At 58.7% G+C, this 54,337-nt stretch carries 55 protein-coding genes and 1 tRNA gene (2 of these 56 only partly in view); 40 read left to right on the top strand and 16 right to left on the bottom strand.

Annotated elements, in window-relative coordinates; all coding sequences use genetic code 11:
• From N1078_RS04415 to N1078_RS04395, 5 genes are all read right to left on the bottom strand, one after another.
• Positions 1 to 297: the 5' portion of a hypothetical protein gene (locus N1078_RS04415; RefSeq protein WP_274086982.1), read on the bottom strand. It extends 75 nt beyond the left edge of the window; only the first 297 of its 372 coding nucleotides appear in the window; it begins with the start codon at positions 295 to 297; the stop codon falls past the left edge of the window.
• Complete coding sequence (locus N1078_RS04410) at positions 298 to 516, bottom strand: helix-turn-helix transcriptional regulator (RefSeq protein ID WP_274086981.1); 219 nt, start codon at positions 514 to 516, stop codon at positions 298 to 300.
• 114 nt (positions 517 to 630) lie between these two features.
• Positions 631 to 1,347, bottom strand: a complete 717-nt coding sequence (locus N1078_RS04405) for a hypothetical protein (RefSeq protein ID WP_274086980.1) — start codon at positions 1,345 to 1,347, stop codon at positions 631 to 633.
• Positions 1,348 to 2,559, bottom strand: a complete 1,212-nt coding sequence (locus N1078_RS04400) for a tyrosine-type recombinase/integrase (protein ID WP_274086979.1) — start codon at positions 2,557 to 2,559, stop codon at positions 1,348 to 1,350.
• Positions 2,560 to 2,766: 207 nt separating this feature from the next.
• Positions 2,767 to 2,851: transfer RNA gene (locus tag N1078_RS04395), tRNA-Leu, on the bottom strand.
• A 111-nt stretch (positions 2,852 to 2,962) separates the two neighbouring features.
• Here N1078_RS04395 and queA point away from each other — a divergent pair.
• The 6 genes from queA to N1078_RS04365 all read left to right on the top strand — a co-directional run bounded on the left by queA (position 2,963) and on the right by N1078_RS04365 (position 9,015).
• Positions 2,963 to 4,012 (top strand): tRNA preQ1(34) S-adenosylmethionine ribosyltransferase-isomerase QueA, encoded by a 1,050-nt coding sequence (gene queA, locus N1078_RS04390; RefSeq protein ID WP_274086978.1) that lies wholly within the window; start codon positions 2,963 to 2,965, stop codon positions 4,010 to 4,012.
• Between the two features lie 14 nt (positions 4,013 to 4,026).
• Positions 4,027 to 5,142 (top strand): tRNA guanosine(34) transglycosylase Tgt, encoded by a 1,116-nt coding sequence (gene tgt, locus N1078_RS04385; RefSeq protein ID WP_274087003.1) that lies wholly within the window; start codon positions 4,027 to 4,029, stop codon positions 5,140 to 5,142.
• Positions 5,143 to 5,181: 39 nt separating this feature from the next.
• Positions 5,182 to 5,517 (top strand): preprotein translocase subunit YajC, encoded by a 336-nt coding sequence (gene yajC / locus N1078_RS04380; protein WP_090248652.1) that lies wholly within the window; start codon positions 5,182 to 5,184, stop codon positions 5,515 to 5,517.
• A gap of 62 nt (positions 5,518 to 5,579) precedes the next feature.
• On the top strand, positions 5,580 to 7,448 hold the full coding sequence (gene secD, locus N1078_RS04375) for a protein translocase subunit SecD (protein ID WP_274086977.1): 1,869 nt from the start codon (positions 5,580 to 5,582) through the stop codon (positions 7,446 to 7,448).
• A 9-nt stretch (positions 7,449 to 7,457) separates the two neighbouring features.
• A complete protein-coding gene (gene secF, locus N1078_RS04370; RefSeq protein WP_274086976.1) occupies positions 7,458 to 8,363 on the top strand; it encodes a protein translocase subunit SecF in 906 nt (301 codons plus the stop codon).
• A 124-nt stretch (positions 8,364 to 8,487) separates the two neighbouring features.
• Positions 8,488 to 9,015, top strand: coding sequence for a glycine zipper 2TM domain-containing protein (locus N1078_RS04365; protein ID WP_274086975.1), 528 nt, complete (start codon positions 8,488 to 8,490; stop codon positions 9,013 to 9,015).
• A gap of 52 nt (positions 9,016 to 9,067) precedes the next feature.
• Here N1078_RS04365 and suhB read toward each other — a convergent pair whose 3' ends face one another.
• Positions 9,068 to 9,883, bottom strand: a complete 816-nt coding sequence (suhB, locus tag N1078_RS04360) for a type III secretion system regulator SuhB (protein ID WP_274086974.1) — start codon at positions 9,881 to 9,883, stop codon at positions 9,068 to 9,070.
• Positions 9,884 to 10,027: 144 nt separating this feature from the next.
• Here suhB and trmJ point away from each other — a divergent pair, with 144 nt between their 5' ends.
• The 20 genes from trmJ (at position 10,028) to N1078_RS04260 (ending at position 27,773) form a co-directional block, all read left to right on the top strand.
• Positions 10,028 to 10,807, top strand: a complete 780-nt coding sequence (trmJ, locus tag N1078_RS04355; RefSeq protein ID WP_274086973.1) for a tRNA (cytosine(32)/uridine(32)-2'-O)-methyltransferase TrmJ — start codon at positions 10,028 to 10,030, stop codon at positions 10,805 to 10,807.
• Positions 10,800 to 11,576, top strand: a complete 777-nt coding sequence (gene cysE, locus N1078_RS04350) for a serine O-acetyltransferase (RefSeq protein ID WP_274086972.1) — start codon at positions 10,800 to 10,802, stop codon at positions 11,574 to 11,576. Before trmJ ends, cysE begins: the two co-directional genes overlap by 8 nt.
• Before the next feature lie 139 nt (positions 11,577 to 11,715).
• Positions 11,716 to 12,207 carry a Fe-S cluster assembly transcriptional regulator IscR gene (gene iscR, locus N1078_RS04345; RefSeq protein WP_274086971.1) on the top strand — a complete coding sequence of 164 codons (492 nt, stop codon included), beginning with the start codon at positions 11,716 to 11,718 and terminating at the stop codon, positions 12,205 to 12,207.
• A 48-nt stretch (positions 12,208 to 12,255) separates the two neighbouring features.
• A complete protein-coding gene (locus N1078_RS04340) occupies positions 12,256 to 13,470 on the top strand; it encodes an IscS subfamily cysteine desulfurase (RefSeq protein ID WP_274086970.1) in 1,215 nt (404 codons plus the stop codon).
• A gap of 47 nt (positions 13,471 to 13,517) precedes the next feature.
• Positions 13,518 to 13,904: a Fe-S cluster assembly scaffold IscU gene (iscU, locus tag N1078_RS04335; protein ID WP_090239371.1), complete on the top strand. Its 387-nt coding sequence runs from the start codon at positions 13,518 to 13,520 to the stop codon at positions 13,902 to 13,904.
• Between the two features lie 12 nt (positions 13,905 to 13,916).
• A complete protein-coding gene (gene iscA, locus N1078_RS04330; protein ID WP_274086969.1) occupies positions 13,917 to 14,240 on the top strand; it encodes an iron-sulfur cluster assembly protein IscA in 324 nt (107 codons plus the stop codon).
• A 7-nt stretch (positions 14,241 to 14,247) separates the two neighbouring features.
• On the top strand, positions 14,248 to 14,769 hold the full coding sequence (gene hscB / locus N1078_RS04325; protein ID WP_274086968.1) for a co-chaperone HscB: 522 nt from the start codon (positions 14,248 to 14,250) through the stop codon (positions 14,767 to 14,769).
• Between the two features lie 40 nt (positions 14,770 to 14,809).
• Complete coding sequence (gene hscA / locus N1078_RS04320; protein ID WP_274086967.1) at positions 14,810 to 16,675, top strand: Fe-S protein assembly chaperone HscA; 1,866 nt, start codon at positions 14,810 to 14,812, stop codon at positions 16,673 to 16,675.
• A gap of 2 nt (positions 16,676 to 16,677) precedes the next feature.
• The gene (fdx, locus tag N1078_RS04315) at positions 16,678 to 17,019 is read left to right on the top strand and encodes an ISC system 2Fe-2S type ferredoxin (RefSeq protein WP_274086966.1); all 342 of its coding nucleotides are present in this window, start codon (positions 16,678 to 16,680) and stop codon (positions 17,017 to 17,019) included.
• Positions 17,020 to 17,033: 14 nt separating this feature from the next.
• The gene (gene iscX / locus N1078_RS04310) at positions 17,034 to 17,234 is read left to right on the top strand and encodes a Fe-S cluster assembly protein IscX (protein WP_274086965.1); all 201 of its coding nucleotides are present in this window, start codon (positions 17,034 to 17,036) and stop codon (positions 17,232 to 17,234) included.
• Between the two features lie 92 nt (positions 17,235 to 17,326).
• On the top strand, positions 17,327 to 17,758 hold the full coding sequence (gene ndk / locus N1078_RS04305) for a nucleoside-diphosphate kinase (RefSeq protein WP_274086964.1): 432 nt from the start codon (positions 17,327 to 17,329) through the stop codon (positions 17,756 to 17,758).
• A gap of 23 nt (positions 17,759 to 17,781) precedes the next feature.
• A complete protein-coding gene (gene rlmN, locus N1078_RS04300) occupies positions 17,782 to 18,930 on the top strand; it encodes a 23S rRNA (adenine(2503)-C(2))-methyltransferase RlmN (RefSeq protein WP_274086963.1) in 1,149 nt (382 codons plus the stop codon).
• Positions 18,931 to 18,943: 13 nt separating this feature from the next.
• Positions 18,944 to 19,702, top strand: coding sequence for a type IV pilus biogenesis/stability protein PilW (gene pilW, locus N1078_RS04295; protein WP_274086962.1), 759 nt, complete (start codon positions 18,944 to 18,946; stop codon positions 19,700 to 19,702).
• Positions 19,702 to 20,682, top strand: coding sequence for a RodZ domain-containing protein (locus tag N1078_RS04290; RefSeq protein ID WP_274086961.1), 981 nt, complete (start codon positions 19,702 to 19,704; stop codon positions 20,680 to 20,682). The genes pilW and N1078_RS04290 overlap by 1 nt, the downstream gene beginning before the upstream one ends.
• 1 nt (position 20,683) lies before the next feature.
• Complete coding sequence (ispG, locus tag N1078_RS04285; protein ID WP_274086960.1) at positions 20,684 to 21,793, top strand: flavodoxin-dependent (E)-4-hydroxy-3-methylbut-2-enyl-diphosphate synthase; 1,110 nt, start codon at positions 20,684 to 20,686, stop codon at positions 21,791 to 21,793.
• Between the two features lie 18 nt (positions 21,794 to 21,811).
• Positions 21,812 to 23,101, top strand: coding sequence for a histidine--tRNA ligase (gene hisS, locus N1078_RS04280; RefSeq protein WP_274086959.1), 1,290 nt, complete (start codon positions 21,812 to 21,814; stop codon positions 23,099 to 23,101).
• A gap of 100 nt (positions 23,102 to 23,201) precedes the next feature.
• A complete protein-coding gene (locus N1078_RS04275; protein WP_274087002.1) occupies positions 23,202 to 23,783 on the top strand; it encodes a tetratricopeptide repeat protein in 582 nt (193 codons plus the stop codon).
• Complete coding sequence (gene bamB / locus N1078_RS04270) at positions 23,776 to 24,927, top strand: outer membrane protein assembly factor BamB (protein ID WP_274087001.1); 1,152 nt, start codon at positions 23,776 to 23,778, stop codon at positions 24,925 to 24,927. Before N1078_RS04275 ends, bamB begins: the two co-directional genes overlap by 8 nt.
• A gap of 125 nt (positions 24,928 to 25,052) precedes the next feature.
• On the top strand, positions 25,053 to 26,525 hold the full coding sequence (gene der / locus N1078_RS04265; RefSeq protein ID WP_274086958.1) for a ribosome biogenesis GTPase Der: 1,473 nt from the start codon (positions 25,053 to 25,055) through the stop codon (positions 26,523 to 26,525).
• Between the two features lie 99 nt (positions 26,526 to 26,624).
• Complete coding sequence (locus N1078_RS04260; protein WP_274086957.1) at positions 26,625 to 27,773, top strand: pyridoxal phosphate-dependent aminotransferase; 1,149 nt, start codon at positions 26,625 to 26,627, stop codon at positions 27,771 to 27,773.
• Positions 27,774 to 27,917: 144 nt separating this feature from the next.
• Here the strand turns inward: N1078_RS04260 and N1078_RS04255 are convergent, their stop codons facing one another.
• The 5 genes from N1078_RS04255 to xseA form a co-directional block, all read right to left on the bottom strand.
• Positions 27,918 to 29,204 (bottom strand): OprD family porin, encoded by a 1,287-nt coding sequence (locus N1078_RS04255; protein WP_274086956.1) that lies wholly within the window; start codon positions 29,202 to 29,204, stop codon positions 27,918 to 27,920.
• Positions 29,205 to 29,461: 257 nt separating this feature from the next.
• A complete protein-coding gene (gene leuA / locus N1078_RS04250) occupies positions 29,462 to 31,132 on the bottom strand; it encodes a 2-isopropylmalate synthase (RefSeq protein WP_274086955.1) in 1,671 nt (556 codons plus the stop codon).
• A 318-nt stretch (positions 31,133 to 31,450) separates the two neighbouring features.
• Positions 31,451 to 32,707, bottom strand: a complete 1,257-nt coding sequence (locus N1078_RS04245; RefSeq protein ID WP_274086954.1) for a mechanosensitive ion channel family protein — start codon at positions 32,705 to 32,707, stop codon at positions 31,451 to 31,453.
• A 103-nt stretch (positions 32,708 to 32,810) separates the two neighbouring features.
• Positions 32,811 to 33,635 carry a peptidoglycan DD-metalloendopeptidase family protein gene (locus tag N1078_RS04240; protein ID WP_274086953.1) on the bottom strand — a complete coding sequence of 275 codons (825 nt, stop codon included), beginning with the start codon at positions 33,633 to 33,635 and terminating at the stop codon, positions 32,811 to 32,813.
• A 51-nt stretch (positions 33,636 to 33,686) separates the two neighbouring features.
• A complete protein-coding gene (gene xseA / locus N1078_RS04235; RefSeq protein WP_274087000.1) occupies positions 33,687 to 35,066 on the bottom strand; it encodes an exodeoxyribonuclease VII large subunit in 1,380 nt (459 codons plus the stop codon).
• 115 nt (positions 35,067 to 35,181) lie between these two features.
• Between xseA and N1078_RS04230 the strand changes: the two genes are divergently transcribed.
• From N1078_RS04230 to tadA, 5 genes are all read left to right on the top strand, one after another.
• Complete coding sequence (locus tag N1078_RS04230; protein ID WP_274086952.1) at positions 35,182 to 35,733, top strand: sugar ABC transporter ATPase; 552 nt, start codon at positions 35,182 to 35,184, stop codon at positions 35,731 to 35,733.
• 106 nt (positions 35,734 to 35,839) lie between these two features.
• Positions 35,840 to 37,309: an IMP dehydrogenase gene (guaB, locus tag N1078_RS04225; RefSeq protein ID WP_274086951.1), complete on the top strand. Its 1,470-nt coding sequence runs from the start codon at positions 35,840 to 35,842 to the stop codon at positions 37,307 to 37,309.
• Between the two features lie 224 nt (positions 37,310 to 37,533).
• Positions 37,534 to 39,114 carry a glutamine-hydrolyzing GMP synthase gene (guaA, locus tag N1078_RS04220; RefSeq protein ID WP_274086950.1) on the top strand — a complete coding sequence of 527 codons (1,581 nt, stop codon included), beginning with the start codon at positions 37,534 to 37,536 and terminating at the stop codon, positions 39,112 to 39,114.
• Positions 39,115 to 39,303: 189 nt separating this feature from the next.
• Positions 39,304 to 40,671: a multicopper oxidase family protein gene (locus N1078_RS04215; RefSeq protein ID WP_274086949.1), complete on the top strand. Its 1,368-nt coding sequence runs from the start codon at positions 39,304 to 39,306 to the stop codon at positions 40,669 to 40,671.
• Complete coding sequence (gene tadA, locus N1078_RS04210; RefSeq protein WP_274086948.1) at positions 40,671 to 41,153, top strand: tRNA adenosine(34) deaminase TadA; 483 nt, start codon at positions 40,671 to 40,673, stop codon at positions 41,151 to 41,153. Before N1078_RS04215 ends, tadA begins: the two co-directional genes overlap by 1 nt.
• On the opposite strand, the gene mltF is transcribed toward tadA, so the two are convergent.
• Positions 41,150 to 42,610: a membrane-bound lytic murein transglycosylase MltF gene (mltF, locus tag N1078_RS04205; protein WP_274086947.1), complete on the bottom strand. Its 1,461-nt coding sequence runs from the start codon at positions 42,608 to 42,610 to the stop codon at positions 41,150 to 41,152. The genes tadA and mltF overlap by 4 nt on opposite strands.
• Positions 42,611 to 42,833: 223 nt before the next feature.
• Between mltF and purL the strand changes: the two genes are divergently transcribed.
• The 3 genes from purL (at position 42,834) to N1078_RS04195 (ending at position 47,483) form a co-directional block, all read left to right on the top strand.
• A complete protein-coding gene (gene purL / locus N1078_RS04200) occupies positions 42,834 to 46,730 on the top strand; it encodes a phosphoribosylformylglycinamidine synthase (protein WP_274086946.1) in 3,897 nt (1,298 codons plus the stop codon).
• 18 nt (positions 46,731 to 46,748) lie between these two features.
• Positions 46,749 to 47,018: a CDGSH iron-sulfur domain-containing protein gene (locus N1078_RS19600; RefSeq protein ID WP_443218083.1), complete on the top strand. Its 270-nt coding sequence runs from the start codon at positions 46,749 to 46,751 to the stop codon at positions 47,016 to 47,018.
• A gap of 147 nt (positions 47,019 to 47,165) precedes the next feature.
• Positions 47,166 to 47,483, top strand: a complete 318-nt coding sequence (locus N1078_RS04195) for a Nif3-like dinuclear metal center hexameric protein (RefSeq protein WP_274086945.1) — start codon at positions 47,166 to 47,168, stop codon at positions 47,481 to 47,483.
• A gap of 42 nt (positions 47,484 to 47,525) precedes the next feature.
• On the opposite strand, the gene N1078_RS04190 is transcribed toward N1078_RS04195, so the two are convergent.
• Positions 47,526 to 48,029, bottom strand: a complete 504-nt coding sequence (locus N1078_RS04190) for a L,D-transpeptidase family protein (RefSeq protein ID WP_274086944.1) — start codon at positions 48,027 to 48,029, stop codon at positions 47,526 to 47,528.
• Positions 48,030 to 48,044: 15 nt separating this feature from the next.
• Positions 48,045 to 48,602: an NUDIX hydrolase gene (locus N1078_RS04185; RefSeq protein WP_274086943.1), complete on the bottom strand. Its 558-nt coding sequence runs from the start codon at positions 48,600 to 48,602 to the stop codon at positions 48,045 to 48,047.
• 171 nt (positions 48,603 to 48,773) lie between these two features.
• Between N1078_RS04185 and N1078_RS04180 the strand changes: the two genes are divergently transcribed.
• From N1078_RS04180 to N1078_RS04160, 5 genes are read left to right on the top strand one after another with little or no spacing between them, the layout of a single operon-like run.
• Positions 48,774 to 49,379 carry a CoA pyrophosphatase gene (locus N1078_RS04180; protein WP_274086942.1) on the top strand — a complete coding sequence of 202 codons (606 nt, stop codon included), beginning with the start codon at positions 48,774 to 48,776 and terminating at the stop codon, positions 49,377 to 49,379.
• Between the two features lie 21 nt (positions 49,380 to 49,400).
• The gene (locus N1078_RS04175; RefSeq protein ID WP_274086941.1) at positions 49,401 to 49,925 is read left to right on the top strand and encodes a gamma carbonic anhydrase family protein; all 525 of its coding nucleotides are present in this window, start codon (positions 49,401 to 49,403) and stop codon (positions 49,923 to 49,925) included.
• A complete protein-coding gene (locus N1078_RS04170) occupies positions 49,925 to 50,113 on the top strand; it encodes a DUF1289 domain-containing protein (protein WP_274086940.1) in 189 nt (62 codons plus the stop codon). Before N1078_RS04175 ends, N1078_RS04170 begins: the two co-directional genes overlap by 1 nt.
• A gap of 34 nt (positions 50,114 to 50,147) precedes the next feature.
• Complete coding sequence (gene purT, locus N1078_RS04165; protein ID WP_274086939.1) at positions 50,148 to 51,329, top strand: formate-dependent phosphoribosylglycinamide formyltransferase; 1,182 nt, start codon at positions 50,148 to 50,150, stop codon at positions 51,327 to 51,329.
• On the top strand, positions 51,326 to 52,066 hold the full coding sequence (locus N1078_RS04160) for an SGNH/GDSL hydrolase family protein (protein ID WP_274086938.1): 741 nt from the start codon (positions 51,326 to 51,328) through the stop codon (positions 52,064 to 52,066). Before purT ends, N1078_RS04160 begins: the two co-directional genes overlap by 4 nt.
• On the opposite strand, the gene N1078_RS04155 is transcribed toward N1078_RS04160, so the two are convergent.
• Both N1078_RS04155 and N1078_RS04150 read right to left on the bottom strand, forming a co-directional pair.
• Positions 52,032 to 53,321, bottom strand: coding sequence for an HlyC/CorC family transporter (locus tag N1078_RS04155; RefSeq protein ID WP_274086937.1), 1,290 nt, complete (start codon positions 53,319 to 53,321; stop codon positions 52,032 to 52,034). The two genes, N1078_RS04160 and N1078_RS04155, sit on opposite strands and share 35 nt — an antisense overlap.
• 10 nt (positions 53,322 to 53,331) lie before the next feature.
• Positions 53,332 to 54,132: a cytochrome C assembly family protein gene (locus N1078_RS04150; RefSeq protein WP_274086936.1), complete on the bottom strand. Its 801-nt coding sequence runs from the start codon at positions 54,130 to 54,132 to the stop codon at positions 53,332 to 53,334.
• Positions 54,133 to 54,288: 156 nt separating this feature from the next.
• Here N1078_RS04150 and ffh point away from each other — a divergent pair, with 156 nt between their 5' ends.
• Positions 54,289 to 54,337: the 5' portion of a signal recognition particle protein gene (ffh, locus tag N1078_RS04145; RefSeq protein WP_274086935.1), read on the top strand. Its footprint extends 1,325 nt past the window's final position; only the first 49 of its 1,374 coding nucleotides appear in the window; it begins with the start codon at positions 54,289 to 54,291; the stop codon falls past the right edge of the window.

The following is a 54,337-nucleotide window of genomic DNA, read 5'->3' as shown; positions in this document are numbered from 1 at the left end:
CGGTAAGCGGTAGCGCGTTACGTCGCAGGGTTCGCCCCAGTGGTTCGCGGCCTTTTCCGGCATGTGCTCGAAGGTCAGCCCGTATTGGCTTTCTAAGGCCGGGATAGTCGAGTTAAGGCAGGTGTCCCCGACCTTGCGGGCCGCCTCAAATCTGTTGAGCGTGTCGAAGTGGCGAACGTAGACCAGGACGCGAGCAATCTTGCTGGGTGCTGTGCTCAGCAGTTCGGCGGGGCTGGTGATATTCTGGCCGTGCGACGGGCTGGCTTCTGCATGTATTGGGTGGCTGGCCTTTTTCATTTAGGCCACCTTGCGCTGTGCGGCCAACGAATCACACCAGGCCAATACCTCTGCTTCGATCCAGGCAACAGACTTGGGGCCAAGGTTCACTTGGGCGGGAAAGGTGCCGGCGGCAATGCGGCGGTAAATCTCGGAGGTGGAAAGGCTGGTGTAGTCCTTCACCTTGGGCAGTTTGATAAAGCGGCGGGGGAGTTGGGCGGGATTGGTGTGTGCGGCCATTGTCGTGTGCCTCTCGGGCTTTGTTGAACACGATTGGCATTACATACAACAGAGTTTGGCTCTTACAGTCCGGTCTGCGCGCAGGCCGTACAGTTTGCGAGCAGACCGTAAGGGTCAGGCTTTAGATTTTTCATGCGCGGCTATCCATTCGTACAGGGTGCGCTCCTTGATTCCGTCCCGCTTGCCGATAATTCGGGCAAAGTCGGCGCGGCCTTTGTATTCGTTGGAGGTATTATCCCACTCTGACATAAGGTCGGTTTTCACTTTGTTCGTCGGGGCATGACGTTTTTTTGCCCGCTCGCTCGCGATCTCACTTTGTTTTGCGGAGGTAAGGCTTAGGGTGAAGTCGGACTGCAGATCACCGCGAGTTTTTAGTATTAGCTCGCACACCTCAAAGGCTTCTTCGATTTTATTTTTGCTATAAAGCCAGCATAAGAGGTCGTACTGATAAACCATCAGGCTTATTTTTTGCCAGTAGTCAAAGTCTCCGAACGAAGCATGGATGGATAGCGTCGCCAGTTTGAAAATCGCTGTCCTAGCGGAGGCTCTACGACTCGGGATACTGATTTCCGCGACCTTAGCAATTCGCTCCAAGCTCGCCTCTATTACAGACCCAACTGCGGTTGCTACTTCAATTGCTGGAAAAGTCTTCCACGCATCCTCTTCGCATTCGTTGAACGCGGCATTGGAAAGCTCCTCAAGGCACCAGGATAGAGATTCTCCAAACTGATATTGAATATTTGATAGATCAGGCCCACTGTAAAACGTGTACCCCTCCAGCTGTTCGTAGACTTCTAGAAGGTTGATGTATCTAAAGTATGCACACGGCATCTATGACGCTCTCAGAAGCTGAATTTTTGAGTTTTGGCCTGCGCACAGGGCGTCTATCGAATCGGCCCACGCTTGCATCATTTCCCGGCGCTGCTCCAGGTAGGCGGCGTGGTTGTAAGTGTCGCGCATCTCGTCGTCATCGCCGTGAGCAAGCTGGCGCTCGATCCAGTCGCGGTTGTAGCCGCGTCCGTTTAACTCTGTGCTCAGCAAGTGGCGGAAGCCGTGGCCGGTTTGCCTGTCTTTATAGCCGGCGTCGGCCAATGCCTTGTTGATGGTGTTTTCACTCATTGGGCGGTTGGTGTTGTTGCGCCCGGCAAATACCAATGCATAACCCCCGGTGACTTCTTGAAGCTGGCGCAGGATGGTAACGGCCTGGCGTGGCAGTGGTACTGAGTGGTCGCGTCGGGCTTTCATGCGCTCTTTCGGAATCGTCCAGGTTGCGGCCTCAAGGTCGAACTCGGCCCAGGGGGCGGCGCGCAATTCACCAGGGCGCACAGCCGTCAGCACCAGCAGGCGGATGGCGTGGCGGGTCAGGGTATTGATGTTGGCTGCTTCGATCTTGCTCAGCAGTTCGGGTAACTCTGCACAGGTGACGTGCGGATGGTGCCGCGTTGCTGGTGCGTGAGCTGCGATCACGTCCAAGTCAGTTGCCGGGTTTGCCTCTACCGACCCTTGTGCCAGGCCAAAGCGGAAAATCTGACTTAGCCATTGGCGGGTTTTCTTGGCGACGTTGTGCGCCCCGCGTGATTCGATCTTGCGGATTAGTGCTACCAGCTCAGGGCGGGTAATGGCCTTGACGGGGCGGTGGCCAAGGGCGGGCAGTAAATCAGACTCCAAGTAAGCAGCGGCCTTGTCGGCTGTGGACTTTGCCCAGCGTGGCGAGCGGTAAGCGTGCCACTCACGCGCCAGTTCCTCGAATGTCTGCGCCTCAAGTGCTTGCGCCTGTTTAGTGGCTTGGCGTTCTGCGCCTGGGTCGGTGCCTTCGTCCAGCAGTAAGCGGGCGTCATCACGCTTGCGGCGGGCGGCGGCCAAAGGCACGGCAGGGTAGGCACCCAAGGAAAGCATTTTAGCTTTGCCGTTGAAGCGGTAGCGGTAGCGCCACAGCTTGGAGCCGGTTGGGGCGACCTCTAAGCACAGGCCGTTGCTGTCGGCTAAGCGATACAGCTTGTCCTTGGGCTTGGCTGTTTTGATTGCGGAATCGGTCAGCGGCATGGTGCCCCCGTGTGAGCCATGCCGGGCGGCGTTTGGCGGCTCAGGTGTGAGTAGATTTATCGACCAAACTCGATCTACTCACAAATCTACTCACAATCCAGTGGGCTTACAAGGTAACGGTAGGGAACTGCGGGCAATAAAAAACCGGCTCAAGTGGCCGGTTCTCTAGGGTTTCAGGTCGTTTCGGTGCGTCCTGAGATGTTTGTATGGTGCCCCGGGGGAGACTCGAACTCCCACTTCTTTCGAAAACGGATTTTGAATCCGCCGCGTCTACCGGTTCCGCCACCGGGGCACAATGGCGGCGGAGTATAGAGATGGTATTTGCATTGGTCAATGCATTGCGTGTTCAGAATGTGCGATTTCCGGTAAGCTTTGCCGCCCTTCAAGATGACCCTCTCTAGCCATGCGTGTTGCCGATTTCAATTTCGAGCTGCCAGACGCTCTGATTGCCCGCCATCCTCTTGCCGAACGCCGTGCCAGCCGCTTGCTGGTGCTCGATGGGCCGACGGGGGAGTTGGCGCACAAACAGTTCAGCGACCTGTTGGATTATCTTCGTCCCGGCGATTTGATGGTGTTTAACAACACGCGGGTGATTCCGGCGCGGCTGTTCGGGCAGAAGGCTTCGGGCGGCAAGCTGGAGGTCTTGGTCGAGCGGGTGCTGGACAGTCATCGTGTGCTGGCCCATGTGCGTTCGAGCAAGTCGCCCAAGCCCGGTTCGACCATTCTGATTGACGGTGGTGGCGAGGCTGAAATGGTTGCCCGTCACGATGCCTTGTTCGAGCTGCGTTTCAGCGAAGAAGTGCTGCCGCTGCTGGAACGGGTCGGGCATATGCCGTTGCCGCCTTATATCGATCGCCCGGATGAGCAGGCTGATCGTGAGCGTTATCAGACGGTGTATGCCGACCGTGCCGGTGCCGTGGCTGCGCCGACCGCAGGGCTGCATTTTGATCAGGCGCTGTTGGCAGCGATTGCCGAGAAGGGCGTTGAGCGCGCCTTTGTCACGCTGCATGTAGGGGCGGGGACGTTTCAGCCGGTGCGGGTTGAGCGCATCGAAGACCACCATATGCACACCGAGTGGCTGGAGGTCGGCCAGGATGTGGTTGATGCTGTGGCTGCCTGCCGCGCGCGTGGCGGTCGGGTGATTGCCGTTGGCACCACCAGCGTGCGTTCGCTGGAAAGTGCTGCGCGCGATGGCGTGCTCAAGGCCTTCAGCGGTGACACCGACATCTTTATCTATCCAGGCCGGCCGCTGCATGTGGTCGATGCGCTGGTGACCAACTTCCATTTGCCAGAGTCGACCCTGCTGATGCTGGTGTCGGCGTTTGCCGGTTACCCGGAAACCATGGCGGCTTATCAGGCGGCGATTACCGGCAAGTATCGTTTTTTCAGTTACGGTGATGCCATGTTTATCACCCGCAACCCCGCACCGCGCGGGCCAGAGGAACAGTTATGACGCGCACGTGCCGCATGTCTTTCGAATTATTGGCGACCGAGGGCAAGGCGCGCCGTGGTCGGCTGACCTTCCCGCGTGGCGTGGTGGAAACCCCCGCGTTTATGCCCGTGGGCACCTATGGCACGGTCAAGGGCATGCTGCCGCGTGATATCGAGGCGATTGGCGCACAGATCATCCTCGGCAATACCTTCCACCTGTGGTTGCGCCCCGGCACGGAAGTGATCAAGCAGCACGGCGACCTGCATGACTTTATGCAGTGGCAAGGGCCGATCCTCACCGACTCCGGCGGCTTCCAGGTGTTCAGCCTCGGCGCCATGCGCAAGATCAAGGAAGAAGGCGTGTACTTCGCCTCGCCGGTCGATGGTGCCAAGGTGTTTATGGGGCCGGAAGAATCAATGCAGGTACAGCGCGACCTGGGCTCCGACATCGTGATGATTTTCGATGAGTGCACGCCGTATCCGGCCGAATTTGACGTGGCCAAAAAGTCGATGGAGTTGTCCTTGCGTTGGGCCAAGCGCTCGAAAGAGGCCCATGGCGAGAATACTGCAGCGTTGTTTGGCATCGTTCAGGGCGGTATGCATGAAGAGCTGCGCAAGGTTTCTCTAGAGGGCTTGGAGCAGATCGGCTTTGACGGTTATGCGATTGGCGGGTTGTCAGTCGGTGAGCCGAAAGACGAGATGATCAAAGTCTTGGACTACCTGCCTGCGCAGTTGCCGGCTGATAAGCCGCGCTACCTAATGGGCGTTGGCAAGCCAGAAGATCTGGTTGAAGGCGTGCGCCGTGGTGTGGACATGTTCGACTGCGTAATGCCGACCCGAAATGCGCGCAACGGCCACCTGTTTGTCGATACGGGCGTGCTGAAAATCCGCAATGCCTTCCATAAGCAGGACAATTCGCCGCTGGATCCGACTTGCGATTGTTACACCTGCAAACATTTCTCCCGCGCCTATCTGCATCACCTGGATAAGTGCGGCGAAATGCTGGGTAGTATGCTCAATACAATCCATAACTTGCGGCATTATCAGGTGCTTATGGCTGGTTTGCGCGAGGCTATTCAACAGGGTACATTGGCCGCCTTTGTCGATGCCTTCTATGCCAAACGCGGGCTACCAACGCCGCCTCTGGACTGATTTCCCAACCTTTTAAAGACCTTTTAACAGGAGTGTTATATGAGCTTTTTTATTCCCGCTGCGTTCGCTGAAGGTGCCGCACCGGCTGCCGGTCCTGCTGGTAGTGGTTTTGAGTGGGTGTTTCTGGTCGGCTTTCTGGTCATCTTCTATCTGATGATCTGGCGTCCACAGGCCAAGCGTGCGAAAGAGCACAAAGGGCTGATCAGTGGCCTGCAGAAAGGCGACGAAGTGGTTACCAGCGGCGGCATCGCTGGCAAGGTGTCGAAGGTTTCCGATGACTTCGTGGTAATCGAAGTATCCGACACCGTCGAGCTGAAGATTCAGAAAGTGGCGATTGCCGCTTCGCTGCCTAAAGGCACGCTGAAAGCGATCTAAGCCACACACCTTTACTATTCGACGGGGCGCTTAATGCGCCCCGCGTCATAACGGGCGGCGTCATGCTCAACAAATTTCCCCTCTGGAAGTACCTGCTGATTCTGGCTGTGCTGGCAATCGGCTTTCTTTATTCTGCGCCCAATTTGTACCCGGATGATCCGGCGATCCAGATCAGTGGCAACAGCTCCGCCATGCGCGTCGAGCAGGCCGACCTAGAGCGTGCTAAGCGTGCGCTGGAAGCGGCTGGTATCAGTGTAAAAGCAGTTAGTGTGGCGAATCAGGGTCGTGCTGGTTTGCTGCGTTTGAACAGCGCTGAAGATCAACTGCCCGCCAAAGAACTGGTGCGTAAGGCGTTGAGCGATGAATTTGTGGTGGCCTTGAACCTGGCGCAGACCACACCGGATTGGCTGCGTAACCTGGGCGGTAGCCCGATGAAGCTCGGCTTGGACTTGTCCGGTGGTGTGCACTTCCTGATGGAAGTCGACATGGATAAAGCCCTGGATGCGCGCCGCAAGGTTTACGAGGGCGAGGTCAAGAGCCTGCTGCGTAAAGAGCGTGTGCGTTATCGCAGCCTGCCTGAGCTCAATGGCGCCATTCAGCTGGGTTTTGTCGATGAAGCGGCGCTGGAGAAAGCTCAGCAGCTGATTCGCAAAGACTTTAACGATTTTGATATGACCACTGTGCAGCGTAATGAGCTGCAGGTGCTGCGTTTGTCGCTAACTCAGGCCAAGTTGGTCGAGATTCGCGAATACTCGATCAAGCAGAACCTGACCACGGTGCGTAACCGGGTCAATGAGCTGGGTGTGGCTGAGCCACTGGTTCAGCGTCAGGGTGCCAACCGCATCGTGGTTGAACTGCCGGGGGTGCAGGACACTGCTGAAGCCAAGCGTATTCTCGGCAAGACGGCCAACCTGGAATTCCGTCTGGCCGCCGAGCCCGATGCTGCTAGGGCGGCAACTGAAAGTTTTGAATTCCGTCAGGAAGGCCGTCCACCAGCGTTGCTGGAGCGTGATCTGATCATCACGGGTGACCAAGTCACCGATGCGCAGGCCAGTTTCGATGAGAATGGCAGCCCGCAGGTAAACATCCGTCTGGATGGTCGCGGTGGTGACCTGATGAATCGCGCGACTCGCAACAACGTCGGGCGCAGCATGGCGGTGATCTTTATCGAGCAGAAGCCGGTGACGCGCTACGTGCGTCAGGTGGTCGATGGCGTCGAGAAAGAAGTCGAGCTGCAGACCTTCGTTGAAGAGAAGAGGATCATCAGCCTGGCCACTATTCAGTCGCCGCTGGGTAGCCAGTTCCGCATCACTGGTCTGGATGGTCAGGGTGAGTCGTCCGAGCTGGCCCTGCTGCTGCGTGCTGGCGGCCTGGCTGCGCCGATGTACTTCGCAGAAGAGCGCACCATTGGCCCGAGCCTGGGTGCTGACAACATTACCAAGGGCGTGAATGCGTCGCTGTGGGCAATGCTGTTTGTTTCGCTGTTTATCATTGCCATCTACCGTGCTTTTGGGGTGTTGGCGACTATTGCGCTGGGCCTGAATATGGTGCTGTTGCTGGCGCTGATGTCGTTGCTCAGCGCCACGCTAACCCTGCCAGGTATTGCCGGTATCGTGCTGACCATGGGTATGGCGGTGGACGCCAACGTGCTGATCTTCTCGCGTATTCGTGAGGAAATTGCCAATGGTATGTCGATCCAGCGCGCTATCCATGAAGGCTTTGACCGGGCGTACTCGGCGATTGTCGATGCCAACCTGACCACGCTGTTGGTCGGCGGCATTCTGTTTGCCATGGGCACGGGACCGGTTAAAGGCTTCGCGGTGACCTTGTCGCTGGGCATCATCACATCGATGTTTACCGCCATTCTGGTCACGCGTTGCATGGTCAACCTGACATGCGGCGGGCGTGACTTTAAGAAGTTGTGGATTTAAGGGGCTGTGATGAAACGTACGATCAACTTCATGGGGGTGCGCAATATTGCGTTCGCCCTCACCGTGGTCCTGACGCTGCTGTCACTGGCGAGTCTGTTTACCAAAGGCCTGAACCTGGGCTTGGACTTTACCGGTGGTACGCAAATCGAGTTGAGTTACGAGCAGCCGGCCGACCTCGGTAAGATTCGTGAGCAGCTGGCCGGTGCCGGCTATGCCGATGCTGTGGTGCAGAGCTTTGGTGCCACCACTGATGTGGTGGTGCGCATGCAGGGCAATAATCCTGAGCTGGGTAACAATGTGGCCACGGCGCTGCGTCAGGCCGGTGAACAGCTTGAGGTGAAGAAGGTTGAGTTCGTCGGTCCGCAGGTCGGTGAAGAGCTGCGCGATCAGGGCGGTCTTGGCCTGTTGTTAGCGTTGGGTGGGGTGATGCTCTATCTGGCCTTCCGCTTCCAGTGGAAGTTCGGTGTTGCAGCGATTATCTCGCTGGTTCACGACGTGATTGTCACGCTCGGCGTTCTGTCGTTCTTCCAGATTACCTTCGACCTGACTGTGCTGGCGGCTCTGTTGGCGATCATTGGCTACTCGCTGAACGACACCATTGTGGTGTTCGACCGGGTGCGCGAGAACTTCCGGGTGCTGCGTAAGGCGACGTTGATTGAGAACATCAACATCTCCACCACGCAGACCCTGCTGCGTACCATGGCGACGTCCATCTCAACCTTGCTGGCCATTGGTGCGCTGCTGCTGTTTGCCGGCGACAACCTGTTCGCCTTCTCGGTAGCGTTGTTTGTCGGTGTGGCGGCGGGCACTTACTCGTCGGTCTATATCGCTAACGTGGTACTGGTATGGCTCGATCTGACGGTTGATGATCTGATTCCGCCGGTGGTGGAAGAAGAGGTCGATGAGCGCCCCTGAATCTGTGGGTTTCATCGCAAAAGTTTGAATGGGCCGGGCGGGTGTTGAACTTGCCCGGCTTTTTTATGCTCCAAGGCAAGGATTAAGGCGCATTGCGCGCTAGGCAGCAGTTTAGGAGGTTTGTATGAATAAGTCTTTGTTGGTCGGCGCCGTGTTAGGTGCAGTGGGTGTAACGGCGGGCGGAGCGGTGGCCACTTATAACGTCGTTACTGCGCCAAAATATGCGGAAGTGCTGGCAGTGAAGCCGGTAAACCAAACCATTAAAACCCCGCGTGAAGTGTGTAAAGACGTGACGGTTACCCGTCAGGCAGCGGTCAAGGATCAGCACAAAATTGCCGGTACGGCGATTGGTGCTGTGGTTGGTGGCTTGCTGGGTAATCAGGTGGGCGGAGGTAATGGCAAGAAGTTGGCAACGGTCGCCGGTGCGGTAGGTGGTGGTTATGCCGGTAATAAGGTGCAGGGCAATATGCAGGAAAACGACACCTACACCACCACTGAAACGCGCTGTAATACGGTCACTGACACCAGTGAGAAACTGGTGGGCTATGACGTTAAATACGAACTGGACGGTAAGATCAGTCAGGTGCGTATGGCCAATGATCCGGGTCAGCGGATCCAGGTGCGTGATGGTCAGTTAGTGCTGGTGGAGTAAATTCCCAGGCAATAAAAAAGCGCCCTAGGGCGCTTTTTTATTGCCTGGGCTGTTAGCGCTTCAGTGAAGCTGACAGGTGCGGCTGAATGGCCGTCAGGACTGCTTTGAAGCACTTTGTGTTACCGGCAACGATTTGGCCTTTTTCAAGGAATTCGTGGCTGCCGCTGAAATCGCTGACCAGGCCGCCTGCTTCTTGAATCAGCAGGGCACCGGCGGCCATGTCCCACTCGGACAGGCCAAACTCCCAGAATGCATCAAAGCGACCCGTGGCAACGTAGGCCAAGTCCAGGCTTGCTGCCCCGCCGTGGCGTAGGCCGGCAGCCTGGCCAACCAAGCTGCGGAACATGCCGATGTAGTTCTCGAGGTTGTCCATCTGGTTATCGCGGAACGGGAAGCCGGTGCCGAGCAGTGCGCCTTCCAGGCCCTTGCGATTGCCAACGCGCATGCGGCGGCCGTTGAGGGCAGCGCCACGGCCGCGGCTGGTGGTGAATTCTTCTTGGCGTACGGGGTCTATGACCACTGCGTGTTCAAGGCGGCCACGGTATTTGCACGCGATGCTGACCGCGTAGTGCGGAATGCCGCGGATAAAATTAGCGCTGCCATCCAGTGCGTCGATGATCCACACATAGTCGGCGCCTTCACCGCTGCCTGCGCTCAGGCCGCTTTCCTTGCCGAAGATGCCGTGAGTCGGGTAGGCCTTGCGCAGTGCCTGGATGATCAGCTGCTCGGCGGAGCGATTAAGCTCGGTCACGTAATCCTTGGCTTCTTTCTCGTCGACCGAGATGACGTCCAAGCGTTCGGTCGAGCGGAAGATCATTTCGCCGGCGCTACGGGCTGCGCGCAGCGCGATATTCAGCATGGGCTGCATGGATGTTCACCTGGGTCGTTAAAGAAAGCCGGCCATTGTAGCAGAAAAGCCGGGCGGTTGAAGTACAACCTGAGCCTTGCGTGGCGTAAGGTGGGCTGCTTCTGTAAGATTTGCCTCTCTAAGCCTTGTCTGTGAGCGTTTGCGTTGCTAGAAAATATTCGCGTTGTTTTGGTCAACACCAGTCACCCAGGCAATATCGGTGGCGCGGCGCGGGCCATGAAAAACATGGGGCTGTCGCAGTTGGTGCTGGTTGATCCGCAGGATTTCCCGAGCGCCGACGCGGTGGCTAGGGCTTCGGGCGCAAGCGATGTGCTCGATGCGGCGCAGGTGGTGGGCACGCTGGAAGAGGCGCTGGTGGGTTGTAGTTTGGTGCTCGGTACCAGCGCGCGTGATCGGCGTATCCCATGGCCACTGCTGGATCCGCGTGAGTGTGGCGTGGCGGCGTGCGAGCAGGCGCAGCAAGGTGCGCAGGTGGCGTTGGTGTTTGGGCGTGAGTATGCCGGGCTGACCAATGATGAGCTGCAGCGCTGTCACTTTCACGTGCACATACCGTCTGATCCTGAATTCAGCTCGCTGAATCTGGCTGCGGCGGTGCAAGTGTTGGCCTATGAAGTGCGGATGTCCTGGTTGGCGGCGCAAAATCAGCCGACTAAAACGCTCAAGCTGGAGGCTACGGCCATACAGAGTTCGCTGCCGGTCACGGCGGATGAGCTGGAATCGTTTTACACCCATCTTGAGCAGGCGCTGGTTGAGATTAAGTTTCTCGACCCGTCCAAGCCGCGACATTTGATGAGTCGCTTGCGCCGTTTGTATGGGCGTAGCGAGGTCAGCAAGCTGGAAATGAATATCTTGCGCGGCATCTTGACGGAAACCATCAAGGCGGCGCGTGGCGAGCACCCTGGGCAGGAGAAAGCAGATGTTTGAGCGCATGCGAGAAGATATACAGAGCGTATTTCATCGTGATCCGGCGGCGCGTAATAGCTTTGAGGTGGTCACCTGCTATCCAGGGTTGCATGCAGTCTGGCTGCATCGCGTGGCGCACGCGCTGTGGGGTAGTGGCTGGAAGTGGTTGGCGCGCGTGGTGTCGAACTTCGGGCGCTGGATGACCGGCATCGAGATCCATCCGGGTGCGAAGATCGGTCGGCGCTTCTTTATCGATCACGGCATGGGCATTGTCATTGGTGAAACTGCCGAGATCGGCAATGACGTCACCCTTTATCAGGGGGTGACGTTGGGCGGCACCAGCTGGAACAAGGGTAAGCGCCATCCGACGCTGGAGGATGGTGTGGTGGTCGGAGCTGGAGCCAAGGTGCTAGGGCCGTTTACGGTCGGCGCGGGGGCCAAGATCGGCTCCAATGCCGTGGTGACCAAAGAGGTGCCGGCGGGTGCGACGGCGGTTGGTATTCCGGGGCGAATTATCGTTAAGGCGGATGATGAGCAGGAGGCCAAGCGCAAGGCGATTGCTGAGAAGCTGGGCTTTGATGCGTATGGTGTGGGCCAGGATATGCCTGACCCGATTGCGCGCGCTATCGGTCAGTTGCTTGATCACTTGCATGCGGTTGATGGGCAGTTAGAAGGTATGTGTGGCGCGCTCAAGTCCCTGGGTAGCGATTACTGCTCCAAGGGTTTTCCTGAGCTGCGCAATGAGGATTTCGAGAGTGTGGTCAAGGACGCAGACAAGCCTGCGGCTTGATGGCGCAGGGGTGCGCTTTTTTGCTAAACTGCGCGCCCCTCATGCGGCTTAATCCCGACAAGAGTGCTAGGTCTTATAGTTGACTTAAATACTCGGGAATTGCATAATCGCCGCATATTGCGACCACGCGGTAACCCTCATGCGACTAACCACCAAAGGCCGTTATGCCGTCACCGCCATGCTTGATCTGGCGCTGCATGCGCAGAGCGGGCCGGTGTCCCTGGCTGATATTTCCGAACGGCAGGGCATTTCCCTGTCCTACTTGGAGCAGCTGTTTGCCAAGCTGCGTCGCGGCAACCTGGTTTCCAGTGTGCGCGGGCCTGGCGGTGGTTATCAGCTGTCACGCGGGATGCAGGGCATTCAGGTGGCTGAGGTGATCGATGCGGTCAATGAGTCCGTCGATGCCACGCGCTGTCAGGGGCAGGGCGATTGCCACGCGGGTGATACCTGTCTAACCCATCATCTGTGGTGTGACCTTAGCCAGCAGATACATGAATTTCTCAGTGGCATCAGTCTCGCTGACTTGGTGACCCGACGTGAAGTACAGGAAGTTGCCCAGCGCCAGGATCAGCGCCGTTGCAATGGCAGTACGCCTTACTTAGATAAGATTGAAACGTCCGCCGTCGATTGAGCGCTAGGCGCTGGCTAGCTGGCCTGATACCTGATTAGGAGAGAATTGATGAAGTTGCCGATTTACCTCGATTATTCCGCCACCACGCCGGTTGATCCGCGTGTTGCGCAAAAAATGAGCGAATGCCTGCTGGTTGACGGTAATTTCGGCAACCCGGCGTCGCGCTCCCACGTGTTCGGCTGGAAGGCCGAAGAAGCGGTAGAGAATGCCCGTCGTCAGGTGGCTGATCTGGTCAATGCTGACCCGCGCGAGATTGTTTGGACCTCCGGTGCTACCGAATCCAACAACTTGGCGATCAAAGGCATTGCTGACTTCTACAAGAGCAAAGGCAAGCACCTGATCACCTCGAAGATCGAGCACAAAGCAGTGCTCGACACCATGCGTCAGCTTGAGCGTGAAGGCTTTGAGGTCACTTACATCGAGCCGGGTGAAGACGGTCTGATTACTCCGGCTATGATCGAGGCTGAGTTGCGTGATGACACTATTCTGGTGTCGGCCATGCACGTGAATAACGAGATCGGCACCATCAACGACATTGCTGCGATTGGTGAGTTGACCCGTTCGCGCGGTGTGTTCTTTCACGTCGACGCGGCGCAGTCCACCGGCAAGGTGGCAATCGATCTGCAGTCGCTGAAAGTCGATCTGATGTCGTTCTCTGCACACAAAACCTATGGCCCTAAGGGCGTTGGTGCGCTGTACGTGTGCCGTAAGCCGCGCGTGCGTCTGGAAGCCCAGACCCACGGCGGTGGTCACGAGCGCGGCATGCGCTCCGGCACCCTGGCAACCCACCAGTGTGTGGGTATGGGCGAGGCTTTCCAGATTGCCAAGGAAGAAATGGCTCAGGAAAACCAGCGCATTCTGGCTTTGCGTGATCGCTTCTTTAAGCAGGTTGATGGCCTGGAAGAGCTGTATGTCAATGGCAGCATGAGCGCTCGTGTGCCACACAACCTCAACCTCAGCTTCAACTATGTTGAGGGTGAGTCGCTGATCATGGCACTCAAGGATCTGGCTGTTTCGTCGGGCTCGGCCTGTACTTCGGCTTCCCTGGAACCGTCCTACGTGTTGCGTGCCCTGGGTCGTAATGACGAGCTGGCGCACAGTTCCATTCGCTTTACCTTCGGCCGCTTCACCACTGAGGAAGAGGTCGATTACGCCGCGCAGAAGGTTTGCGAGGCGGTCACCAAGCTGCGCGAATTGTCGCCGCTGTGGGATATGTACAAAGACGGTGTCGACATCTCCAAGATCGAGTGGGCGGCGCACTAAGTAGTCGCCGAGCAAGAGCGACTCTCTGATGAGGAAGGAATACCAGCATGGCTTACAGTGAAAAGGTCATTGACCACTACGAGAACCCGCGCAACGTCGGCAAGATGGACGCGGAAGACCCAAGCGTAGGCACCGGCATGGTCGGTGCGCCGGCTTGCGGTGACGTGATGCGTTTGCAGATCAAGGTTAACGAGCAAGGCGTCATTGAAGACGCCAAGTTCAAAACTTATGGCTGCGGTTCGGCCATTGCCTCCAGCTCCCTCGCCACTGAGTGGATGAAGGGTAAGACCCTGGACGAAGCGGAAACCATCAAGAACACCCAGCTGGCTGAAGAATTGGCCCTGCCTCCGGTGAAAATTCACTGCTCGGTCCTCGCGGAAGATGCCATCAAGGCAGCCGTGCGCGACTACAAGCAGAAGAAAGGCTTGCTCTAAGGAGGTTTGTCGATGGCTATCAGCATGACCGAAGCAGCGGCTCAGCATGTGCGTCGTTCGCTTGATGGGCGTGGCAAGGGTGAGGGCATCCGTTTGGCTGTTCGCACCACGGGCTGCTCAGGCTTGGCCTATGTGCTGGAGTTTGTCGATGAGACTGCTAGCGAAGATCAGGTGTTCGAGAGCTTTGGGGTCAAGGTGATCATCGACCCAAAAAGCTTGGTTTATCTCGATGGCACAGAACTCGACTTCGTTAAAGAAGGGTTGAACGAAGGCTTCAAGTTCAACAACCCCAACGTGCGTGGCGAATGTGGCTGCGGCGAAAGCTTCAACATCTGAGGCGCCCGTGGGTACTCCTTGTCACTTTGCGTTGTTTGATCTAAAGCCTGGTTTTCGTTTGGATCTTGAGTTGCTGGCCAGCCGCTATCGCGAGCTGGCGCGGCATGTCCATCCGGACCGTTTCGCCGATGCTTCCGAGCGCGAACAGCGCGTGGCGCTGGAGCAGTCTGCCAGCCTTAACGAAGCCTATCGAACGCTGAAAAATCCGCCGCAGCGCGCGCGCTACCTACTCGCGCTGAGTGGGCCTGAATTGCCGCTGGAAGTGACCGTACAAGACCCGAACTTCCTTTTGCAGCAGATGCAGTGGCGCGAAGAGCTGGAAGATCTGCATGACAGTGCAGACCTGGCTGGTGTTGCACAATTCAAACGGCGGTTGAAAGTGGCTCAGGATGAGCTGAATGAAAGTTTTGCCGTTTGTTGGGACGATGCCTCGCGGCGTGAAGAGGCCGAGCGCCTGATGCGCCGCATGCAGTTTCTCGACAAGCTCTCTCACGAGGTTCGCCAGCTGGAAGAGCGCCTCGACGATTAACGCTGGTGCGCTGCACCCGATACCTAAGCATTGATTACTCATGGCCTTACTGCAGATCGCTGAACCCGGACAAAGCCCTCAGCCCCACCAGCGCAGGCTGGCGGTGGGGATTGATCTGGGTACCACCAATTCGCTAGTCGCCGCTGTGCGTAGCGGGCTCTCTGAACCTCTGGCTGATGCCGCTGGGCAGGTCATTCTGCCGTCCGCGGTGCGCTACCACGCTGATCGTGTTGAGGTTGGCGAGGATGCCAGGGCGGCAGCTTCGGGCGACCCGTTGAATACCGTGCTGTCAGTCAAGCGCCTGATGGGGCGTGGCTTGGCCGACGTTAAGCAGTTGGGTGAGCAGTTGCCTTACCGCTTTGTCGGTGGTGAGTCGCACATGCCGTTTATTGAGACGGTACAGGGGCCGAAAAGCCCGGTCGAAGTTTCCGCCGAAATTCTCAAAGTGCTGCGTCAGCGCGCCGAGGCGACGCTGGGTGGCGAGCTGGTCGGTGCGGTGATCACCGTGCCGGCCTATTTTGATGACTCGCAGCGCCAGGCCACTAAAGACGCGGCGCGTCTGGCTGGGCTGAATGTGCTGCGCTTGCTCAACGAGCCGACTGCGGCGGCAGTTGCCTATGGGCTCGACCAGCACGCTGAAGGCGTGGTGGCGATTTATGACCTGGGCGGCGGTACCTTCGATATTTCCGTGCTGCGCCTGACCGGTGGTGTGTTTGAAGTGCTCGCCACGGGCGGTGATAGTGCGCTGGGTGGTGATGACTTCGACTACGCCATTGCCAGCTGGATTGTGCAGCAGGCGGGCGTGTCGGAAGACCTGGATCCGGGTCAGCAACGCTTGTTACTACAGACCGCCTGTGCAGCCAAGGAAGCGTTGACCAATAACGCGACTACCACGCTCAGCTATGCCGGCTGGCAAGGTGTGCTGAGTCGCGAGCAGCTTGATGCGCTGATTGAACCGATGGTCGCGCGCAGCCTCAAAGCCTGCCGCCGTGCGGTGCGTGATGCGGGTATTGAGCTGGAAGAGGTCGAAGCGGTGGTCATGGTCGGTGGTTCGACCCGCGTGCCGCGCGTGCGCCAGGCTGTCGCCGAATTATTCTCCCGTGAGCCGCTGGCCGATATCGATCCCGATCAGGTGGTGGCCATTGGTGCGGCAATCCAGGCGGATGCTTTGGCGGGTAATAAGCGCGGTGACGGTGAAGAGTTGCTGCTGTTGGATGTGATTCCGCTGTCGCTGGGCCTGGAGACCATGGGTGGGCTGATGGAGAAGGTGATTCCGCGCAACACCACCATTCCCGTAGCGCGCGCCCAGGACTTCACCACCTACAAAGATGGCCAGACGGCCATGATGATCCATGTGCTGCAGGGTGAGCGCGAGTTGATCAGTGACTGCCGTTCCCTGGCGCGCTTCGAGTTGCGCGGTATTCCGCCGATGGTGGCCGGTGCGGCGAAAATTCGTGTGACCTTCCAAGTCGATGCTGACGGCCTGCTCAGTGTGTCAGCCCTTGAATTGGCGTCGGGTGTTGAGGCGAGTATCCAGGTCAAGCCGTCCTACGGTCTGACGGATGGCGAGATTGCCCGCATGCTGCAGGATTCGTTCAAAAACGCCAGTGACGACAAAGTGGCGCGCGTATTGCGCGAGCAACAAGTCGATGCTCAGCGTTTGCTGGAAGCGGTGGAAGCCGCTTTGTTGGCGGATGGTGAGCGCTTGCTGGACGCTGATGAGCGCGTGGCCATCGAGGCGCAGATGCAGCAATTACGCGACTGCATGGCGGCCAACGATGGTTTGGCCATTGAGCAGCAAACCAAGCGATTGACCCAGATAACTGATGCCTTTGCGGCGCGTCGTCTGGATGCCACGGTCAAAGCCTCGCTGGCTGGCCGTAGTCTTGATGAGATTGAGGAATAAGCATGCCGCAGATTATCTTTCTGCCCCACGCTGTACTGTGCCCAGAAGGTTTGGTGGTTGAAGTGGCGCCCGGCACGTCGGTGCTTGAAGTGGCGCATGAGCATCACATCGAGATCGAAAGTGCCTGCGGGGGCGTTTGTGCCTGCACCACGTGTCATTGCATTATCCGTGAAGGCTTTGATTCGCTGGCTGAGGCGGATGAGTTGGAAGAAGACATGCTCGACAAGGCTTGGGGCTTGGAGGCGCAATCACGTCTGTCCTGCCAGGCTATTGTGGGCGGCGAAGACATCACTGTCGAAATTCCTAAATACTCGCTCAATCATGCCGCCGAAGCGCCGCACTGATTCAAGGAGCTGTTATGACGCTGAAATGGGCTGATGTTCTGGAAATCGCTATTCAGTTGGCTGAGTCCAAGCCGGATGTCGATCCGCGTTACGTTAATTTTGTCGATTTGCACAAATGGATTCTGGCGCTGCCTGAATTCAGCGACGATCCGACTCGCGGTGGCGAGAAGGTGCTGGAAGCCGTTCAGGCTGCCTGGATCGAAGAGGCTGACTGAGTCGCCCTGTACGCTGTTAGGCAATCCCAATAAACCCGCGTATAATTCGCGGGTTTAATTTTTCGCTTTAACCACTGTTTCTGGAGTTTCACATGGCTGTTCAACGCACTTTCTCCATCATCAAGCCTGACGCTGTTGCTAAAAACGTTATCGGCGAAATCACCAGCCGTTTCGAAAAAGCCGGTCTGCGCGTCGTCGCTTCGAAAATGCTTCAGCTGTCTGAGCGCGAAGCTGCTGGTTTCTACGCTGAGCACAGCGAGCGTGGCTTCTTCAAAGACCTGGTTGCTTTCATGACTTCCGGCCCCGTTATCGTTCAGGTTCTGGAAGGCGAAAACGCTGTTCTGGCTAACCGTGATCTGATGGGCGCTACCAACCCTAAAGAAGCTGCTGCCGGCACTATCCGTGCTGATTTCGCCGTTTCCATCGACGAAAACGCTGTCCACGGTTCGGACTCCGAAGCTTCTGCTGCTCGCGAAATCGCTTACTTCTTCGCGTCCACTGAAGTTTGCGCTCGTATTCGCTAAGCGAATTGAGTGAGGGTGAAGCCATGATCGCATCGACCGGTAAAACCAATCTGTTGGGTCTGACCCAGGCAGAAATGGAACAATTCTTCGAACAAATCGGGGAAAAACGTTTCCGCGCCGGTCAGTTGATGAAGTGGATTCACCACTTTGGTGTCGATGACTTCGATGCCATGAGTAATGTCAGCAAGGCCTTGCGCGAAAAGCTCAAGGCCTGTGCTGAAATCCGCGGCCCGGAAGTGGTCAGCGAAGATATTTCCACTGATGGCACGCGCAAGTGGGTAGTGCGGGTGGCGTCAGGTAGCTGTGTTGAAACTGTTTATATACCCCAGGGCACGCGCGGCACTTTGTGTGTTTCGTCGCAGGCCGGTTGTGCGCTGGATTGCAGTTTCTGTTCGACCGGTAAGCAAGGCTTTAACAGTGACCTTACTGCTGCGGAAATCATCGGTCAGGTGTGGATTGCCAATAAGTCGTTTGGCAGTGTGCCGGCGAAGATTGACCGGGCGATCACCAACGTGGTGATGATGGGCATGGGCGAACCGTTGTTGAATTTTGACAATGTGGTCGCTGCCATGAAACTCATGATGGATGACCTCGGCTATGGCATCTCCAAGCGCAAGGTGACGTTGTCCACCTCGGGCGTAGTGCCGATGATAGATAAGCTGGGTGAGGTCATCGACGTGTCGTTGGCGCTGTCGCTGCATGCACCCAATGATGAGCTGCGCAGCCAATTGGTGCCGATCAACAAGAAGTACCCGCTGGAAATGCTTTTGGCAGCCTGTAAGCGTTATGTTTCTCGGCTGGGTGAGAAGCGCGTGCTGACCATCGAGTACACCCTGCTTAAGGATGTAAACGATAAGATTGAGCACGCTGAGGAAATGATCGCACTTCTCAAAGATGTGCCTTGCAAGATCAACCTGATTCCGTTTAATCCCTTCCCTCACTCGGGGTACGAGCGGCCTAGCAATAATGCGATCCGCCGTTTCCAAGACCTGCTGCATAAAGCCGGGCACAATGTCACCGTGCGCACCACGCGCGGTGAGGACATTGACGCAGCCTGTGGCCAATTGGTTGGCCAGGTCATGGACCGTACCCGCCGTAGTGAACGTTATATCGCTGTGCGTGAATTGAGTAGCGAGGCCGAAACGCCGAGTGCCGCCGCCAATCGAACCTAAGGGGAGGATACCCATGACCTTGCGACCCGCGTTATTGCTGTTGGCCGCTAGTCTGTTAGCCGGTTGTGTCACAACCGGTACTGTTGATCCGATGAAAACCGGCAAGGGCCGTGAAGAAGCGCGGGATGCCTATGTACAACTGGGCATCGGCTACCTGCAACAAGGTCAAACCGAGCGCGCCAAGGTGCCGCTGAAAAAAGCCTTGGAGCTCGACTCGTCGAATGCCGATGCGCATGCCGCACTGGCGTTAGTGTTCCAGATAGAAATGGAGCCCAAGCTGGCCGATGAGCACTTTCGCAAGGCCATTTCGCAGCGTCGTGATGATGCGCGCTTACTGAACAACTACGGCAGCTTTCTGTATGAGCAGCAGCGTTACCAGGAAGCACTGGAGCGCTATACCGAAGCCGCTCAGGACAACCTTTATCCCGAGCGTTCGCGGGTGTTCGAAAACCTCGGTTTGACTTCATTGCAGCTGCAGCAGCGTGAGCAGGCCAAGGCTTATTTTGAACGCTCACTGCGTTTGAATAGCCGCCAGCCGCGGGCGTTGATGGAGATGGCGCAGTTGTCCTACGAGGACAAACAATACGTGCCTGCTCGTAGCTATTACGAAGCCTATATGTCCTTGGCACCGCAGAATGCCCGCAGCCTATTGTTAGGCGTGCGTTTGGCGAAGATTTTCGAGGAGCGCGACAATGCCGCGAGTCTCGGTTTGCAGTTGAAGCGACTTTATCCGGGCACGCCGGAATATCAGCAATACCTGTCGGAGCAATGATGAAAGCGGCGCATCCTGAAGGGCTAGCAGTTCCCCGTATCAATCCGGGTGAGACGTTGCGCGAGGCTCGCGAGAGCCGTGGTTGGGCCGTGGCAGAGGTCGCTGCGCAGTTGAATTTGACCTCGCAACGCTTGAGTCAGATTGAGCAAGGTGCCTTCGACAAGTTACCAGGGCATACCTTTGCGCGTGGTTATGTGCGCGCTTACGCCAAGTTGTTGGAGCTTGATCAGAATCGTCTGGTGATGGAGTTCGATCAATTCACCGGTAGCGATGCCGCAGGCAGCAGCGTACACAGTCTGGGGCGCATTGAAGGGCCGGTGAGCTACTCGCAGCGTATTTTGCGCATGGTCAGTTTTGTGTTGTTGCTTGCCCTGGCTGGCTTGAGTTTCTTCTGGTGGCAGGAAAAGACTGAACGCCAGGCTGAAGACCTTGCCACTCAAAGCCTTGAGCATGTTGAAGTAGACGGCGCTGACGGCACCACACAGATTCATCCTTTGGATGAACCCGAGGATCAGGCCGTGGAAGCGCCCCAGATGGAGGCTGAAACAGTTTTGCCGCTGCCGTCTGAAGATACTCCCGCCTTACCAGAGCCTGGCGTTGCTGAAACGCCCAGCGAGAATGTGCCGGTGCAAGAGTCGCTTCCGCCAGTCGCCGCCGCTGCCGCTCCGGTCACTGTAGAGGCATTGCCTGCTGTATCCGCTGAACCTGCGCCTACGCCGGTTCAGGCTGGTGCGGGCGAAGCCGTGGTCAGTTTGACCTTTATTGCAGATTGCTGGACGCAGCTAACCGATGCTAATGGCAAGGTGCTGTTCAGCGCCCTCAAGCGTAAGGGCGACAGCCTGCAGTTGACGGGTAAGGCGCCGCTGGAGCTGCGCCTGGGCTATGCCCGTGGTGCGCAGGTCAGCCTCAATGGCAGTCCGGTTGATGTGGCGCCTTTTATCTCTGGTGAGACCGCGCGTCTGAAGTTGGGTGGGCAGTAACATGCATGGCGAATCACCAATTAAACGTCGTATTTCACGCCAAATCTGGGTCGGCTCTGTACCGGTTGGCGGTGATGCGCCGATAGCTGTGCAGAGCATGACCAACAGCGATACCAACGATGTGGCCGCGACCGTGGCACAGATTCGACGCCTGGAAGATGCCGGCGCGGACATTGTGCGGGTCTCGGTGCCGGATATGGATGCAGCCGAGGCTTTCGGCCGGATCAAGCAGCAGGTCAAGGTACCGCTGGTGGCTGATATCCACTTCGATTACCAGATCGCCTTGCGTGTGGCAGAACTCGGGGTCGATTGTCTGCGCATCAATCCGGGCAACATCGGCCGTGAAGACCGTGTGCGTGCGGTAGTTGAAGCAGCGCGTGATCGAGGCATCCCGATTCGCATCGGGGTCAATGCGGGCTCGCTGGAAAAAGACCTGCAGAAGAAATATGGCGAACCGACGCCCGAAGCCTTGGTCGAGTCGGCATTGCGCCATGTCGAGCACCTCGATCGCCTGAACTTCCCCGACTTCAAGGTCAGCGTAAAGGCCTCCGACGTGTTTATGGCCGTGGAAGCCTACCGACTGCTGGCCAAGCAAATCGAACAGCCGTTGCATTTGGGTATCACCGAAGCAGGCGGCCTGCGCTCCGGTACGGTCAAATCCGCGGTAGGCCTGGGCATGCTGTTGGCAGAAGGCATCGGCGACACTATCCGCATTTCCTTGGCCGCTGATCCTGTTGAAGAGATCAAGGTTGGCTACGACATCCTCAAATCGCTGCGCCTGCGTTCCCGTGGCATCAACTTTATCGCCTGCCCAAGCTGCTCGCGGCAGAACTTCGATGTGGTGAAAACCATGAACGAGCTGGAGCAGCGCGTCGAAGACCTACTGGTGCCTCTGGATGTGGCGGTGATCGGTTGTGTGGTCAACGGTCCCGGTGAAGCCAAAGAGGCGCATATCGGCCTGACTGGCGGCTCGCCTAACCTGATTTATATCGATGGCAAGCCGGCGCTCAAGCTGGGTAATAACAACCTGGTCGATGAGCTGGAAAAGCTGATCCGCCAGAAAGCGGCCGACAAGGTCGCCGCTGACGCCGCCGTTATCGTGCGTAGCTAACACCGTTAAGGAATTGAATTGAGCAAGCCCCTGCAAGCCATCCGTGGCATGAACGATATCCTGCCCGAGCAGACTCCGCTTTGGCGCTACTTCGAAGGCACTGTGGCCAATCTACTGGATGGCTATGGCTATCGGCAGATACGTATGCCGATCGTCGAATTCACCGAGCTGTTCAAGCGCTCCATCGGCGAAGTCACCGATATCGTTGAAAAAGAGATGTACACCTTCGATGACCGCAATGGCGATTCCCTGACCCTGCGTCCGGAAGGCACTGCGGCGTGCGTGCGCGCGGTGCTTGAGCATGGCCTGTCCGGCGGCGGGCAAACGCAGAAGCTTTGGTACATCGGCCCGATGTTCCGTCACGAGCGCCCACAGAAAGGCCGCTATCGCCAGTTCCACCAGATTGGTGTGGAAGTATTCAATATCGACGGCCCGGACATCGATGCCGAACTGATCGTCTTGACCTGGCGCCTGTGGGGCCTGCTGGGTATTCGTGATGCGGTGAAGCTTGAACTCAACAGCCTCGGCACCAGTGCAGCCCGTGCGGTGTACCGGGATGCGTTGGTCGAGTTTCTATCGGCGCATGCCGATCAGCTGGATGAAGACAGCCGCCGCCGTATGGGCAGCAATCCATTGCGTGTGCTCGACAGCAAATCGCCAGAAACCCAGGCGGTATTGGTCAATGCGCCGAAGCTAGCGGATTACCTTGATGAAGAGTCGCGGCTGCATTTCGAGGGGCTGAAGGCCCGCCTGGATGCCGCTGGCGTGCCGTACGTAATCAACCCCAAGCTGGTGCGCGGCCTGGATTACTACAGCAAAACCGTGTTCGAGTGGGTCACTGACCAGCTCGGTTCCCAGGGCACCGTTTGCGCCGGTGGTCGTTACGATGGCCTGGTTGAGCAGATGGGCGGTAAACCGACGCCGGGTGTGGGGTTTGCCATGGGCATCGAACGCTTGGTGCTGTTGCTCGAAACTCTAGGTAAAGTACCGGCTGAAATCACCCGCACGGTTGACGTTTACCTGTGCGCCTTCGGGGAGGCGGCTGAATTGGCCGCTTTGGCCTTGAGCGAGCGTCTGCGTGATCAGTTGCCAGGCTTGCGTCTGCAAGTGAATGCTGGGGCCGGTAGCTTCAAGAGTCAGTTCAAGAAAGCCGACAAAAGCGGCGCGTTGTACGCCTTGATCTTGGGTGAAGACGAATTGGCCCAGCAAGTGGTAGGTTGCAAGCCGTTGCGCGGTCAGGGCGAGCAGCAAAGTATTGCGTGGTCGGCATTGGCCGATCATCTGGCGAACTGCGCCAATCAGGCCTGAGCGTCTGTTTAGTGATTTAGCGAAAAGGAGTGTTGGGGTGGTTTCGCGTACTGATGATGAAGATCTGGCGGTAATCAAGGACTGGTGGCAGCAAAATGGTATGCCATTGCTGACTGGCGTTGTGCTGGCGTTGGCGGTGGTGTTCGGCTGGCAGGGTTGGCAGAAGTACCAGAGCAATCAGGCGCAAGGCGCTTCATTGGTGTATCAACAGCTGCTTGAGGCTGCTCTGGACCCTAGTGGCAAGCCGGATGCCGGTAAAGTTGCAGAGTTGGCTCACACCCTGAAAAGTGATTACGCCGGGACTCATTACGCCCAGTACGGCAGCCTGTTCGTGGCCAAAGTAGCCGTTGAAGCGGGCAAGCTGGACGACGCCGCTAGCGAGCTGCAGGCGATTGTTGATAAACCGGCTGATGACAGCCTGGCTGAGTTGGCCCGTCAGCGCCTGGCGCGCGTGTTGGCCGCTCAGGATAGGGCCGACGATGCGCTGAAGCTGCTGGATGCCAGCGTGGCCCCGGCCTTTATCGCCAGCCGTGAAGAACTCAAGGGCGACTTGATGGTGCAGCTCGGCCGTGCCGATGATGCACACGCTGCCTACGAAAAAGCCAAAGCAGCGCTCTCTGAAGAGGCGGCTGTCGGTGGTCTGCAAATGAAGCTGGATGATCTGGCAAAAGGGGATGCGTGACGTGATGCGCTGGAAGAATGCCGCACTGCTGGCCCTGGCCGTTTTGGCTGTAGGTTGCAGCAGCAATAGTAAGAAGGAACTGCCCCCGGCCGATCTGCCCAAGTTTGAGGAAGAGGTCAGCCTGCAAAAAGAATGGAGTCGCTCGATTGGCGAGGGCCAAGGCGAAACCTTCAACATGCTAACGCCTGCGATTGACGGTGAGCAGATCTATGCCGCCGACGTTGAAGGCTTGGTCGTCGCCATGAACCGCATGACCGGCAAGGTTATTTGGAAAACCGAGCTGGAGCTTCCGGTTTCCGGTGCCGTCGCTGCTGGCTATGGCCTGGTCGTGGTGGGTACCTTGAAAGGCGAAATCATCGCCCTCGATACGGCTAACGGTGAAGAAAAGTGGCGTGCTCGGGTTACCAGCGAAGTACTGGCCGCGCCTGCGTTGAACGGTGATGTGGTGCTGGTACAGACTCAGGATGATCGCCTGATTGCTTTTGATGCTGACAGCGGTAACCAGCGCTGGATTTTCGAAAACACCCCGGCGGTACTCACGCTGCGTGGCACCGGAAGCCCGGTACTGACCAATCGTCTGGCCGTTGCTGGCTTGTCCACTGGCAAGGTGATTGCGCTGGATGCACAGCGCGGTATTCCGGTCTGGGAGCAGCGCGTAGCCGTTCCACAGGGCCGCTCCGAGCTGGAGCGCGTTGTTGATATCGACGGCGGGTTGCTGCTTTCGGCGGGTACGCTTTATGCGGTCAGCTATCAAGGTCGTGTGGCCGCGATGGACCTGGAAAGTGGTCGTATCCTTTGGCAGCGCGAAGCTTCGAGCTCCGTTGGCGTTGCCCAGGGGTATGGCAGTGTGTATGTAAACCTGGCCAGCGGTACCGTTGAAGGTATCGATGAGCGTTCTGCGTCGGCACTGTGGAACAATGACGCACTGGCTCGTCGTCAGCTGTCTGCGCCGGAAGTGTTCTCCAGTTACGTGGCATTCGGTGACCTGGAAGGTTACCTGCATCTGGTAAGTCAGGTGGATGGTCGTTTTGTCGGCCGTACACGTATCGACAGTGATGGTCTGCGTGCGCGTCCATTGGTGGCGGGTGGCTGGCTGTATGCCTTTGGCAATAGCGGCAAACTGGTGGCGTTGACCATCAAGTAGCCGTCTGTCGCTTTGGCTATGCTTTGCCGCACTTGAGGCTGCAAAGCATGGCCAGCGCAATGAATTCCGGCCGCTGCTCGTGCAGCGGCTTTTGTATTTTCTGAAATAACGAAGTGGAGAGCCTAATGGTTCCCGTAATTGCCCTGGTGGGCCGCCCGAACGTCGGCAAGTCCACCCTGTTTAACCGCTTGACCAAGTCCCGTGACGCGATTGTCGGCGACCTGTCTGGTCTGACCCGTGATCGCCAGTACGGTGAGGCCAAGTGGCAGGGGCGCACCTATATCGTCATCGACACCGGTGGTATTTCCGGTGACGAAGAAGGCATCGACGCCAAGATGGCCGAGCAGTCCCTGCAGGCCATTGAAGAAGCCGATGCCGTGCTGTTCCTCGTGGATGCTCGCGCAGGGTTGTCCGCCTCTGACCAGATGATTGGCGAGCACCTGCGTCGTCGTAACAAACGCAGCTTCTTGGTGATCAACAAAGTCGACAACATTGACGCCGACCTGGCCCGCGCTGAGTTTTCCAGCATGGGCATGGGCGAGTCGTTGGCGATTGCCGGCGCCCATGGTCGCGGTATCACCCAGATGCTCGAAGCGGTGCTGGGCTCCTTCCCCAAGGATGCCAACGAGCTGCAAGAGGGTGAGGAAGAGGAAGAAGTGCTGGAAGGCCAGGAAGCCAAGCGCATTCCCGGCCCAAGCGAGAAGGACGGTATTAAACTGGCGATCATCGGCCGGCCCAACGTCGGCAAGTCGACCCTAGTCAACCGCATGCTCGGCGAAGAGCGGGTCATCGTGTATGACCAGGCGGGCACCACCCGCGACAGTATCTATATCCCGTTCGAGCGTGATGACGAGAAGTACACCCTGATCGACACAGCCGGCGTACGCCGCCGCGGCAAGATCTTTGAGGCGGTGGAAAAGTTCTCGGTGGTGAAAACCCTGCAGGCGATCCAGGATTCCAACGTCGTGGTGTTCGTCATGGATGCCCGCGAAGGCGTGGTGGACCATGACCTCAACCTGCTTGGTTTCGTGTTGGAAAGCGGCCGTGCGCTAGTCATCGCGCTTAACAAGTGGGATGGCATGGAGCCGAGCGAGCGCGACTATGTGAAGGTCGAGCTGCAACGCCGACTGTTCTTCGTCGACTTTGCCGATATCCACTTTATCTCGGCGTTACACGGCACCGGCGTGGGTAACCTGTACAAGTCGGTGCAGGCTTCGTTCAAGTCGGCGATCACCCGCTGGCCGACCAACCGCCTCACGCAGATTCTCGAAGATGCTGTTGGCGACCACGCGCCGCCCATGGTCAACAATCGCCGGATCAAGCTGCGTTATGCCCACCTCGGTGGTGCCAACCCGCCGCTGATCGTAATCCACGGTAATCAGGTCGAGTCCGTTCCCAAGTCCTATATCCGTTACCTGGAAAACACCTACCGCCGCGTACTCAAACTGGTCGGTACGCCGATCCGTATCGAGTTCAAGGGTGGTGAAAACCCGTATGAGGGCAACAAGAATACCCTCACCGATCGCCAGGTGAACAAGAAGCGCCGCCTGATGACTCACCACAAAAAGGCTGAGAAAAAGCGTAAAGACAAGCGCTAAGCTTGGATTGAAACGCTCTATATAAAGGCACCTTCGGGTGCCTTTTGCGTATTGGGGTGATCGGCTATTCTGCGCCATCACCAGCCGGATGCCGCCTCGATGATTATCAGCAAGTTGCCGAATGTCGGCACCACCATCTTTACCCGCATGTCTCAGCTCGCCGCGCAAACCGGCGCGCTCAATCTGTCACAGGGCTTCCCCGACTTTGACGGCCCGCAGGCGCTGCGTGATGCGGTCGCTCGGCATATTGCCGCCGGAGATAACCAGTACGCGCCGATGACCGGCTTGCCCGCGCTGCGCGAGCAGGTGGCGGCGAAGATCGCTCGCAGTTATGGCCGAGAGGTCTGCGCTGACAGCGAGGTCACCATTACGCCGGGTGCCACTCAGGCGATCTTCTGCGCGGTGCAGGCGCTGATCCGCCCAGGTGATGAAGTCATCGTGTTTGATCCCTGCTACGACAGCTATGAGCCCGCGGTCGAGTTGGCCGGCGGGCGCTGCGTGCATGTGCCGCTGGCTTTGCCGGGCTTCGGCATTGACTGGCAGCGGCTGCAAGACGCGCTGAGCAGTAAAACGCGATTGATCATTCTCAATAGTCCGCATAACCCCAGCGGCGCATTGATCAGCCAAGCGGCGCTGGATCAACTCGCTGCGCTGATTCGCGGGCGCGATATTTATCTGATCAGCGATGAGGTTTACGAGCACCTGGTGTTTGATGGCGCAAAACATGTCAGCGTGGTGGCCCATGAGGAGCTGTATCAGCGGGCGTTTGTGGTCAGCTCGTTTGGCAAGAGTCACCACGTGACTGGCTGGAAAACCGGTTATGTGGTGGCGCCGCCCGCCTTGAGTGCCGAGCTGCGCAAGGTGCATCAATACGTCAGCTTCTGTGGCGTGACGCCGCTGCAATGGGCGCTGGCGGACTATATGGCCGAGCATCCTGAGCATGTCGACGAGCTGCCTGCCTTTTACCAAGCCAAGCGCGATTTGTTTTGTGAGCTGCTGACCGGCTCGCGTTTTAGTTTTACCCGCGCTGCCGGTAGTTTTTTCCAGTTGCTCGACTACTCGGCTATTCGCCCTGACGTGGACGACCTGGCCATGGCCGAGTGGCTGACCCGCGAACATGGCGTGGCGGCAATCCCGGTGTCGGTGTTTTACCAGGATCCACCCAAGGATCTGCGTGTGGTGCGTTTGTGCTTTGCCAAGCGCGAAGATACCTTGCGCCGGGCGGCGGAAAAATTAGCCGCAATCTAAGCTTGCTATCGGAGCGCTAGTTAAACCGCGTGCCGCCTAGTAACGGTTTGCTCGTTGCTGCGCTAAGCGCCCACAAAAAAGCCCGAATCAGTCGGGCTTTTTTGTGGGCTCACAGCCTTGTATCAGGCTGCGCTTAGCGGCTGATCAGAACACGCTGATCGGGTAGTCAACGAAGACGCGTACTTCATTGCCGCCGATGTTGTACTCGCTCGATTTCTGCGACACACGCAGGAACGAGCTGCGCAATTTAATGCTCAAGTCTTTGGCTACGCCGCTCTGCACCACGTACTTGAACTGGTTGAAGATTTCGCGCTCGCTGCCGCCGGTGCTGGTGGAAGTGGTGATGTTAGAGCCGTGCACATACGCCACGTTGTAGCTCAGGCCGGGGATGCCGAACGTGCTGAAATCTAGGCCATAACCCAACTGCCAGCTGCGCTCGTCTTCGGCGTTAAAGTCAGACCAGTAGGAGTTGGCCAAGTAGATGGTGTTGCCACCGTCGCCCGGACTGTTGCGGTGGTTCTGATAGCCGCCGTAGGCATAACCCAGGCCGCTGTCGCCGGTGCTGCGCTGGTGGGCCAGGGTGAACGAGTGTGCCCCCATGGTGTAGATAGCCGCCAAGCTCCAGATTTTGTTGTCCTGGCCGTCAGCATCTTTCTGCTCGGCGTAGGACTTATCCAGCTTGGTGCGGTAGCCGTTAAAATCCAGGGTCAGAGAGCGCTCGGCCGCCAACGGGAAGACGTAATTCAGGTTGACGTACTGCTTCTTCAGCACATCTTCAACGTCAGACGCGTAAAGCGCTGCGCTGAACTGCTCACTGAACTGGTAGCTGCCGCCCAATACGTTGATCGATTTCAAACCACCGCTGTCACGGCCTTCAGCGCTTTTGCGCGATTCGGCGGTAAAGCGGCCGGCGTTGAGTTCCAGGCCCTCGATCTCGCTGGAGGTGATCAATGTGCCGGTGTAGCTTTCCGGCAGCAGGCGCGAGTTGTCGTGGTTCAGCACCGGCAAGGCCGGCATCTGCTCACCGTAGGTCAGCACGGTGTTGGATGCGCGGAATTTGACCGCTGCGCCGGCTTTGGACAAGTCGTTGGCGGCGCTACCGCTGTCACCCTGCTTGAAGAAGTCGATGCCGCCAGCGCCTGAGCGGCCCTTGCCGCCGTCTAGGCGCAGACCATACAGCGCAAAGGCATCCACGCCGACGCCGATGGTGCCTTGGGTGAAGCCCGAGGAGAACGTGCCAATCGCCGCTTGGCCCCACTCGGCTTTATCCTGGTTTTGGTCTTTGTAGTCACGGCTTATGTAAGCATTACGCAGCAGCACATTGAGGCTGCTGTCTTTAACAAAGCCATTAGAGGCTGCCTGTTCATTGGCCATGGCCTGAGTGGCACTCAGTATTCCCAGGGCAATCAGCCCCATCCGGTTAGTCAGCATGTTGTGTTTCCTTGTCATGTGTTGAAAGTGCGCTGTCAGGGTTTTGCCAAACAGGCGCACAAACGCTCCCGGCACCCATCGAATAGACGTTGGGATAGGTTTGGCTGGGATCGCTGTTATTTTGATTTTATGGGTATAGCCACATGCGCAGGCGCGGAGCCTAATCGCGCCCTCAGAGCGCTGTCAATTTCATCAGGCGCACTACACTGGACATCAAGCGGCTAAAAGCAATTAGCCGCCCCTGTGCGCCGCTTGCCTTAGGCGGCTTGTTCGGCGGCCTGACCGAGGGCGCGATTCAGTGCACTAAACAGCGCACGGAAGCTGGCTGTGGTCAGGTTCTCGTCGATGCCTACGCCATGCAGGGCGCGGCCGCCGTTAACCCGTAGCTCGATATAAGCGGCTGCCTTGGCATTGGTACCCGCGCCGATGGCGTGCTCGGAGTAGTCCATGATCTCCACAGCCACCGGCAGGCCGGCGACCAGGGCTTCCAGCGGGCCTTTACCGATACCGCGCCAGTGCAGGGTTTCACCTTCGCTGACGATTTCTACATCGACCGCGCTGGTGCCGTTTTCTTCCTGCAGGCGATGGCCTTTGAGGGCATAGGGCGTGGTGGCTTGCAGGTATTCGCTGTCGAGCAACTTGTAGATTTGTGCGGCGGTCATTTCCAGGCCGAGGCGGTCGGTTTCTTTTTGCACCACCTGGCTGAACTCGATCTGCATGCGGCGCGGCAGGTTAATGCCGTATTCCTGTTCGAGCAGGAAGGTAATACCGCCTTTGCCGGATTGGCTGTTCACGCGAATCACCGCCTCGTAATCGCGGCCGATATCGGCTGGGTCAATCGGCAAGTAAGGCACTTCCCAAACAGCATCGGCCTGCTGCTGGGTGAAGCCCTTACGGATCGCATCCTGGTGCGAGCCAGAGAACGCGGTGTGGACCAAGTCGCCGGCATACGGGTGACGCGGATGCACGGGGATCTGGTTGCAGTCCTCGACCACCTTACGCACGGCGTCGATGTCGGAGAAGTCTAACTGCGGGTTCACGCCCTGGGTGTAGAGGTTCAGCGCGACGGTGACCAGGCAGACGTTGCCGGTGCGCTCGCCGTTGCCGAACAGGCAACCTTCGACGCGATCCGCGCCTGCCATGACCGCGAGCTCAGTGGCCGCAACGCCAGTGCCGCGGTCGTTGTGGGTGTGCACGCTGATCAATACGCTGTCACGCGTATCGATATGGCGGCCAAACCATTCAATTTGGTCGGCGTAATTATTCGGCGTGGCACACTCGATGGTCGCCGGCAAGTTGAGGATCAGCGGGTTGGCCGGGGTCGGCTGGAACACCGCGATGACGGCATTGCACACCTCGACGGCAAAGTCGGTTTCAGTGCTGCTAAAGACTTCCGGCGAGTACTCAAAGCCCCATTGGGTGTCTGGTTGCGTGGCGGCCAGACGCTTGATGGTCTTGCCGGCGGCCACGGCGATGGCTTTGACGCCCGCTTTGTCTTGGTTGAAGACGATCTTGCGGAAGCTCGGTGCGCAGGCGTTGTAGTAATGCACGATGGCTTTCTTCGCGCCCTTGAGCGACTCGAAGGTGCGCTCGATAAGGTCATCGCGCGCCTGAGTCAGCACTTGGATGGTCACGTCATCGGGGATGTGGCCCCCTTCGATCAGCTCGCGGACGAAGTCGAAGTCGGTCTGCGAGGCGGAGGGGAAGCCCACTTCGATTTCCTTCAAGCCAACCTGCACCAGGCACTTGAAGAAGCGCATCTTCTTCTCGGCATCCATCGGCTCGATCAGCGATTGGTTGCCGTCGCGCAGGTCAGTGGAGAGCCAGATAGGCGCTTTGTCGATGACCTTGTCCGGCCAGGTGCGGTCCGGAATGGCAATCGGGGTGAACGGGCGGTACTTGCTGGACGGGTCTTTAAGCATGCTCATGGGGCAATCCTTGTAGCGCGGCGGCAATCGGCGAGCCGGGCGAAATTCAAAAGAGGGGTGTGCGCTGGCGTCAGCTATTAGCCACGCAGTCGCTGGCTGACCAAGCAGAGGTTGGCGTGTTGGCGCAGCAGGATAAGGGTGTGATGGGCATTCATAGCGCCAACCCTAATCTTTGAGGGGAAAGCTGGCAAGCAAGGTGAATAAATTGGTGTTTATAAGCATTTTTAGCGCGTTTAAATGGTTTTAATGCTGATAAAAGTCGCTGTGCTTGGTGTCAATTGCGGGCGGCTGCGGTGCGTGCAACCGCCCGTTTTGCGGTCAGTGCTGGGCCGTAGCCAGCAGGCTTGGTTTCAATTCGCGCATATCCGCGCCACTTGGGTGTTGGAAAACCCGCAAACCAAATTCCGGAAGAATGGCCAGCAGGTGATCGAAGAGGTCGGATTGGATCGCTTCGTAGCGCGACCAGGCCGTGGTGTTGGTGAAGCAGTAGAGCTCCAGCGGCAGGCCGTCCGGCGTAGGGCTGAGTTGCCTTACCAGTTGGGTCATCTCCTGATTAATGCCGGCATGCTGGCGCAGGTAATGTTCAACATAGGCGCGGAAGGTGCCGATGTTGGTGACGCGTCGGGTGTTCGCCGGCTCCTGGCTGGCCTCGGCCAACTCAGCGTTCCAGCTGTGCAGCTCGCTTTGTTTGTTGCGCAGGTAATTGCCGAGCAGCAGGAAGCGTTGCAGGTGAGCGATTTCATCGGGGCTGAGAAAGGTGATGCTGGTCTGGTCGAGAAACAGGCTGCGTTTGATCCGTCGCCCGCCACACTCCTGCATGCCGCGCCAGTTCTTGAATGGGTCGCTGATAAAGCGTTTGGTCGGGATGGTGGTGATGGTTTTATCCCAGTTCTGCACCTTTACGGTGTGCAGGGCGATGTCGATGACATCGCCATCGGCGTTCAGTTGCGGCATCTCAACCCAGTCGCCCACGCGGATGATGTCGCTGGAGGAGATCTGTACGCTGGCCACCAGTGACAACAGGGTGTCTTGAAAAATCAGCATCAACACCGCGGCCATGGCGCCAAGACCCGACAGCAGAATCAACGGTGAACGGTCGATCAGGCTGGCGACCATCAGGATGGCGGCAATGGCAAAGAGCAGGATCTTCACCACCTGCACGTAGCCCTTGATCGGTTTTAAGTGGGCGTTCGGGCGCTTTTCGTAGGCGCTGTTCAGCAGCGTCAATACACCGCTGATTGCCAGAGCAATAGTCAGCACGATAAACGCGCTGCAGACATTGCGTGTTGCCGTGACGACGGCCCCCGGCAGGTGGGGGACGAGGGTGATGCCGGCGGAAATAATCAGCGCCGGCACGATGTTGGCGAGCCGCGCGGTGATGCGTGAGTCCCGCAGGGTGCCGTCCTGGCCAATGGGCGTGGCCTTCAGCGCCCGGTAGAGGCCGCGCAGCAGCACGCGTTTAACCATCCAGTTGGCCAGCCAGGCCGCAATGATCAGCAGGGTTAAGCCGGTCAGGCTGTAAAGCTCGGGGTAATTCTCAAGCCAGTTCTGGGCGTTGTTGTAGAAGTCGCTCATGCCGCTCCTCTAAGGTCTCAGCGTATGGGTCAGCGTGGCCACCTTAACAAAGGCGCTGTTGTCGGGCCGGCGGGGTTGGTTGCTGAACGTGTCTGGCAGGTTGTTAGGGGGTGAAGGCGCCGATGAAAATCGCCGGGTCAACGCGGGCGTCGTTCAGGCTGACGTTCCAGTGCAGGTGTGGCCCGGTGGCGCGGCCAGTGGCGCCAACTTTACCGGCCACGCCACCGCGCGGCAGTTCAGCGCCGAGCTTCACGTCGATGGCCGAGAGGTGGCAGAACATGCTGATCAGCCCCTGGCCGTGGTCGACAAATACGGTTTTGCCATTGAAGAAGTAGTCGCCAAGCAGAATCACTTTACCGGCGGCCGGGGCCTTGATCGGCGTGCCGCGGCTGGCGGCGAAGTCCAGCCCGGAGTGCGGGTTGCGTTCCTCGCCATTAAAGAAGCGGCGCAAACCGAAGGGGCTGGAGAGTGGCCCGTTGACCGGTTTGTCGAACAGCAGGTTACTCGGCTGGCGTGGGCTGAATTGCTGGTAGGCGTGGGTTTGCTCGGCCAGTTCGCGCCCAATGCGTTTGAGGTTGGCCGGGTTAGGGTTGACCTGCTGCTGGTTTTTCAGGGTGATGCGTTGTTCACGGTAGTGCTTGTTGCCCACCTGGAAACTCAGATTCTGGCTGCCGTTGACGCTGATCTGCTGGCTGCCGGGTTTGACGCTGAGCGGCACGCCGACAATGGCAATCCAGCGCTGTTGATCTTCTTTGATCACCAATACCGGTTTGTCCTGATAACGCACATTGGGCGCCGTTTCTCCCGTGCCCAAATCGACTACTGCCACACCGCCGGGAACAGGCTTGTTCAATAGGCGGCTGATAAAACCTTCGGCATAGACGGGTAGGGTGAGGCAGAACAGGGCTAGCAGGGTGAATAGGCGCATTGAATATCCGTAGGGTGGATAACGCGAAGCTTATCCACCTGCATAAAAAGGTCAGTCGAGCAGTGAGAGGGTGACCGGCTGCACATGATTGTCTTCGACCCGCACATCTAGCTCGCCGTTGCCCAGTCGGGCTTTTAAGCGTTGACCTGGCTGGGTGTCGGCGGCGTTGCGGATCGCGCGGCCGCGCTCATCGAGGAGGATGCTGTAGCCGCGTCCGAGGGTGGCCAGTGGGCTGACCGCGTGCAGCGTTTGCACCTGGCTATGCAGCTGCAGGTGACGCGCCTTGAGGCCTTCACGCATGCTGCGTTGCAGCCGTTCGGCCAGCGCTTGCAAGCGCTGGTCGAGCAGCTTGAGGTTGCGCTCCGGGTGCAGGCTGAGCAGGCGGGTTTGCAGATGGGTCAGGCGTTCGCGGCGGCTTTTTAATTGCCGCTCAAAGGCTCGGCTGAGGCGCATCTCCAGGTCATCCACGCGCTGGGCGTGCTGGCGCAGGCGTTCACCGGGATGGCGCAGGCGCCGCTGCAAACCGTCTAGGCGCATGCGTTCGCGCTCCAGTCGGTGTTGCATGCGCAGGTTGAGGCGGCGCTTGAGATTATGCAGGCGCTGCACCAGTTCGCTGCTGTCGGGGGCCAGTAACTCGGCGGCGGCCGAGGGCGTTGGTGCGCGCACGTCGGCGACAAAATCGGCGATAGACACATCGGTTTCATGGCCCACGGCACTGACGATGGGCGTGACACAGGCGGCAATGGCGCGGGCCACCGGCTCTTCGTTAAAGCACCAGAGGTCTTCCAGCGAGCCGCCGCCACGGGCCAGGATCAGTGCATCAAAACCTTTTTTATCGGCGATGCCGAGGGCGCGGACGATCTGCGCAGTGGCTTCACGGCCTTGCACGGCAGTGGGTATCAAGGTCAGTTCGACCTGTGGCGCGCGGCGGCGGAACACGCTGATGATGTCGCGAATCACCGCGCCAGTCGGTGAGCTGATAATGCCGATGCGTTTCGGGTGGGCTGGCAGGGCGACTTTATGCTCGGCCGAGAATAGGCCTTCGGCGCTGAGTTTTTCCTTCAATGCCTCGAAGGCTAAGCGCAGTGCACCGTCGCCGGCCGGCTCGACGGCGTCGAGGATCAGCTGGTAGTCGCCGCGCCCTTCAAACAGCGACACCTTGCCGCGCACCTTCACCGCTAAGCCATCACGCAGCGCCTGACGGACTTTGGCGGCATTCTGTCGAAACAGCGCACAGCGCACCTGGGCCTGGCTATCTTTAAGGGTGAAGTAGATATGCCCGGAGGCCGGCTTGGCCAGGTTGGAGATTTCACCTTCCACCCAGATACCGCCGAATACATCTTCCAGCAGCAGGCGTGCACGGTTGTTCAGTTGGCTGACGCTGAGCACCTCGCGGTCGAGGTTCAGGCGTTGGAAGGGGTCTTTGATCATGGCCGGCATGATAAAGGCTTTGCCCTGGCTGGCCATAGCGGATTGACCTTGACCGTTACGGTCAGCCGATTAAGCTGCGCGTCCTTAGCCTTCTTACATGTTGAACGAGCCCTTTATGAGCGAGCAGCAAGCCATCATCGTGCCGCAGATTTCCAGCTTTCCCGGCCATGAGGCGCGGGCGCGGTTGATCGTGCGTTGGCTGGTCAAACAGAACATCATCGAAGAGCAGCTAAGCACCTGCGGGCGCACCTTCAAGCATATGGGCTATGGCATTGCCGAGGGCGCACGACGCGTAGTCGAGCGTCCCGAGTTGTTGCCGTTCGGCCAGGCCGTGCATGGCCTGGAAATTATCTACAAGCGTTGCATCTACACCCCGACGGCAGGCTTTCTGGAAGAGGCGGGCTGCGCGCAGTGCCGCAAGGAAGTGGGCGAGGCGTTGTTCGACAGTCTGGATGAGTGGATGCCAGGGCATACCGATAACTTCACTTGCCCACGTTGTGGTCATGAAGATGACATCAACGGCTTTTTATTCCTGCAGCCCTGCGGCTTTTCCAATCTGGGCTTTATTTTTAACAACTGGGCGGATGCCGGCTTTAAAACCAGTTTTCTCGACGAGTTCGCTGCGCGGCTAGGCTTTCCGGTGTCATTGGTGCGGGTCGATTTGTAGGGCGCTGTCGCGCTTGGGCAAATGTTCTGCGTAGTTTGCGTTGAGTGCAGGGGGGCGTCTGAGTATAATGGCGCGCTTCCAATTTTCCCGTCCGGGAGCCCCCGCCATGCTGCGTATCAGTCAAGAAGCTCTTACCTTCGACGACGTTCTACTTATTCCAGGTTATTCCGAAGTTCTGCCGAAGGATGTCAGCCTCAAAACGCGCCTGACCCGTGGTATCGAACTGAATATCCCGTTGCTCTCTGCTGCTATGGATACCGTGACTGAGGCCCGTCTGGCGATTGCCATGGCTCAGGAAGGCGGCATCGGCATCATCCATAAGAACATGACCCCCGAGCAGCAGGCGCTCGAAGTGCGCAAGGTCAAGCGCTATGAGTCCGGTGTGGTCAAGGACCCGATCACCATCGAGGCCGATGCCACTGTGGGTGATCTGTTCGACCTGACTCGGCAGAACAATATCTCCGGCGTACCGGTGCTGCACCACGGTGATCTGGTCGGTATCGTCACCAGCCGTGATGTGCGCTTCGAAACCAACATGAGCGCCAAGGTGCGCGATGTAATGACCTCGAAAGAGCGTCTGGTTACGGTAAAGGAGGGTGAAGACACCCAGACCGTGCGCAAGCTGTTGCACAAGCACCGTATCGAGCGCGTGCTGATTGTCGATGACCAATTCCGCCTCAAGGGCATGATGACCGTCAACGACATCGAGAAAGCCAAGGCTTACCCGCTGGCCAGTAAGGACGACCAGGGTCGTCTGCGCGTTGGCGCAGCAGTTGGCACGGGTGCCGATACCGAAGATCGCGTGACCGCGCTGGTGCATGCCGGCGTTGATGTGATCATCGTCGACACCGCGCATGGCCACTCCAAAGGCGTGATCGACCGCGTGCGCTGGGTCAAGCAGACCTTCCCTGAAGTTCAGGTAATCGGTGGCAACATTGCCACGGGTGATGCGGCCAAGGCGCTGGCCGAGGCAGGCGCGGATGCCGTCAAGGTCGGTATCGGCCCAGGCTCGATCTGCACCACGCGGATAGTTGCGGGTGTCGGTGTGCCGCAAATCTCTGCCGTCGCCAATGTTGCTGCTGCTCTGGCCGGTACCGGAGTGCCGTTGATTGCCGATGGTGGCATCCGCTTCTCCGGTGACCTGTCGAAAGCCATCGTTGCCGGTGCATCCTGCGTAATGATCGGCTCCATGCTGGCCGGTACTGAAGAAGCGCCAGGTGAGATCGAACTGTTCCAGGGCCGCTCCTACAAGGCCTATCGCGGCATGGGTTCGCTGGGCGCCATGGCGCAGGCGCAGGGCTCCTCGGATCGCTACTTCCAGGACTCCTCGGCCGGTGCGGAAAAATTGGTACCGGAAGGTATCGAAGGCCGCGTGGCTTACAAGGGCGCCATGGGTGCGATCGTCCATCAGCTGATGGGTGGTTTGCGTGCTTCCATGGGCTACACCGGTTGCGCGACCATTGAAGAGATGCGCAGCAAGCCTGAGTTTGTGCGCATCACCGGCGCCGGCATGGCCGAGTCCCATGTACACGATGTACAGATCACCAAGGAAGCCCCGAACTATCGCGTGGGCTAAAAAATCGATGTGCCGCTGCTGCGCTTGATCCGGCTGCGTTGGAGAAAAACTCGAAATGCTCATTGGCTACAGCCAACTCCGCTTTCTCGTCTATCTCCGCCTTGCCGGCTCTGCGCTCGCGACGTGGCAAATCGATTTTTGAAATTTGAGTAAGGCACGGGGCTGAGGCTGTTAAAAACAGAGCAGCCCCGAGTTATTTGTGAATTCCGCTACGAGAGACGGCCATGGCTCATCAAGATATCCACGCGCACCGCATCCTGATTCTGGATTTCGGCTCCCAGTACACTCAGCTGATCGCCCGCCGCGTACGCGAGATCGGCGTGTATTGCGAGTTGCACCCGTTCGACATGAGCGACGATGACATCCGCGCCTTCGCGCCGCGCGGGGTTATCCTCGCCGGTGGCCCGGAGTCGGTGCATGAGGCCAACAGCCCGCGCTGCCCTCAGGCCGTGTTTGATCTCGGCGTGCCGGTCTTCGGTATTTGCTACGGCATGCAAACCATGGCTGAGCAGCTGGGTGGCAAGGTTGAAGGGTCCGAGTTGCGTGAATTTGGTTATGCCCGCGTTGACGTGGTCGGCAAGAGCCGCCTGCTCGATGGCATCGAAGACCATGTCGACGCTGATGGCTTGTTCGGCCTCGACGTGTGGATGAGCCACGGTGACAAAGTCACCAAGCTACCGCAGGATTTCCACATCCTGGCCAGCACCCCGAGCTGCCCGATTGCTGGCATGTTCAACGACGCTCTTGGCTATTACGGCGTGCAGTTCCACCCGGAAGTGACTCATACCAAGCAGGGTGGCCGCATCCTCTCGCGCTTTATCCTCGACATCTGCCAGTGCGAAGCCCTGTGGACCCCGTCGAAGATTGCCGAAGACGCCATCGCCCAGGTGCGCGCCCAGGTCGGCACCGACAACGTCCTGCTGGGCCTGTCCGGCGGCGTGGACTCCTCCGTGGTGGCGGCCCTGCTGCACAAGGCTATCGGTGACCAGCTGACCTGCGTCTTCGTTGATAACGGCCTGCTGCGCTTGCACGAAGGCGAGCAAGTGATGGCCATGTTCGCTGAGAACATGGGCGTCAAGGTGATCCGCGCCAATGCTGAAGAGCAGTTCCTCAACAACCTGGCCGGCGAGTCCGACCCTGAGAAGAAGCGCAAGATCATTGGGCGTACCTTTATTGACGTGTTCGATGCCCAGTCCAACAAACTGGAGAACATCAAGTACCTCGCCCAGGGCACTATCTACCCGGACGTGATCGAGTCGGCCGGCGCGAAGAGCGGCAAGGCTCACGTGATCAAGTCGCACCACAACGTGGGTGGTCTGCCAGAGGAAATGAACCTCAAGCTGGTCGAGCCACTGCGCGAACTGTTTAAGGATGAAGTGCGCCGCCTCGGTCTGGAACTCGGCCTGCCGTACGACATGGTTTACCGTCACCCATTCCCCGGCCCAGGCCTGGGTGTGCGTATTCTCGGTGAAGTGAAGAAGGAATACGCCGACCTGCTGCGTCGCGCCGACCACATCTTTATCGAAGAGCTGCGCAAGGCTGACTGGTACCACAAGGTCAGTCAGGCGTTCGTGGTGTTCCAGCCGGTGAAATCGGTGGGCGTGGTCGGTGATGGCCGTCGTTACGCCTGGGTTGTCGCCCTGCGCGCGGTGGAAACCATCGACTTTATGACTGCACGATGGGCGCACCTGCCTTACGAGCTGCTGGAAACCGTCAGCGGTCGCATCATCAATGAGATCGAAGGCATCTCCCGCGTTACCTACGACGTGTCGAGTAAGCCGCCAGCGACCATCGAGTGGGAATGATCCCGCGAGTGAGTTGAAACGCCACAAAGGCAGCGCGAGCTGCCTTTGTTGTTTCTGTGGGTGCGGCAATCGCGCGCTATGCGAGGCTCGCCTTGCTGTGGGTGTAAATGAGAAGATATTGCAACTAGCTGCCTGAAATGCATCGGGCGGCCTACTGCTCCGGAGTGGATCCGGATCACGGGAGCGAATATGGCGTTTACTCGCAGGCAGGTTCTGGCTGGTCTTAGCGCATTGGGCGTCGCCGGGCTTGGTGTCGGTGGCGTGCGTTACTGGCTGGGGCGTGCAGAAAACCAGGCGAGCCATGATTACGAGTTGATTGCCGCGCCGCTGGATGTCGAACTGGTGCCTGGGCACATCACCCCGGCCTGGGGCTATGCCGGGCAAGTGCCGGGGCTGGAAATTCGCGCGCGTCAGGGTGACTGGTTGCGGGTGCGTTTTATCAATCATCTGGACGAGCCGACCACGATTCACTGGCATGGCATCCGCCTGCCGCTGGAGATGGATGGTGTGCCCTATGTCTCGCAGCTGCCGGTGCTGCCGGGCGAGTATTTTGATTACCGCTTCAAGACCGAAGATGCCGGCAACTTCTGGTACCACCCGCACCTGAGCAGCGCCGAGCAGCTTGGTCGCGGCTTGGTCGGCCCGTTGATTGTCGAGGAGCGCGAGCCCACCGGTTTTGCCCATGAGCGCACCCTGAGCCTGAAAACCTGGCATGTCGATGAGCAGGGTGCTTTCACTGCATTCAGTGTGCCGCGCGAGGCGGCGCGTGAGGGCACGCGTGGTCGGCTCAGTACGGTTAATGGCAAGCCTGTTCCTGTACTTGAATTGCCTGCTGGGCAGGTGGTGCGGCTGCGGATGTTGAATCTGGATAACACCGTGACGTACCGGCTCAACCTGCCGGGCGCCGAGGCGCGCTTGTATGCGCTGGATGGCCACCCGATTGAGCCGCGGCCTTTGGGTAAGGAATATTGGTTAGGGCCGGGGATGCGTATTGACCTGGCGGTGCGTGTGCCGGAGGCGGGTGTGGAGTTGTCGCTGCGCAATGGTCCGCTGCGCTTGGCGACGCTGAAAAGTGTGGCCAGTGTTGAGGCTGCCGGCGCGTGGCCGGCGCAGCTGCCGGCTAATCCTGTGGCGGAGCCTGACCTTGAGCGCGCTGAGGTGCTGCGGTTTAACTTTGAGTGGTCGGCGCGCTTGGTCAGTGAGGGTGATAACGGGCCGGCCAAGTACTGGCAGATCAACGGTCAGGCCTGGGATATCAACGATAAGACCTGTGCCGATCGGCCGATAGCCAGCCTGAAGCAAGATGGCCACTACATCTTCGAGCTGCGCAATATGGCGCAGTACCTGCACCCGATTCACTTGCACGGGCTGGCATTCAAAGTCATCTCATCCAACCGCAAGAAGATCATTCCGTATTTCACCGACACCTATCTGCTGGGCAAGAATGAAGTGGCGCGTATCGCGTTTGTCGCCGATAACCCGGGAATCTGGATGTTCCATTGCCATGTGATTGACCACATGGAAACCGGCCTGATGGCCGCGATTGAGGTGGCCTGATGCGCCGTCCATTGATTGTTGACCGCAGCCAGGATGCGCACTTTATGCGTGAGGCGCTGGCGCTGGCCGCCGAAGGTGCGGCGCTGGGCGAGGTGCCGGTCGGCGCCGTGCTGGTGCAGGGCGGGGTGATTGTCGGGCGCGGGTTTAATTGCCCGATTTCCACCCATGACCCGAGTGCGCATGCCGAAATGGTGGCGGTTCGCGCTGCTGCGCAGGCCGTGGATAACTATCGGCTGCCGGGCAGTACGCTGTATGTGACGCTGGAGCCGTGCAGCATGTGCGCCGGTTTGATTGTGCATGCGCGGGTGCAGCGCGTGGTGTTTGGCGCAACTGAGCCCAAGGCGGGGGTGGCGTTGAGCCGAGGCGAGTTCTTTAATCAGGCGTTTCTCAACCATCGGGTGTTGGTTGAGGGTGGGGTGTTGGCGCAGGAGTGCGGCGAGGTGCTGAGTGCCTTCTTCAAGGCGCGGCGCGAGCAGCGTTAAAGCGGCGGCGTCTGCTGAATGGGCTGGCTTTTATCGATGCCCGGTACGTGTTGGTTGCTTTCGGCGATTTGCGAGCCTTCCAGCTGCGGCTGGGTTACCCAGGTGAGAATGTCGTAGTAACGGCGAATGTTGCGTACAAAATGCACCGGCTCACCGCCGCGGGCATAGCCGTAGCGAGTCTTGCTGTACCACTGTTTCTGCGCCAGGCGCGGCAGAATTTTTTGCACATCCAGCCACTTATTCGGGTCGAGGCCTTCGGCTTCGGTGAGCTTGCGGGCGTCTTCCAGGTGCCCGCCGCCGACGTTGTACGAGGCCAGGGCAAACCAGGTGCGGTCGGGTTCTAGAATGCTTTCGGGCAGCTGGTTCTTCACGTGCACAATATATTTGGCGCCGCCTTGAATGCTTTGCTTGGGGTCTAGGCGATCCGAAACACCCATGGCCTGGGCGGTGCGCAACGTCAGCATCATCAGCCCACGGACGCCGGTTTTCGAGGTTGCGGTGGGTTGCCAGAGTGATTCCTGATAGCCCATGGCGGCGAGTAAGCGCCAGTCCACCTGATTGACCTTGGCGGCTTCGCGAAAGTATTTTTCGTAACGAGGCAGGCGCTGCTGCAGGTGTTTGGCGAAGGTGTAGGCGCCAACATAGCCGAGTACATCAACGTGGCCGTAGTAGCGGTCCTTCAGGCGCTTTAGGCTGCCATTTTTTTGCGAGCGCATGATGAAGACATTGATTTCATCGAGCAGGCTATTGTCCACGCCGGGTGCGGTAGCCCATGCCAGGTTCTGCGAATCGCCAAAGTCAAAGGCCACGCGTACGTTGGAAAAATAGACTTGGTTCATGGCCAGCTCGTTAGAGTCGACCAGGGTTAGATCGATTTGCCCCTCATCAACCATGCGCAGCAGGTCGACGACTTCAATGGCGGCGGATTCTTCGTAGGTCAGCTCAGGCAGTTGCAGTTTGAGCGCTGCCAGCTGTTCGGCATGGCTGCTGCCTTTAAGTACTAGGATTCGCTTACCGACTAAGTCACTGGGGCGAGTCGGGCGTTGTTCGCCGTTGCGGTAGATAACCTGCGGCGTGACTTCGAGGTAGGGTAGGGAGAAGCGTGCGTACTGTTGCCGTCCGTCGCTTTCTACCAAACCGGCAGCGGCCAGGGCCGGGCCGTTAGGTTTGTTCAGGCTGGTAAACAGGTCATCGAGGTTGTCGGCGGTTTCGATTTTTAGTTCAACGCCCAGGTCGTCGGCAAAGCGTTTGACCAGCTCGTATTCAAAGCCGGTTTCGCCGTTACGGTCCTGGAAGTAGGTGGCCGGGCTGTTACGGGTGATCACCCGCAGTACACCCTCCGCCTGAACGCGCTCGAGTGTGCTGGGTTCTTCAGCACAGCCGCCGAGCACCAGGAGGATTCCGATCACCGACAGCCAGCAGGCGCGGCGCACACGGAACGCAGATTGGGCAAACATTGGCGCAGTATACGCAAAGCATGGGTCGCGCCATATATCGACAGCGGAAGGCTTCTCTGCTAGCAAAATGGTGCGGGTGGTGAGTTGCCAGCCGGGCATTTAAGCGGGTGCCTGGCTTTGTCATGTGGCGCTAACAGAGGCAGGCCTTCGCGGGTGCCGTTGGCGACGCTTTAGGCTAGAATGCACGGCCTCAAAGTACACCCCTTCCCAGAGGCTGTCCCCGATGTTGATCCTGCGCGGCGCTCCCGCCCTTTCTGCTTTCCGTCACGGCAAATTGCTTGAACAACTGACCAGTAAGGTTCCTGCGGTCACCGGTCTGTATGCCGAGTTCGCGCACTTCGCCGAAGTGTCCGGTGTTCTGAGTGCCGACGAAGAGCAGGTATTGGCCCGTTTGCTGAAATATGGCCCGAGTGTGCCTGTGCAGGAGCCAACTGGCCGCCTGTTCCTGGCCATTCCGCGCTTTGGCACCATTTCGCCCTGGTCGAGCAAGGCCAGCGACATCGCTCGTAACTGTGGCCTGGCGAAGATTCAGCGCATTGAACGCGGCCTGGCGTACTACGTCAGCGGCGAGCTAAATGCCGCCGAGGCGCAGCTGGTGGCTGATCTGCTGCATGACCGCATGACTCAGTTGGTGCTGGATAACCTCGAAGGCGCCGCCGCACTGTTCAGCCATGCGCAGCCTAAGCCGCTGACCGCAGTGGATATTCTCGGTGGCGGTCGCGCCGCGCTGGTACTGGCCAACGTCGAGCTGGGCCTGGCCCTTGCCGAAGACGAAATTGATTACCTGGTGACCAGCTTCAATGGTTTGGGGCGCAACCCGCACGACATCGAACTGATGATGTTCGCCCAGGCTAACTCTGAGCATTGCCGCCACAAAATCTTCAATGCCAGCTGGGATATTGATGGCCAGAGCCAGGAGAAATCCCTGTTCGGCATGATCAAAAACACCTACCAGATGCACAGCGAAGGTGTGTTGTCGGCTTATAAGGACAACGCCTCGGTGATCGTCGGCAACGTTGCCGGGCGCTTCTATCCGGACCCAGAAACCCGTCAGTACGGCGCGGTGCAGGAGCCGGTGCATATCCTGATGAAGGTGGAAACCCACAACCACCCAACGGCGATTGCGCCGTTCCCAGGGGCTGCCACTGGCTCTGGTGGCGAGATCCGTGACGAAGGTGCCACCGGCCGCGGCGCCAAGCCGAAGGCGGGGCTCACCGGCTTCACCGTGTCCAACCTGCAAATTCCGGGTTTCGAGCAGCCGTGGGAAGTGCCGTACGGCAAGCCTGAGCGCATCGTTACCGCGCTGGACATCATGATTGAAGGTCCGCTGGGTGGCGCGGCGTTCAATAACGAGTTCGGTCGTCCGGCTCTGACCGGTTACTTCCGCACCTTCGAGCAGGCGATCCAGACGCCGCGCGGTGAAGAAGTACGCGGTTACCACAAGCCCATCATGCTCGCGGGCGGCATGGGTAACATCCGCGCTGAACACGTGCAGAAAGGCGAGATTACCGTCGGCGCCAAGCTGATCGTGCTCGGTGGCCCGGCCATGCTGATCGGCCTGGGCGGCGGCGCAGCCTCGTCGATGGCCACTGGCACCAGCTCGGCAGACCTGGATTTCGCCTCGGTGCAGCGCGAAAACCCGGAAATGGAGCGTCGCTGTCAGGAAGTCATCGACCGTTGCTGGCAGCTGGGCGAGAGCAACCCGATTGCCTTTATCCACGACGTCGGTGCGGGCGGTTTGTCCAACGCCTTCCCTGAATTGGTTAACGATGGCGGTCGTGGCGGCCGCTTCGAGCTGCGCAACGTGCCGAATGATGAGCCGGGCATGGCGCCGCACGAGATTTGGAGTAACGAATCCCAAGAGCGCTACGTGCTTGCGGTGGATGCTGCCAATTTCGAGCGTTTCAAAGCCATCTGTGAGCGTGAGCGCTGCCCGTTTGCCGTAGTCGGTGAGGCCACTGAAGAAGCTCACCTGACCGTAACCGACAGCCACTTTGGCAACAATGCCGTGGACATGCCGCTTAACGTGCTGCTGGGCAAAGCCCCGCGTATGCATCGCTCGGCCACGCGTGAAAATGAGCTGGGTGATGACTTTGATGCCAGCACCCTGGCGATTGATGAAGCGGTCACCCGCGTTCTGCATCACCCGGCTGTGGCCAGCAAGAGCTTCCTGATCACCATCGGCGACCGCACCATTACTGGTCTGGTGGCGCGTGATCAGATGGTTGGCCCTTGGCAGGTGCCGGTGGCTGACTGCGCCGTTACTGCCACCAGCTTTGATGTGTACACCGGTGAGGCCATGGCCATGGGTGAGCGCACCCCGCTGGCGCTGCTGGATGCGGCTGCATCCGGGCGGATGGCGATTGGTGAAACCCTGACCAACCTGGCGGCTTCGCGCATTAATGCCATCAGCGAGATCAAATTGTCTGCCAACTGGATGTCCGCTGCGGGCCATCCGGGTGAAGACGCGCGCCTGTACGACACCGTTAAAGCGGTGGGCATGGAGCTTTGTCCGGAGCTGGGTATCACCATTCCGGTGGGCAAAGACTCGATGTCGATGAAGACCCAATGGCGCGACGAGGGTGCTGACAAGAGCGTGACCTCGCCGCTGTCCCTGGTGGTGACCGGCTTTGCGCCGGTCAGCGATATTCGCAAGACCCTGACCCCGCAACTGCGTATGGATAAGGGCGAAACTGATTTGATCCTGATCGACCTCGGCCGTGGGCAGAACCGCTTGGGTGCATCGATCCTCACCCAGGTCTACAGCAAGCTCGGCAGCCAGGCCCCGGATGTTGATGACGCCGAAGACCTCAAAGCCTTCTTTGCGGTGATCCAGGGCTTGAACGCCGACGGTCATATCCTTGCTTACCACGACCGTTCTGACGGTGGCCTACTGGTTACTGCCCTGGAAATGGCATTTGCCGGTCATTGTGGCCTCAACCTGTACCTCGATGCATTGGCTGCCGAAAGTGCTGAGCTGGCGGCGGTGCTGTTCAACGAAGAGTTGGGCGCCGTGATTCAGGTGCATCAAGATGCCACGCCAGAAGTGCTGGCACAGTTCAGCGCGGCAGGTCTGGGCGACTGCGTGGCGGTGATCGGTCAGCCGGTCAACAGTGATGACGTGGCGATCAACTTTGGTGGTCAGCCGGTTTTCGCCGGCCAGCGTCATCTGCTGCAGCGTCAGTGGGCACAGACCAGCTATCAGATCCAGCGTTTGCGCGATAACGTTGAATGTGCTGATCAAGAGTTTGATGGCTTGCTGGAGGAAGATAACCCCGGTCTGTCGGTCAAGCTCGGTTTTGATGTCAATGAAGACATCAGCGCGCCGTATATCCGCAAGGGTGTGCGTCCGCAGATCGCTGTGCTGCGTGAGCAGGGCGTTAACGGTCAGGTGGAAATGGCGGCTGCCTTCGATCGCGCCGGCTTCAATGCGATTGATGTGCACATGAGCGACATCCTCAGCGGTCGCGTCAGCCTAGACGCCTTCAAGGGCCTGGTTGCCTGCGGTGGCTTCTCCTACGGCGACGTACTCGGCGCCGGCGAAGGTTGGGCTAAGTCAGTGTTGTTCAACAGCCGGGCGCGTGATGGCTTCCAGGCCTTCTTCGAACGCAAGGACAGCTTCGCCTTGGGCGTGTGTAACGGTTGCCAGATGATGAGCAACTTGCACGAGCTGATCCCGGGCAGCGAGTTCTGGCCGCACTTCGTGCGCAACCGTTCGGAGCAGTTCGAAGCGCGAGTGGCGATGGTGCAGGTGCAAGAGTCGGCCTCGATCTTCCTGCAGGGGATGGCCGGTTCGCGTATGCCAATCGCCATCGCTCACGGTGAAGGCCATGCCGAGTTTGAGAGCGAGGAAGCCCTGCTCGAAGCCGACCTGTCCGGCTGCGTGGCGATGCGCTTTATCGATAACCACGGCAAGGTCACTGAAACCTACCCGGCCAACCCTAACGGTTCGCCGCGCGGGATTACCGGCCTGACCAGTCGCGACGGTCGCGTGACCATCATGATGCCGCACCCGGAGCGAGTCTTCCGCGCCGTACAGAACTCCTGGAAACCGGACGACTGGCAGGACGATGCGGGCTGGCTGCGGATGTTCCGCAACGCGCGTGTGTGGGTGGATTGATCCACGTGGTGCGGGCTTATGTTGAGTAAGCCTGCGCCCGTTTTACCTGAGGTGCGCCAGGTTAAACCTGGCGATACCTTACAGCTGTGCCGCTGCGGGCGTTCGTCCCAGCTTCCTGATTGTGTTTGTGCGTGCCCCGAAAAACTTGAACTGCTGCCTGAGCGTGAGCAATTTCTGCTGCTTTGCCGTTGCGGTTTGTCGCACCGTCTACCCTATTGTGATGGCAGTCATCATCCGCCGGTAAGGAGTCTTAAAGACCGTTGGTGGCGATTTTGGCGTGGGGGTTAGCTGGCGTGGTGCCTTGCAGTTTGCGCTGATGTGTTGAGCACGCCGCTGATTTTAAGGGCGTAGGTTGCGCCGATTCAGTCAGTAAAAACGCTCATGCGCAGTGGCCTTGTCGCCACGCTTTTATATGCTTTTGCGGGGGAGACCCTAATGTACAAGCTGTGCTTTTATGTGCCTGAAACGCACTTGGAATGCGTTAAGAATGCGGTGTTTAGCGCCGGTGGCGGACGCATTGGTCACTATGACCAGTGTTGCTGGCAAATCTTGGGGCAGGGCCAGTTTCGTGCGCTGGAAGGCAGTCAGCCATTTATTGGCCAGTTGGGGCGGGTCGAGCAGGTCATGGAGTGGAAGGTCGAGATGGTCGTGGCTGATGAGCTGATCCATGCGGCGGTTAAGGCCATGAAACAGCAGCATCCCTACGAGACGCCGGCCTTTGAGGTGTGGCGGCTGTCTGATATTCAGTTCTAAGGCGTAAAAAGGCACCGCGAAGGTGCCTTTTTCATCTGGCGATCAGGGTCTGATTTCGATCAGTGTGCCGTCCTTAACCAGGCTCCAGATTTCGCGCATATCGGTGTTCTTCATGGCGATGCAGCCTTCGGTCCAGTCCAGGGTGTGGAAGAACCACTCGGGGTATTCCTCATCCAGCGGCGTGCCGTGGATCATGATCATGCCGCCGGCTGATATGCCCTTGGCGCGGGCTTGCGCTTGGTCGCGCGCGTTAGGGTAGGAAATGTGCATGGAGAGGTTGTATTTGTCGCTGGTCTTACGCCAGTCGATCCAATAAAAACCCTCTGGGGTACGCATGTCGCCTTCGTATTGTTTGGCACCTTCAGGCTTTTTGCCCAGTGACATGCGGTAAGACTTGAGGGTGTCGCCACGGCTGATCAGGTGCAGCGTGCGTTCGGATTTAACCACCAAGACCTTGTCGATGATTTTGCCGTTAAGTGTCGGGGTGGTGCTGGCTTGGCCAGTCAAAGTAGCGGTCAGGCAGAGTAGGGCGAACAACCAGCGCATCGTATTTCCCATGGATCAAAAGGCTTTCTTGTAATGTGCGCGCAAGGCTTCAAGCGGCTCGTTGCGGACCGGGTAGTGCTGCGTAAGGCGGTCGGCGAAGTAGCATTCTAAGGTACGCCCGATGGTCGGGAAAGCCAGCTCTGACCAGGGGATGTTCTGCTCATGGAAAAGCTCAACTTCAAGGCTTTCTTCGCCGGGGGCAAAGTTCAGATCGACCAACTCTGCACGAAACAGCATGTACACCTGGTTAATGTGCGGCAAATCAAACAGGGTGTAGAGACTGAGGTCGCGTACCCGGGCGCAGGCTTCTTCATGGGTTTCGCGGGCGGCGGCTTGTTCGAGGGTCTCGCCGTTCTCCATAAAGCCGGCCGGCAGGGTCCAGTAGCCCCGTCGTGGCTCGATGGCGCGTCGGCACAGCAGCACTTGTTCGCCCCATACCGGCAGGCACCCGGCAATGATTCGCGGGTTCTGGTAGTGCACCATCTGGCATTGCGCGCAGACGTGGCGCAAGCGGTTGTCACCCTGCGGGATGTGGTAACTGATCGAACCGCCACAGTTGCTACAGAACTTCATTCCAGATCCTCGTTGCGTGTGGGCTATCTTGGCGTGCGCAGCGGGTGCTCGGCAAGCGCTTGAAGGCAGGCTTATCGAGCGCCTGAATGATTGCAGTCGGCGGCATGGGGCTTGGGCGGTGCGCTGCTTTCGTGCCATCATCGGCGGCAGAATAAAACACCGAGAATCCCCATGCTGGAAGAGTTGCTCCTTCGCATGCGTGGCTATAGCCCGCAGGATATGCCGATCGACACACGCTACCCTGAGGCTGCAGTGCTGGTGCCCATCACCCGCAGTGACGAGCCGGAAGTGGTGCTGACGTTACGCGCCAGCGGCCTGTCCACCCACGGTGGCGAAGTGGCCTTTCCCGGCGGGCGGCGTGATCCGGAAGATGTCGATTTGGTGCAGACTGCCTTGCGCGAGGCCGAGGAAGAAATTGGCCTGCCGCCTGGGCTGGTCGAGATCATTGGGCCGCTCAGCACCTTGGTCTCGCGTCATGGCATTCAGGTCACGCCTTATGTCTGCCTGGTGCCGGATTTTGTCGAGTACAAGCCCAATGATGGCGAGATTGCCGCCGTGTTTGCCGTGCCGCTGGCATTCTTTCGTGATGACCCACGGGAAACCACTCACCGTATCGATTACCTCGGGCGCAGCTGGTATGTGCCAAGTTACCGCTACGGCGAATATAAAATCTGGGGGCTGACGGCGATCATGTTGATCGAGTTGGTCAACCTGGTGTTCGACGATGTGCATATCGATATGCGCCAGCCGCCCGAGCACTTCATCAAGCTCACATGACCGTGGGATGAGGAATAACGCATGAAATACCGATTGGGCCAGTCCCACGTAGACGCCCATGCCGACAGCTGGGTTGCGCCTAATGCCACCTTGGTCGGCAAGGTCAAACTTGAGCCGGGCGCAAGCGTGTGGTTCAACGCCGTGTTACGCGGTGACAACGAGCTGATTCATGTCGGTGAGAACAGCAACGTGCAAGACGGCACGGTGATGCATACCGATATGGGCTTCCCGCTGACTATTGGCACTGGCGTAACCATCGGCCATAACGCCATGCTGCATGGCTGCACGGTGGGCGATTACAGCCTGATCGGCATCAATGCGGTGGTGCTCAATGGCGCAAAAATCGGCAAGTACTGCATCATCGGCGCCAATAGCCTGATCGGTGAAGGCAAGGAAATTCCCGATGGTTCGCTGGTCATGGGCTCGCCGGGCAAAGTGGTGCGTGAGCTGACCGAGGCGCAAAAGAAAATGCTTGAAGCCAGCGCCGCGCATTACGTGCACAACGCTCAGCGTTACGCCCGCGACTTGTCAGAGCAGGATGACTGATGGAGCAGGAACGTCCGGTTGCCTCGCCCTGCGTGCATGTCTGTGCGCTGGATGATCAAGACCTGTGTATCGGCTGTCAGCGCTCAGTCGCCGAAATTACCCGTTGGGGCCAAATGGACAATGCTGAGCGCCGCCAGGTGCTGCTGCATTGCCATGAGCGCGCCCAGGCCCAAGGCATCTTGTTGTAATACCGCCTTCTATTTGTTCGTTTGAGGATTTTCCATGCCCCGTATCGGAACCCCTTTGTCGTCGAGTGCGACCCGTGTGCTGTTGTGCGGCTCTGGTGAGCTGGGCAAGGAAGTGGCGATTGAGCTGCAGCGCTTGGGTGTTGAAGTGATTGCCGTGGATCGTTACGCCAATGCGCCAGCCATGCAGGTGGCGCACCGCAGTCATGTGATCGACATGCTCGACGGTAACGCGTTGCGTGCGGTGATCGAGCTAGAGCAGCCGCACTACATCGTGCCGGAAATTGAGGCCATTGCTACCGCGACCCTGGTTGAGCTGGAGAACGAAGGCTTCACCGTGATTCCCAGTGCCCGCGCCGCCCAGCTGACCATGAACCGCGAAGGCATTCGTCGTCTGGCCGCCGAAGAGCTGGGCTTGCCGACCTCGCCGTATCAGTTTGCCGACTCTTTCGAGCAGTGCCAGGCAGCGGTTGCGGCTATTGGCTTTCCCTGCCTGATCAAACCGATCATGAGTTCCTCCGGCAAGGGCCAGTCGGTCCTGAAGAGCATTGATGACCTGCAGTCGGCCTGGGATTACGCTCAGGCGGGTGGGCGCGCCGGCAAGGGGCGGGTGATCGTCGAGGGCTTTATCGATTTTGATTATGAAATCGCGCTACTCACTGTGCGCCACAGTGGCGGCACCACGTTCTGTGCGCCGGTCGGCCACCGTCAGGTCAAGGGTGATTACCAGGAATCCTGGCAGCCACAACCGATGAGTGCCAAGGCGCTGGCTGAGGCCGAGCGCATTGCCCTGGCGGTCACCGGCTCACTGGGTGGTCGCGGGTTGTTTGGCGTCGAGTTGTTCGTTAAAGGCGATCAGGTGTGGTTCTGCGAAATCTCGCCGCGCCCGCATGACACCGGCCTGGTCACCCTGATTTCTCAGGACCTGTCCGAGTTCGCCCTGCATGCGCGGGCCATTCTCGGCTTGCCAATCCCTGCCATTCGCCAGTTTGGCCCGTCGGCGTCTGCGGTGGTCTTGGTTGAGGGCGAGTCGCAGCAGGTCAGTTTTGGCAATTTGGCAGCCGCTCTAGCCGAGCCAGATACCGCCCTGCGCTTGTTCGGCAAACCAGAAGTCAGCGGTCAGCGGCGCATGGGTGTGGCGTTGGCGCGTGATGAGTCATTGTCGGCGGCGCGGGCCAAGGCTACGCGTGCAGCGCAGGCGGTTCAGGTCGAGCTGTGAGCGCTTGGCGCGCCGGTGCATGGTGGCTAGGTTTTACGCTGCTGGCACCGGTGGCGCTGCCGTTGGCTGTTTATACGCGGCGTAAAGCGCTGCGTTTACCCCCAGCGGCCGGGTTGTCGCGTGGTGTGTCGGGCCAGGCGTTGCCGGGCGAGCCGTTGCGCCTGCTGGTGCTGGGTGAATCGACCGTTGTCGGCGTAGGGGTTGATCAGCTGCAGGCGGCGTTAGTTGGGCAGCTAGCTTTGGCGTTGGCGGTACGTGAGGGGCGGCCGGTAGCCTGGCGGGCTTGTGGCGAGAACGGTATTACCGCTGAGCAAGCGCGTGAGCGCTTATTGCCGCAAGTGCTGGGTCAGCCCTTTGATCTGGCGCTGTTGGTGTTTGGTGTTAACGACACCACGCATTTGACCTCGTTGGCGCGCTGGGAGGCTGCGCTCGGCAGCATGGCTGAGGCGTTGGTGGCACGCGGAGCCGCGGTGGCGTTTAGTAGTGTGCCGCCGCTGCAGCATTTTACTGCGTTGCCCTGGCTGTTGCGGCGCTTGCTTGGTCTACGCGCAGGTTTGCTGGATACGCGCTTACGTCAGTTGGCGGTGGGCGTAGGGGCGAGCCATCACACGGTTGACCTGGAATTTTCTGCCGAGTACCTAGCGCGTGATGGTTATCACCCGTCAAGTCTGGGCTATCGCGTGTGGGCGCAGGGGTTGGCCGTCAGTCTTGCGCCGGCGGCTCGCTGTGCGCCTTAGGCTTGGCCTGCCAGGCGCGTACGCTTTTTACCCGGTTCTCTGAGGACTGCAGAATCTCCAGGCGGTACGGGCCAATCTTCAGGCATACGGCGCTGTCGGGGATGCTTTCCAGGGCTTCGGTTACCAGGCCGTTGAGGGTCTTGGGGCCATCGCAGGGCAGGTGCCAGTCCAGCGCCTTGTTGATTTCACGGATATAGGCGGCGCCATCGATCACCTGGGTGCCGTCTTCCTGGGGGTGAATATCCGGGCTGCGCAGGGTGTCTTGATTGCTGAAGTCGCCAACGATTTCTTCGAGAATGTCTTCCAGGGTGACGATGCCGATCACGTCGCCGTATTCATCGACGACGATACCAATCCGACGCTTCTGCTTCTGAAAGTTGATCAGTTGAGTCGACAGCGGCGTGCCTTCCGGTACGAAATACGGTTCGTTGCAGGCTGTCAGTAGCGCCTCTTTGCTCAGCTCGTTGTGCGACAGCAGGCGGGCAATTTGGCGCATGTGCACGATGCCTTCGATCTGGTTGATGTCCGTACGAAACACCGGCAGGCGCGTGTGCGTGGTGTTGGTCAGCAGGCTGATGATGCTTTCGAGGTCGTCATCAAGGTTGATGCCGGTGACTTCGTTGCGCGGGATCATGATGTCATCCACCGTCACCCGCTCAAGGTCAAGGATGCCGAGCAGCATGTTCTGGCGGTTTTTCGGCATGCCAACGGCGGACTCGCGCACCACGCTGCGTAGCTCTTCGGTGGACAGGCTGTCGCTGGCGCGCAGTGAAGGGTCGACGCCAAGCAGACGCAGCAGCCCGTTACTGATTGTGCTGGTTGTCCAGACCACCGGGTAAAGCAGGCGCTGCAGCAGCTGCAGCACGCGGCTGGCGGGAAACGCCACCAGCTCTGGGCGTAGGGCCGCCAATGTTTTGGGGGTGATTTCACCAAAAATCAGCACCACGATGGTCAGGCCTGCAGTGGCAATCGCGATCCCGGCTTCGCCCCACATGTCGACGGCCAATACCGTGGCGATGGACGCGGCGAGAATATTGACCACATTGTTGCCAACCAGGATGGTGCCGAGCAGACGATCTGGGCGGCTGAGTAGGGCGGTCACGCGCTTGGCGCCTTTATGCCCTTCCTTGGCCATGTGCTTGAGGCGATAGCGATTGAGGCTGAGCATGCCGGTCTCCGAACTGGAGAAGAATGCCGAGCAAAGAATCAAAAAAATCAGCAGCCCAAGCAGGTAGCTGGATTGAAGGTCGTCCACGGAAGGGGTCTCAGATGTGCAGGATAAATTCGCGAACCAGCTTGCTGCCGAAATAGGCCAGCATCAGCAGGCAAAAGCCCGTCAGGGTCCAGCGAATGGCTTTATGGCCACGCCAGCCGAGTTGGTGGCGGCCCCACAGGAGTACGGCAAAGACCACCCAAGCAAAGCACGATAGGATGGTTTTGTGCACCAGGTGCTGAGCAAACAGGTCGCTGATAAACAGTGCGCCAGACAGCAGCGAGAGTGACAGTAACGCCCAGCCGGCCCAGAGAAAGCTGAACAGCAGACTTTCCATGGTTTGCAGCGGAGGGAAGTTTTTGATAAGCCCGGAGGGGTGTTTGTGCTTGAGTTGGTGATCTTGCAAGAGCAGCAGCAGTGACTGGAACACCGCAATGGTGAGCATGCCATAGGCGGTAATCGACAAAAGGATGTGGGCGATTATACCCGGCGCCTCGTTGATAGCCTGGGTGGTGCCGCTGGGCATGAACTGGGCGAGCAAGACGGTGACCACTCCCAGTGGGAATAGCAGCAGTAGCAGGTTTTCCACCGGAATCCGCGCGCAGGCCAACAGGGTCAGCAGAATAACGGCGGCGGCAATCAGGCTGGCGGCCTTAAAGAAGTCCAGCGACAAGCCGCTGGCATCAAACATCTGCAGGAACAGGCTGCTGCCGTGCAGAAGCAAAGCCAATGTGCCGAGTGCAATCAGCAGGCGCTTGTTGGATGTGCTGCGCTGTTGCAGGCGCAGGCCTTGATAGAGTGCGGCGCCGGCGTAAAGGCAGGCAGCAGCGAGGCTGGGTAGCAGTGGGTGCATAAATCCTTGTCAAGCAAACCCGAAAGGCGGCCAGTGTGGCATACATCCTGTGCGCCACGAAAGCGTCTGGCGGTGTCGGTGCTCTGCAGTCTTCGCTATAATCTGCGACCTGTTGCAAGCCCACCCTCGGCTCGCTTGAGCCTGAAAGGAACGCGCATGTTCGAAAATCTGACTGACCGCCTCTCGCAGACCCTGCGAAATGTCA

Source organism: Pseudomonas sp. MIL19 (genome assembly GCF_028680365.1).
GTDB classification, from domain to species: Bacteria; Pseudomonadota; Gammaproteobacteria; order Pseudomonadales; family Pseudomonadaceae; genus Aquipseudomonas; species Aquipseudomonas spirodelae.
This window is presented reverse-complemented; position numbering and strand designations above follow the sequence as displayed.

What these genes read in the sequence shown, in the direction of transcription:
- pilW (WP_274086962.1), top strand. Translation starts at nt 18,944, where the DNA reads ATGACCTTGCGACCCGCGTTATTGCTGTTGGCCGCTAGTCTGTTAGCC.
- ispG (WP_274086960.1), top strand. Translation starts at nt 20,684, where the DNA reads ATGCATGGCGAATCACCAATTAAACGTCGTATTTCACGCCAAATCTGG.
- guaB (WP_274086951.1), top strand. Translation starts at nt 35,840, where the DNA reads ATGCTGCGTATCAGTCAAGAAGCTCTTACCTTCGACGACGTTCTACTT.
- ndk (WP_274086964.1), top strand. Translation starts at nt 17,327, where the DNA reads ATGGCTGTTCAACGCACTTTCTCCATCATCAAGCCTGACGCTGTTGCT.
- N1078_RS04365 (WP_274086975.1), top strand. Translation starts at nt 8,488, where the DNA reads ATGAATAAGTCTTTGTTGGTCGGCGCCGTGTTAGGTGCAGTGGGTGTA.
- N1078_RS04405 (WP_274086980.1), bottom strand. Translation starts at nt 1,347, where the DNA reads ATGCCGTGTGCATACTTTAGATACATCAACCTTCTAGAAGTCTACGAA.
- fdx (WP_274086966.1), top strand. Translation starts at nt 16,678, where the DNA reads ATGCCGCAGATTATCTTTCTGCCCCACGCTGTACTGTGCCCAGAAGGT.
- bamB (WP_274087001.1), top strand. Translation starts at nt 23,776, where the DNA reads ATGCGTGACGTGATGCGCTGGAAGAATGCCGCACTGCTGGCCCTGGCC.
- N1078_RS04180 (WP_274086942.1), top strand. Translation starts at nt 48,774, where the DNA reads ATGCTGGAAGAGTTGCTCCTTCGCATGCGTGGCTATAGCCCGCAGGAT.
- N1078_RS19600 (WP_443218083.1), top strand. Translation starts at nt 46,749, where the DNA reads ATGTTGAGTAAGCCTGCGCCCGTTTTACCTGAGGTGCGCCAGGTTAAA.
- N1078_RS04230 (WP_274086952.1), top strand. Translation starts at nt 35,182, where the DNA reads ATGAGCGAGCAGCAAGCCATCATCGTGCCGCAGATTTCCAGCTTTCCC.
- tadA (WP_274086948.1), top strand. Translation starts at nt 40,671, where the DNA reads ATGCGCCGTCCATTGATTGTTGACCGCAGCCAGGATGCGCACTTTATG.
- rlmN (WP_274086963.1), top strand. Translation starts at nt 17,782, where the DNA reads ATGATCGCATCGACCGGTAAAACCAATCTGTTGGGTCTGACCCAGGCA.
- N1078_RS04410 (WP_274086981.1), bottom strand. Translation starts at nt 516, where the DNA reads ATGGCCGCACACACCAATCCCGCCCAACTCCCCCGCCGCTTTATCAAA.
- iscX (WP_274086965.1), top strand. Translation starts at nt 17,034, where the DNA reads ATGACGCTGAAATGGGCTGATGTTCTGGAAATCGCTATTCAGTTGGCT.
- N1078_RS04185 (WP_274086943.1), bottom strand. Translation starts at nt 48,602, where the DNA reads ATGAAGTTCTGTAGCAACTGTGGCGGTTCGATCAGTTACCACATCCCG.
- leuA (WP_274086955.1), bottom strand. Translation starts at nt 31,132, where the DNA reads ATGAGCATGCTTAAAGACCCGTCCAGCAAGTACCGCCCGTTCACCCCG.
- N1078_RS04290 (WP_274086961.1), top strand. Translation starts at nt 19,702, where the DNA reads ATGAAAGCGGCGCATCCTGAAGGGCTAGCAGTTCCCCGTATCAATCCG.
- suhB (WP_274086974.1), bottom strand. Translation starts at nt 9,883, where the DNA reads ATGCAGCCCATGCTGAATATCGCGCTGCGCGCAGCCCGTAGCGCCGGC.
- xseA (WP_274087000.1), bottom strand. Translation starts at nt 35,066, where the DNA reads ATGATCAAAGACCCCTTCCAACGCCTGAACCTCGACCGCGAGGTGCTC.
- queA (WP_274086978.1), top strand. Translation starts at nt 2,963, where the DNA reads ATGCGTGTTGCCGATTTCAATTTCGAGCTGCCAGACGCTCTGATTGCC.
- N1078_RS04240 (WP_274086953.1), bottom strand. Translation starts at nt 33,635, where the DNA reads ATGCGCCTATTCACCCTGCTAGCCCTGTTCTGCCTCACCCTACCCGTC.
- N1078_RS04260 (WP_274086957.1), top strand. Translation starts at nt 26,625, where the DNA reads ATGATTATCAGCAAGTTGCCGAATGTCGGCACCACCATCTTTACCCGC.
- yajC (WP_090248652.1), top strand. Translation starts at nt 5,182, where the DNA reads ATGAGCTTTTTTATTCCCGCTGCGTTCGCTGAAGGTGCCGCACCGGCT.
- N1078_RS04255 (WP_274086956.1), bottom strand. Translation starts at nt 29,204, where the DNA reads ATGCTGACTAACCGGATGGGGCTGATTGCCCTGGGAATACTGAGTGCC.
- N1078_RS04245 (WP_274086954.1), bottom strand. Translation starts at nt 32,707, where the DNA reads ATGAGCGACTTCTACAACAACGCCCAGAACTGGCTTGAGAATTACCCC.
- mltF (WP_274086947.1), bottom strand. Translation starts at nt 42,610, where the DNA reads ATGTTTGCCCAATCTGCGTTCCGTGTGCGCCGCGCCTGCTGGCTGTCG.
- der (WP_274086958.1), top strand. Translation starts at nt 25,053, where the DNA reads ATGGTTCCCGTAATTGCCCTGGTGGGCCGCCCGAACGTCGGCAAGTCC.
- hscA (WP_274086967.1), top strand. Translation starts at nt 14,810, where the DNA reads ATGGCCTTACTGCAGATCGCTGAACCCGGACAAAGCCCTCAGCCCCAC.
- N1078_RS04150 (WP_274086936.1), bottom strand. Translation starts at nt 54,132, where the DNA reads ATGCACCCACTGCTACCCAGCCTCGCTGCTGCCTGCCTTTACGCCGGC.
- iscU (WP_090239371.1), top strand. Translation starts at nt 13,518, where the DNA reads ATGGCTTACAGTGAAAAGGTCATTGACCACTACGAGAACCCGCGCAAC.
- tgt (WP_274087003.1), top strand. Translation starts at nt 4,027, where the DNA reads ATGTCTTTCGAATTATTGGCGACCGAGGGCAAGGCGCGCCGTGGTCGG.
- iscA (WP_274086969.1), top strand. Translation starts at nt 13,917, where the DNA reads ATGGCTATCAGCATGACCGAAGCAGCGGCTCAGCATGTGCGTCGTTCG.
- N1078_RS04195 (WP_274086945.1), top strand. Translation starts at nt 47,166, where the DNA reads ATGTACAAGCTGTGCTTTTATGTGCCTGAAACGCACTTGGAATGCGTT.
- guaA (WP_274086950.1), top strand. Translation starts at nt 37,534, where the DNA reads ATGGCTCATCAAGATATCCACGCGCACCGCATCCTGATTCTGGATTTC.
- N1078_RS04170 (WP_274086940.1), top strand. Translation starts at nt 49,925, where the DNA reads ATGGAGCAGGAACGTCCGGTTGCCTCGCCCTGCGTGCATGTCTGTGCG.
- secD (WP_274086977.1), top strand. Translation starts at nt 5,580, where the DNA reads ATGCTCAACAAATTTCCCCTCTGGAAGTACCTGCTGATTCTGGCTGTG.
- iscR (WP_274086971.1), top strand. Translation starts at nt 11,716, where the DNA reads ATGCGACTAACCACCAAAGGCCGTTATGCCGTCACCGCCATGCTTGAT.
- N1078_RS04190 (WP_274086944.1), bottom strand. Translation starts at nt 48,029, where the DNA reads ATGCGCTGGTTGTTCGCCCTACTCTGCCTGACCGCTACTTTGACTGGC.
- N1078_RS04275 (WP_274087002.1), top strand. Translation starts at nt 23,202, where the DNA reads ATGCCATTGCTGACTGGCGTTGTGCTGGCGTTGGCGGTGGTGTTCGGC.
- purT (WP_274086939.1), top strand. Translation starts at nt 50,148, where the DNA reads ATGCCCCGTATCGGAACCCCTTTGTCGTCGAGTGCGACCCGTGTGCTG.
- N1078_RS04400 (WP_274086979.1), bottom strand. Translation starts at nt 2,559, where the DNA reads ATGCCGCTGACCGATTCCGCAATCAAAACAGCCAAGCCCAAGGACAAG.
- purL (WP_274086946.1), top strand. Translation starts at nt 42,834, where the DNA reads ATGTTGATCCTGCGCGGCGCTCCCGCCCTTTCTGCTTTCCGTCACGGC.
- N1078_RS04215 (WP_274086949.1), top strand. Translation starts at nt 39,304, where the DNA reads ATGGCGTTTACTCGCAGGCAGGTTCTGGCTGGTCTTAGCGCATTGGGC.
- cysE (WP_274086972.1), top strand. Translation starts at nt 10,800, where the DNA reads ATGTTTGAGCGCATGCGAGAAGATATACAGAGCGTATTTCATCGTGAT.
- secF (WP_274086976.1), top strand. Translation starts at nt 7,458, where the DNA reads ATGAAACGTACGATCAACTTCATGGGGGTGCGCAATATTGCGTTCGCC.
- N1078_RS04175 (WP_274086941.1), top strand. Translation starts at nt 49,401, where the DNA reads ATGAAATACCGATTGGGCCAGTCCCACGTAGACGCCCATGCCGACAGC.
- N1078_RS04340 (WP_274086970.1), top strand. Translation starts at nt 12,256, where the DNA reads ATGAAGTTGCCGATTTACCTCGATTATTCCGCCACCACGCCGGTTGAT.